The organism is Terriglobia bacterium (assembly GCA_020073085.1).
In the GTDB taxonomy this organism is placed as follows: domain Bacteria; phylum Acidobacteriota; class Terriglobia; order JAIQFV01; family JAIQFV01; genus JAIQFV01.
Genome location: JAIQFV010000039.1, coordinates 1 through 48,001, shown reverse-complemented (window position 1 = coordinate 48,001; position 48,001 = coordinate 1). Strand labels below are relative to the sequence as shown.

At 55.9% G+C, this 48,001-nt stretch carries 30 protein-coding genes; 25 read left to right on the top strand and 5 right to left on the bottom strand.

All coding sequences use genetic code 11. The features are described from left to right. Window positions 1-12: 12 nt before the first annotated feature. Together LAO21_21575 and LAO21_21570 are read left to right on the top strand one after the other, a co-directional pair. Window positions 13-4,473, top strand: a complete 4,461-nt coding sequence (locus LAO21_21575) for a cadherin-like domain-containing protein (GenBank protein MBZ5555311.1) — start codon at window positions 13-15, stop codon at window positions 4,471-4,473. Window positions 4,474-4,790: 317 nt separating this feature from the next. Further along, a complete protein-coding gene (locus LAO21_21570; protein MBZ5555310.1) occupies window positions 4,791-5,552 on the top strand; it encodes a GNAT family N-acetyltransferase in 762 nt (253 codons plus the stop codon). Between the two features lie 710 nt (window positions 5,553-6,262). On the opposite strand, the gene LAO21_21565 is transcribed toward LAO21_21570, so the two are convergent. Next, window positions 6,263-6,949 carry a SagB/ThcOx family dehydrogenase gene (locus tag LAO21_21565; GenBank protein ID MBZ5555309.1) on the bottom strand — a complete coding sequence of 229 codons (687 nt, stop codon included), beginning with the start codon at window positions 6,947-6,949 and terminating at the stop codon, window positions 6,263-6,265. Window positions 6,950-9,064: 2,115 nt separating this feature from the next. Here LAO21_21565 and LAO21_21560 point away from each other — a divergent pair. From LAO21_21560 to asnB, 19 genes are all read left to right on the top strand, one after another. Next, window positions 9,065-9,706, top strand: a complete 642-nt coding sequence (locus LAO21_21560) for a polysaccharide biosynthesis/export family protein (protein MBZ5555308.1) — start codon at window positions 9,065-9,067, stop codon at window positions 9,704-9,706. A gap of 72 nt (window positions 9,707-9,778) precedes the next feature. Next, entirely contained in the window at window positions 9,779-11,101 is a 1,323-nt protein-coding gene (locus LAO21_21555; protein ID MBZ5555307.1) for a hypothetical protein, read from the top strand. A 61-nt stretch (window positions 11,102-11,162) separates the two neighbouring features. Continuing rightward, complete coding sequence (locus tag LAO21_21550; GenBank protein MBZ5555306.1) at window positions 11,163-12,707, top strand: hypothetical protein; 1,545 nt, start codon at window positions 11,163-11,165, stop codon at window positions 12,705-12,707. A gap of 88 nt (window positions 12,708-12,795) precedes the next feature. Continuing rightward, window positions 12,796-13,689: a CpsD/CapB family tyrosine-protein kinase gene (locus LAO21_21545; protein ID MBZ5555305.1), complete on the top strand. Its 894-nt coding sequence runs from the start codon at window positions 12,796-12,798 to the stop codon at window positions 13,687-13,689. Between the two features lie 4 nt (window positions 13,690-13,693). Continuing rightward, complete coding sequence (locus LAO21_21540) at window positions 13,694-15,085, top strand: TIGR03013 family PEP-CTERM/XrtA system glycosyltransferase (GenBank protein MBZ5555304.1); 1,392 nt, start codon at window positions 13,694-13,696, stop codon at window positions 15,083-15,085. 817 nt (window positions 15,086-15,902) lie between these two features. Next, window positions 15,903-16,766 carry a DUF3473 domain-containing protein gene (locus tag LAO21_21535; protein MBZ5555303.1) on the top strand — a complete coding sequence of 288 codons (864 nt, stop codon included), beginning with the start codon at window positions 15,903-15,905 and terminating at the stop codon, window positions 16,764-16,766. Window positions 16,767-17,489: 723 nt separating this feature from the next. Next, a complete protein-coding gene (locus LAO21_21530; GenBank protein ID MBZ5555302.1) occupies window positions 17,490-18,638 on the top strand; it encodes a glycosyltransferase family 2 protein in 1,149 nt (382 codons plus the stop codon). A 4-nt stretch (window positions 18,639-18,642) separates the two neighbouring features. Continuing rightward, window positions 18,643-19,644, top strand: a complete 1,002-nt coding sequence (locus LAO21_21525; protein ID MBZ5555301.1) for a polysaccharide deacetylase family protein — start codon at window positions 18,643-18,645, stop codon at window positions 19,642-19,644. 5 nt (window positions 19,645-19,649) lie between these two features. After that, the gene (locus LAO21_21520; GenBank protein ID MBZ5555300.1) at window positions 19,650-20,780 is read left to right on the top strand and encodes a glycosyltransferase; all 1,131 of its coding nucleotides are present in this window, start codon (window positions 19,650-19,652) and stop codon (window positions 20,778-20,780) included. Window positions 20,781-21,464: 684 nt separating this feature from the next. Continuing rightward, window positions 21,465-22,025 (top strand): serine O-acetyltransferase, encoded by a 561-nt coding sequence (locus LAO21_21515; protein ID MBZ5555299.1) that lies wholly within the window; start codon window positions 21,465-21,467, stop codon window positions 22,023-22,025. A gap of 36 nt (window positions 22,026-22,061) precedes the next feature. Beyond that, window positions 22,062-23,555, top strand: a complete 1,494-nt coding sequence (locus tag LAO21_21510; GenBank protein MBZ5555298.1) for an oligosaccharide flippase family protein — start codon at window positions 22,062-22,064, stop codon at window positions 23,553-23,555. A gap of 61 nt (window positions 23,556-23,616) precedes the next feature. Further along, entirely contained in the window at window positions 23,617-25,005 is a 1,389-nt protein-coding gene (locus tag LAO21_21505) for a hypothetical protein (GenBank protein MBZ5555297.1), read from the top strand. A 76-nt stretch (window positions 25,006-25,081) separates the two neighbouring features. Further along, complete coding sequence (locus LAO21_21500) at window positions 25,082-26,452, top strand: phenylacetate--CoA ligase family protein (protein ID MBZ5555296.1); 1,371 nt, start codon at window positions 25,082-25,084, stop codon at window positions 26,450-26,452. Between the two features lie 1,071 nt (window positions 26,453-27,523). Continuing rightward, on the top strand, window positions 27,524-28,588 hold the full coding sequence (locus tag LAO21_21495; GenBank protein ID MBZ5555295.1) for a hypothetical protein: 1,065 nt from the start codon (window positions 27,524-27,526) through the stop codon (window positions 28,586-28,588). 190 nt (window positions 28,589-28,778) lie between these two features. Further along, on the top strand, window positions 28,779-30,029 hold the full coding sequence (locus LAO21_21490) for an O-antigen ligase family protein (protein MBZ5555294.1): 1,251 nt from the start codon (window positions 28,779-28,781) through the stop codon (window positions 30,027-30,029). Next, on the top strand, window positions 30,026-31,213 hold the full coding sequence (locus LAO21_21485; protein ID MBZ5555293.1) for a glycosyltransferase family 4 protein: 1,188 nt from the start codon (window positions 30,026-30,028) through the stop codon (window positions 31,211-31,213). The genes LAO21_21490 and LAO21_21485 overlap by 4 nt, the downstream gene beginning before the upstream one ends. Before the next feature lie 118 nt (window positions 31,214-31,331). Next, window positions 31,332-32,486 (top strand): glycosyltransferase family 4 protein, encoded by a 1,155-nt coding sequence (locus LAO21_21480; protein MBZ5555292.1) that lies wholly within the window; start codon window positions 31,332-31,334, stop codon window positions 32,484-32,486. Beyond that, window positions 32,483-33,451 carry a hypothetical protein gene (locus LAO21_21475; protein ID MBZ5555291.1) on the top strand — a complete coding sequence of 323 codons (969 nt, stop codon included), beginning with the start codon at window positions 32,483-32,485 and terminating at the stop codon, window positions 33,449-33,451. The genes LAO21_21480 and LAO21_21475 overlap by 4 nt, the downstream gene beginning before the upstream one ends. Before the next feature lie 35 nt (window positions 33,452-33,486). Next, window positions 33,487-35,382: an asparagine synthase (glutamine-hydrolyzing) gene (asnB, locus tag LAO21_21470; GenBank protein MBZ5555290.1), complete on the top strand. Its 1,896-nt coding sequence runs from the start codon at window positions 33,487-33,489 to the stop codon at window positions 35,380-35,382. Window positions 35,383-35,524: 142 nt separating this feature from the next. Here the strand turns inward: asnB and LAO21_21465 are convergent, their stop codons facing one another. Continuing rightward, window positions 35,525-36,619 (bottom strand): hypothetical protein, encoded by a 1,095-nt coding sequence (locus LAO21_21465; protein ID MBZ5555289.1) that lies wholly within the window; start codon window positions 36,617-36,619, stop codon window positions 35,525-35,527. A gap of 915 nt (window positions 36,620-37,534) precedes the next feature. Between LAO21_21465 and LAO21_21460 the strand changes: the two genes are divergently transcribed. The 4 genes from LAO21_21460 to LAO21_21445 all read left to right on the top strand — a co-directional run bounded on the left by LAO21_21460 (window position 37,535) and on the right by LAO21_21445 (window position 44,765). Continuing rightward, window positions 37,535-38,566 (top strand): hypothetical protein, encoded by a 1,032-nt coding sequence (locus tag LAO21_21460; GenBank protein MBZ5555288.1) that lies wholly within the window; start codon window positions 37,535-37,537, stop codon window positions 38,564-38,566. A gap of 513 nt (window positions 38,567-39,079) precedes the next feature. Then, the gene (locus LAO21_21455) at window positions 39,080-39,556 is read left to right on the top strand and encodes a hypothetical protein (protein MBZ5555287.1); all 477 of its coding nucleotides are present in this window, start codon (window positions 39,080-39,082) and stop codon (window positions 39,554-39,556) included. Window positions 39,557-40,830: 1,274 nt separating this feature from the next. Beyond that, window positions 40,831-41,130 carry a hypothetical protein gene (locus tag LAO21_21450; protein ID MBZ5555286.1) on the top strand — a complete coding sequence of 100 codons (300 nt, stop codon included), beginning with the start codon at window positions 40,831-40,833 and terminating at the stop codon, window positions 41,128-41,130. Continuing rightward, the gene (locus LAO21_21445) at window positions 41,127-44,765 is read left to right on the top strand and encodes a fibronectin type III domain-containing protein (protein MBZ5555285.1); all 3,639 of its coding nucleotides are present in this window, start codon (window positions 41,127-41,129) and stop codon (window positions 44,763-44,765) included. Before LAO21_21450 ends, LAO21_21445 begins: the two co-directional genes overlap by 4 nt. Window positions 44,766-45,281: 516 nt before the next feature. Here LAO21_21445 and LAO21_21440 read toward each other — a convergent pair. The 3 genes from LAO21_21440 to istA all read right to left on the bottom strand — a co-directional run bounded on the left by LAO21_21440 (window position 45,282) and on the right by istA (window position 47,935). After that, a complete protein-coding gene (locus LAO21_21440; GenBank protein ID MBZ5555284.1) occupies window positions 45,282-45,479 on the bottom strand; it encodes a hypothetical protein in 198 nt (65 codons plus the stop codon). 165 nt (window positions 45,480-45,644) lie between these two features. Next, window positions 45,645-46,469: an IS21-like element helper ATPase IstB gene (gene istB / locus LAO21_21435; GenBank protein MBZ5555283.1), complete on the bottom strand. Its 825-nt coding sequence runs from the start codon at window positions 46,467-46,469 to the stop codon at window positions 45,645-45,647. Continuing rightward, window positions 46,445-47,935 (bottom strand): IS21 family transposase, encoded by a 1,491-nt coding sequence (istA, locus tag LAO21_21430; GenBank protein MBZ5555282.1) that lies wholly within the window; start codon window positions 47,933-47,935, stop codon window positions 46,445-46,447. The genes istB and istA overlap by 25 nt, the downstream gene beginning before the upstream one ends. Window positions 47,936-48,001: the final 66 nt, after the last annotated feature.

The following is a 48,001-nucleotide window of genomic DNA, read 5'->3' as shown; positions in this document are numbered from 1 at the left end:
GGGACGGTCACGTTGAGTGCGGTAGCGCCTGCGGGGGGTGCGATTGTGACGCTGTCCAGCAACAACACGGCGTCGGCGCAGGTGCCGGTGAGCGTGACGGTGGCGGCCAATGCCACCACGGCCACCTTCACGGTGACCACCAGCGCGGTGGCGGCAGTGACGCAGGTGGCGATTACCGCCAGTTACGGTGGAACCAGCCCGAGCACGACGCTGACGATCTTGCCGGCGGGAAGTTCGGTGCTCTTCAGCGATGATTTTTCGGGGCCGTCCGGTGCCGATCCGCTGTGGGTGACGGTGCAGGGGACCTGGAATGTGGCCGGCGGCGCGATGACGGGAACGAGTCCAGTCGGGACCGACGGGTACGCATACACCAATGGGACGTGGACGGATTACACGGTGCAGGGGCGGATCCAGTTTTCGGCGGGGGCGTTTGGTGGAGGGATGGGGGGACGGGTGAATGCCACCACGGGCGCTCATTATGGCGTATGGATTTATCCGGAAGGCTCGCCCGGTGGATCGTCGGTGGTGAAACTGGTGAAGTTCTGGGGTTGGGGGACGTGGGGCGGAACGCCCATGGCGCAGGCCAGTTTGCCCGGCGTGGGGACGAGCGGTCACACGCTTGTGCTGTCGTTCCAGGGCAGCCGGATTCGAGTCAGTTACGATGGAGTACAGGTGGTTGATGTGACGGACAATGGATTCGACTCGCGGGCGGCCTACACGAGCGGAGGGGTGGCCCTGGATATGTCGTCGTGGGGGGTGAGCACACCCACGGTGCTGAATATCGATAACGTTTGGGTGCTGGGGGCAACGTCGGCGCCGATAGCACAGAACGATACTTACAGCGTGGCCCAGGGCAGCGTGCTAAACACGTCGGCGCCGGGGGTGTTGGCGAATGACACGGGCACGGGATTGACGGCGGTGGTGGTGAGTCAGCCGGCGCACGGGACGCTCAGTCTGCAATCGAACGGTTCGTTCGTGTACACGCCCGTGGCCAGTTACAGCGGGGCCGACAGTTTCACCTACCAGGCGAGCTCCGCCGGTGTGCTGTCGAACACCGCGACGGTGTCGATCACCGTGACGCCTCTGACGCCAGTGGCACAGAACGACACGTACAGCGTAGTCCAAGGGGGCGTGCTGAACATGACTGCTCCCGGGGTGTTGGCGAATGACAGCGGCGCGGGATTGACGGCGGTGGTGGTGAGTCAGCCAACGCACGGGACGCTCAGTCTGCAATCAAACGGCTCGTTCATCTATACTCCGGCGGCGGGTTTCAGCGGGGCCGACAGTTTCACTTACCAGGCGAGCTCCGCCGGCGTGCTGTCGAACACCGCGACGGTCTCGATCACGGTGACATTACTGACACTGGTGGCGCAAGACGACACGTACAGCGTCGTTCAAGGGGGCGTTCTAAATGTGGCGGCTCCGGGAGTGTTGGCGAACGACACGGGTCCTGGTTTGACGGCGGTGCAAGTCACTCCGCCGGCACATGGGACGCTCAGTCTGCAGTCAGACGGCTCGTTCATCTATACGCCCGTAGTGAGTTTCAGCGGGTCCGACAGTTTCACCTACCAGGCGAGCTCCGCAGGGGTATTGTCGAACACCGCGACGGTGTCGATCACGGTGACACCTCTGGGGGCCAGTAACAAGATTCTTGTAATCGCGCCTCATCCGGACGATGACATCCTCATTGCTTCCGGAATCACTTATCAAGCAGTGGCCCGGGGAGACGCTGTCAGAGTAGTCTTCATGACCAACGGTGATTTTGGGGGCACCGCTATTTGCAGTACCGATCAGGGGCTAAGGAGGCAAGATGCCGCCGTAGCGGCACAGGCAATTCTGGGAGTCAACGAAGATAGCATGATGTTTCTTGGATATCCTGATGGGTATCTGACCACGGTTTTTGATGACTACCCGAATCAAACCGACACATTGACAACAGGGTGTGCTCAGTCGGTGACCTATGGGGATCGCGGGTTAGGACGGACCGACTATCATACTTACCGGTTCGGTTCCCCTGCCGCATACAATAAATTTAATGTTGTCCAGGATCTTGCAGATCTAATCTCTAATTTCAGGCCGGATCACATCTTCACCGTTTCTGAATACGATGCTCACCCGGATCATTCCAGAACCCATGAGTTCCTGAAACTCGCTGTACAATCTGTTCACAGCAGTGACCCCAGTTATACCCCCACCGTCCACAAGTCCATCGTCTGGATTAGTGATAATACATTTGCAAATTGGCCGCTCCCTCTTGACCCGACGTCCTATTTCACGGTAATCCCGGACGGGTACTATGCTGATCCGTCCCGTCCTTGGAGCGACCGGGAAAGTATCGACGTCCCATTAGTGATGCAATCAACGGACACCAATGTCAATCCCAAATACCTCGCAGTTTACATCCATGGAGGAACCGATCCTTTCTTGACCCGATTCGTTCATAAAGATGAGTTTTTCTGGTCTGAGAATCTGGTCGGGGCGAACCATCCTCCGGTACCCAATGCAGGGTCCGATCAACAGGTTGGGCAGGGAGCGGCGGTTCAACTGAATGGGTCGGGAAGTTTTGACCCCGACGTTGATCCTTTACTTTTTCAATGGATCCAATTTGGAGGGACTCCAGTCCAATTGTCAAATCCCAACAGTGCCCGTCCAACCTTTACCGCTCCCTCGGGTTTGACGCAGGATGCAATCTTAAGTTTCCAGCTTGTGGTGAGTGACGGCGCGTTGAGGAGCATACCCGACTCGGTTAATGTAACAGTGAAAGCGAGCGCGGTTGTTCTGGCGCAGAACGACACTTACAGCGTAGTTCAAGGGGGCGTACTGAATACCGCGGCTCCGGGGGTGTTGGCGAATGACACGGGCTCGGGGTTGACGGCCGCTGTGGTCAGTCAGCCGGCGCACGGGACACTCACCCTGCAGTCGGACGGCTCGTTCATCTATACTCCCGTCGCCAGTTTCAGCGGCGCCGACAGTTTCACGTACCAGGCGAGTTCCGCAGGCGTATTGTCGAACACCGCGACGGTGTCGATTACGGTGACGCCTCTGGGGGTGAGTTCTGTGACCCTGAATCCCACCTCGGTGCTGGGTGGAAATTCTTCGACGGGAACGGTGACCCTGAACGGACCGGCGCCGGCAGGCGGCGCCGTGGTGACACTGTCCAGCTCGAACACAGCGGCAGCCCAGGTCCCGGCCAGCGTGACGGTGGTAGCCAACGCCACCACGGCCACCTTCACGGTGACCACGAGCCCGGTGGCAAGTAATACTTCGGTGACCATCGGGGGGACTTACAATGGTACGACCCAGAATGCCGGCCTGACCGTGACCGTTACGGCCGCAGCGCTCAGTTCCGTCAGCCTGAATCCCGCCTCGGTGCTGGGTGGGAATTCTTCGACAGGAACGGTGACCCTGAGCGGCCCGGCGCCGACAGGGGGCGCTGTGGTGACCTTGTCCAGCACCAACACAGCGGCGGCGCAGGTGCCGGCCACCGTGACGGTAGCAGCGAACGCGACCACGGCCACCTTCACTGTCACTACGAGTCCGGTGGTGAGCAACACCGCGCCGACCATCTCAGGGATCTACAATGGCGTCACGCAGAATGCCGGCTTGACGGTGACGGCCGCGGTCCTGAATTCCGTCAGCCTGAATCCCACCTCGGTGCTCGGTGGAAACTCGTCGACAGGAACGGTGACCCTGAGCGGGCGGGCCCCGGCAGGGGGCGCCGTGGTGACCTTGTCCAGCACCAACACGGTGGCGGCGCAGGTGCCGGCGACCGTGACGGTAGCAGCGAACGCGACCACGGCCACCTTCACGGTGACCACGAGTCCGGTGGCGAGTAACACGGCACTGACGATCTCCGCGATTTACAGCGGGGTCACGAGGACTGCCGGCTTGACGGTGACGGCCGCGGTCCTGAATTCGGTCAACCTGAATCCTACATCCCTGGTGGGAAGAACCCCCTCCACCGGGACGGTGACATTGAGCGGACGGGCCCCGGCCGGTGGAGCGGTGATCACGTTGTCCAGCAACAACACGGCGGCAGCGCAGGTGCCGGCAAGCGTGACGGTGGCGGCCAACGCCACCACGGCCACCTTCACCGTGACCACAAGCCCGGTGGCCAGCAACGCCTCCGTGACGCTCTCCGCCATTTACAGCGGTGTCACCCGGCAAGCAACGTTGACGGTCAGGACGCCAGCCATTTCCACCCTCACGCTCAATCCGACGAGCGTGAGAGGAGGCAATCCATCCACGGGGACGGTCACCATCAACGGGCCGGCGCCAGCGGGTGGGGCGGTGGTCACGCTGGCCAGCAATCGAACCTCGGTGGCCACGGTGCCGGCCAGCGTCACAGTGGCGGCCGGCGCCACCAGCGCCACCTTTTCGGTGACCACGAGAACCGTGACCTCAACGAACACGGTCAGGATTTCGGCAACCCGGGGCACGACGATCAATGCGAATTTGACCGTGACACGATGAACGTTGTGCGATGCTGGAGCGAAGTTCTCGATGAGGTCCGCTTGGGTAGCCGGGATTCGCTGTTCCGTGGCGAATCGCGGGCTTTTGGCTTAGTCCGGGAGAGGGAACCAATTTCGGGCTTTCCGGGATGCTCCAAAGAGCGGAGCATCCCGGCTACCAAAGCATCCAGGAGGGCGAGCCTCACTCTCGTTGATCTTCATCTATAATCTTTTGTCTTGAATTCTCCCCTTGCATCTGCGATTTCGCGGATCTAGCATACCCTGCCACCTTCGTGTGGCATGACGTTCAATCAAACCCTTCACGACAAGAGAAGACCCATGACCATAGCTGAAGAGCCCTCGACCGCGATGCGCCAGCCTCGCGAGCAAATGCTAAAGCTCATCGCTCGAAGTTTCTACAAAGAGCTGACCAACTACGGCGTCAATAAAGCCCAGATCCTCACTGTCGCAGAACATCTGCTGGACAACGTGCAGCAGGAGCATGTTCCTGCCAACAGAGAAGGGGAATATTACAACCGGCTCTTTACCATCAAAGATGTGCAGGATGAATGGACCTCGGCAAATCGCCTGACGATGCAGGAGGTGAGCATCGCCCCCATGAGTCCGGGCTTGGTCCCCCAGATTGCAAGCTGGCTGCAGGGTTCAGCAATCCGGGAGAGCTTCTATCCCTGTTTTCCGGATTCTGAGAGACGGTTGGGGCGGTATTTTAAGGATTCGAGTCGGGAATACTTCTCAATCTCTTATCACCAGGACGTGGCCGGCATCATCGGCGGCGAAAACCTGGACACCGAGTCGGCCAAGCTTGAAATGAGGAAACTGGTGGGCGATCCCAGAATGCATGGCAAAGGCATCGGCAAGCGTGCCACGTTCCTGTTCCTCTATTACGTGTTCGTCATCCGGAAGTTTGAAAAGGTTTACATCCACTCGATGGACTTCAACGTTCGCAATATCGGCCTCAACAGCAAGTTTGGATTTGAATTGGAGGGGGTTTTCCTCGAGGACGCTCTCATCGATCACAAGCGCCGGGATGTCGTCCGGATGGCATTGTCCGGCCCGGTGTGGATGCACTTGTTTTCATAATCCAGCAGAAAGACTAACCGAAAATATTTGAAATAGGGCTGTCTGTGGCTCAGTCGAAGAATTCTTGTTCTGGATATCGAAGTCAGAGGTCAGAAGTCGGAAGTCGGATGTGAGAACCTTGGGTTCGAAGATTCCACCACAGAGGGCGTGCCTTCCTTCTGACCTCTGACTTCCGACTTCTGATGTCTCTCTTCTGACTTGTGGCCTCTGCCTTCCGACCTCTGAATTCCGGTTTCCGGTTTCCGGCTTCCGACCTCTGCCTTCCGACCTCTGATCTCCGACCTCTGATCTCCGACCTCTGACTTCCGGCCTCCGGCCTCTGGCTTCCGGCTTCCCGCTTCCGACCTCTGACTTCCGACTTTTGATCTCCGACCTCTGGCTTCCTGCTTCTGATCTCCGACCTCTGGCTTCCTGCTTCCGACCTCTGACTTTCGACTTCTGACTTCCGGCTTCCGGCCTCTGGCTTCCGGCTTCCGACCTCCGACTTCCGACTTTCGACTTCTGACTTCCGGCCTCTGGCTTCCGGCTTCCGGCCTCCGGCTTCCGGCCTCCGGCTTCCGGCTTCCGGCTTCCGGCCTCTGGCCTCCTGCTTCCGGCTTCCGGCTTCCGGCCTCCGGCTTCCGGCTTCCGGCTTCTGACTTCCGGCGGCGGATGGCTCCGGTTATATCGTTACCCTTTGGACGCGCTCCGCTGCTGGAAAACGGCAATGCCTACTTGGTCCTGCCGATGGGCATCAGGTAAAGCGGCTCTTCGTCGGAGGGAAGGCCCAGCGTTCGTTTTACTTCGCGGTCATTGAAGGCCGCAACCGTCACCGTACCCAGCCCCAGGGAAACGGCCTGAATGCAAACATTCTCGGCGGCCGCTCCCGCTTCCATGTGCACATATCTGGCCCCCCGCGACCCATATTGTTTGGCGGTTCGATCATAAACCGCGGCAATGACCAGCACGACAGCACCATTCCGAACAAATTCCTGATTAAGCGCCGCCGAGGCCAGAGGAGCCCTCTGGTCCTCATTCGCCATTTTGGCCAGTTCGTGCGGCCGGGGGCGGTATTTGTATATCCCCTTTTGAAGGCCCTCCACGCGTCCCACCACCAGGGAGATCTCCAGCGGATAAAGGGCCCCCGCGGACGGCGCTGTTCGCCGTCCCTCCGGGGCGGTCACTCCCTGGCACGCCCAGAGCAGTTGGGAGATTTCTTCGAGGGTCAAGGGATCTTCCCGATACTCCCGGATGGAGCGCCTTTTTTGCAATGCGCCTTCGACCGGGAGCTTGCCGTCGAACTTGGGTCCAGGCAGTTTTACGGTTTCAAGCGGCTCGACTTTTGGAGCGCCTCTTTGCGTCGGGAAGATCACAAAGGCGACGATCAACAGCAGAAGTCCAAGACCTAGGGATGCCATAAGAATTTTTCTCCTCATACCCTTTTCACCTGTGCCACGGTTGATGATGTGATGTTGCTCTCGATTCTCCGCCTGCGGCGGACACTTTGGGTGTTTGAAGGGTGCCTTTGCAGGGCAACAGGAATTGGATGGATTCCCCTCCAGTGTGGATTTTAACTCAGCTCCGATCAAAAAGAGAGCTTCACGGGTTCAAAGCACCCCGATTTATCGGGGTGATAACCATTCTCATTCCTCGTGTGCCAACCGATTTATCGGTTTTTCTGTTGAGAGCCCTTCGTTGTTCAATGGGTTTGATTTTGTCTTTTCGAAAGGCGCAGAGACGGTTGCAATCTGTTGAAGGTCTTTATAAGCGAGTTGTTCGGGAATTGAGCTTCTTGCGAAAGGATGTGGGTGTTCTCCTGCCCTGAAAGGGCCGCCTTCAAGGGTCCAGGGCAACGCCCTGGGTGAGGACCACGCCCCCCTCACGAACCCGCCGTGGCGGGTTTTCGCAAAATTTTCGGTTCCGCCATGCCGTGATCCCCAGATTGCCCTTACAGGGCAAGACAAAAAATGCAATGGCGATCACTCCCAGGGCTATGCCCTGGGCTGTTGAAGGGTGCGCTTGCAGGGCAACAGGACCTCACCGCATCGCTCTCCGGTTGAGAATTCAATCCAACTAAATTCAAAATTCGCAAATATAGAGAACGCGACACAACGGACCACCGGGACCACCCAGGCCCTGCCTCTTCACAGCACCCCGATTCATCGGGGTGTTGGCCGTCCCGATTCCCCCTGCACCAACCGATTCATCGGTTTCTTCTCATGAGAACCCTCACTGCCAATACTCCCGGTGCCAAATCTCCGGTCGCGCAAAGGGGCCGGACGGGTCAGCCTCCTTGTGTTTGTTGATGCTTGGAGCCCCAATTCGAAATGTGTCCGGTATTGAACAGACGTGTGAATAATTTCTCAATATAATGAATTGATGCATCTTCCGCCTGGAGGATTTTTCGAAGGCTGAGTTGCCACGAGACCTATTACCGTGTAGTGATTCTGCCGTTTCAAACAGTAAACCATTTCTCTTTTTCGATGTCTATAAGGTGGGGAATGGTGTCCAAAACATCAGCGAATGCGGCGTTGCGAAAAAGCAGCTGGGTATGAGGACCCTGCTTCAGCAATAACAACCTCCTTACTGCTTCTAGGAGGGCAGTGTCGATAATCACACTATGACGCCTGTACCCCATTGGGTCTGTGTCCCGCGGGGCTTTAGCGGCCGGTGAGAGATCCTCTCCATTTGAACACCGGGACCCAGGGAATCATGCCACAGTTCCTTTGCACCGTTGGACGCCTGCAAGCAGCTTCGTCAAAGGAGGCGATTCTCCCTGAAACAGCCTGTATCCAATTCTTTTTAAAAGCCATATCGCCGCCTGGACCGGGTGAGCCGGGAGGGCGCCCTGTACATTGAGGCGGCCAGAAGTTCATTTGGATGGCCCTTGGAGACCCTTGACTGTGTATAGATTGACAAAGGGGGGCGAATGGGGAATAATATAGAAGCGTTTAACCAGCCACATTCGCTCTGAGAGCGATCGAAGCATCATGTAAAGAGAGCCAAATCAAACCAGTAAATGAACCCGAAGGGAGTTGTGTCGATTGTAAAGATTTTGACACATTGTTGGGGTAATAATTCACATTGAAATACTTTCAGGGGAAGATGACAAAACCCGGTCGACTCCCACAAGAGCAGTAGCAGCACCTTGGAGGTTCACCGTGACTGGGAAACCCGGACAAGATCGGCAGGGAGTCCGAAGTCCGGAGGTTTGGCTCACGAGATCGGGGACTCGAATCGCTGTCCGTTCTTTGGAGGCTTGTTAATTGCGAATGGGTTTTGGGGATGTCTGAGGGGTAGCGGCAGAACTATGAACTCACGCATCTTGAGCTGGCTGGGTCCGCATCTGAGTGCAGAACCGGGCTTTTTGTTGTGTGTTCAACTGGGGTCTGATCGCAACCTGGGGAGCGATTAAGATCTGTTTTTTTCCGTCCCATTAAACCAGCTTGTCCAAACCCATGGAAGTGGTGTGCCAGTGGTGTTCCTGGGTCGCGTCACAGGGTAGATGTGTATTTTGCAAGTGGAGGCCGTGAGTGAAGCGCATTCTTTGGGGGTTGATTCTATTCCTAATATTGACCGGCGGGACGTCGGCCGCGGCTAAAAAGGAAAAGGACAACAAGACGAAGGGCAAGACCGACGCTTCGACACCGGCCCAGGCAGTCCCGGGATCGGGCCAGGCAACGGAGCCGGGCCAGGATTTCGTCATCGGCCCGGAAGATACATTGGTCATTAATGTGTGGAAAGAAGCCGAACTTTCGACCACGGTGGTGGTCCGGCCCGATGGCAGGATTTCGCTTCCGCTGATCAACGAGGTTCAGGCGAGCGGATTGACGACAAGGCAGCTGCAGGACCGGATTGCAGAGAAATTAAAGGATTTCATCGCTTCGCCGGTCGTGACCGTGATGGTCAAGGAGATCAAGAGCCAGTCGGTCACCATCATGGGCGAAGTGACCAGAACCGGTGTATACCCGTTCGGCTCACCGATGACGGTGGTCGAGTTGATCGGGCGCGCCGGCGGATTCAAGGAGTACGCAAAAACCAAAGGGATTCGAGTTCTGCGGAACGAAAATAGCCAGCAGCTTCAGTTCCGGTTTAATTACAGGGATTACATCAAGGGAAAGAATCCTGAACAAAACATCGTCTTGAAGAACGGCGATGTCGTGATTGTTCCCTAGGCCCATGACTTTTTGTAAGGAATGATTGCAAACGCTTGGCTGTCCCGAGGGATGGCTTGGAGGGTAGAAGTCATGAAGACAGCTTTTTTCCAGAGAATCACCAGCTTCCTCATCTTGATTGTGGCATGCTCCGGATTCGCGTGGGCCCAGGAGAGCCAGCCGTCCGGGACTGCGACGGTCGACCAGGAAAAAGAAGACCAGGATGCGAAGCAGAAAGCAAAAAAGGAAGCCGACGAGGCCAAGCGAAAAGACCGGCTTGGAATGTTCTCGGAGGTGAGAAACAACGCGACGCTGTCCTTTGGGATATCCGAGGTTTACGACAGTGATGTCTTCGGGACCATCAACGACAGGCAGGGGGGGAGCTACACCTTGCTCTATCCAAGGTTCTTTGCAAACCTTGAAAAACCCACGGTCCAACTCACCTTTGATTATGCCGGTGGGTACCGCTTCTTCAACAAGTTCACTCAGCTGAACAGCGCGATGCACAACGGGGGGATCGAATTCCGTTATCAGCCGTCCACGAGGAGTGTTTTTTCTGTGGCGGATCGAATGTCTTATTTCCCGCTTGACATTCAGGTTGCAGGGGGCCAGGCGCTTCTGCCCGGTACCGGATCCGGAGTGCCTCCCGCAGTGGTCCTCTTTAACAACAAGCCGGTGTTTAGAAATATGTTTGAAGGAAGCTGGACCTACTTGTTAAGCGGCCAGACGAGTATCCGTCTTTCAGGGACCTATAGCCCGATCCGATACCCTGATCTCCCCACTCAGGATTCCGACGGCTACACCGCAGGCTTTGAATTGAATCATCGGCTGACGCCGAAATTTGCGTTTTCAACTGAGTATAATCTTCTCTACTCCCGCTTCAACAACACATTCTCATCCCTTTCGACGCACCGGACCGGGATTGGATTCACGTATGATGTGCGACCCTCCTTTTCCGTCTTTGCATCCGGTGGTCCGGAGATGACGACAAACCTCGGGCTGAGTCGCGTCGATTTTTATGTGCGCGGTGGGGTAAGAAGGAGCGCCCGGTCGGTCACCTTTACGACGCAATACGAGCGGAGTGTTCAAAATTATTCCGGCCTGGCCGCTCCCCTGTCCAGTCAATCGGTTGGTTTCGACATCTCCCGCGCATTCGCTGGACGCTTTGTCGTTGGAGCGGGAGGGCTGTATTTTTGGAGCCATGCATTTGCCGCAACTGCCGATACTCTCAACGGTCTCCAAGTAGGGCCGAGGTTGATCTATAAGGTGAGGCCCAACATGTCGTTTACGATGAACTATTCCTATATCAAGCAGACCGGCAGTTCGTTGGCGCTCGCGCTTGGGCCACCGAGTCTTAGCCGCCATTTGATTAATTTCGGTTTCGAGTATCGCTTGCCACCGTTGCTCCGCCGGTAACGCTGGATTAAGAATTCTAAATCAGTGTGGTGTATGTTCTGAAAAGGGATGAGCTCCTGCGATGAAGGATTTTTCCAGTTTTCGGATTGAAGACTACGTCAACATGTTCTGGAGGCGGAAGTGGTATGCCATCATTACCGCCGTTGTCATTACAGGGGCGGGCGTGATCTACGCCCTTCGCATGCCCGCCATCTATAGGTCAGAAACTACGATCCTGGTCCAGGCCCAGGGCATCTCGGAGGGCTATGTCAAGCCGACCGATACCAGCCGGCCCGAAGACCGGCTGGCGGTGATCTCTCAGGAGATTCATAGCCGGAGCCTGCTGGAATCGATCATCAAAGACTTCAAACTTTTTGGCTACGGGCAGGAACCCACTGTCACGATGGACCAGGCTTTGGCATGGATGCGGGGGCAAATTGAGATCCGGCTGGGCTCCGTCAATACCTTTACAGTGGCATATTATGCGCGGCGTCCGACCCTGGCCCGCGATGTGACCCGGCGTCTGGCGAACGATATGATGCGGACGAGGACCTCCTCCCGCGAGGAACAGGCGATCGTAACCGACCAGTTCCTTGATGACCAGCTTCGCCAAACCGAAAGGGATCTGGCGGTCCAGGAAACAAGATTAAAGATCTTTAAGACCCAAAACCTGGGGGCGCTTCCGGAACAGAACAGTGCCAACCTGGCGGCCCTGAACGGGCTGCACAACCAGCTCATTGCCAACGAGAGTGCGATTCAGCGGGCCCAGGACCAGCAGTTAATCCTTGAACAACGTCTGGTGGATGTGAAACGCATGGATTCGTTTTCTCAAGAGGTGATCTCGAAGGTCAGCGGGAAGAACGGATCAGGAACGGTTTCTTCCGGTTCCCGGGCCGGTCTGCTGGCGCAGTTGGAATTGAAACGGAAAGACCTGGCGGACTTGTCCCTCAAGTATACCGACAAGTTCCCCGACGTTGTCCGGCTCCGGCGTGAGGTCCAGGATCTGGAGCAACAGCTGAGTCGGCTTCCCGCGCCGGTGGAGACGGAGGGCGACTCCACGCAGGGAAGCACGACCACAGCCGCTTCAGCGGGAGCAGACAGCGATACCTCGGCGGTCAAGTCTCAGTTGGCCATCCTCAAAAGGGATGTTGCTGCCCGCCAAAAGGAACACGGGGACATCCTGCAACAGATCCGAATCTACCAGGATCGGCTGAATCTTTCGCCGCGCATCGAACAGGAACTGCTCTCGATCAACCGCGACTATGAGGCCGCCAAGGAACATTATAAGAGTTTACAGGACAAGAAGTTCAATGCTCAGGTCTCGGCGAATCTGGAAAAGAGCAATAAGAACGAAGTGTTCAAGGTGCTGGAAGAAGCAAACCTCCCGGAAACCCCGGTAAAGCCCAACCGACGCCAGGTGGCGTTGATGGGGTTGTTCGCGGGCGTCGTTTGTGGACTGGGATTGGTTGTCGGCATCGAGTTTCTTGACCCGACTTTGGGCGATGAAGATATCGCGGGAGCCCAGTTGAAGCTGCCGGTTTTGATCTCACTCCCCGAAATAAGAGAAGACGACCGGGCGGCGACCAGGGCAGCGCAGCGGGGCGGCCGGATGGCCAAGCGTGCTTAGCGTCCGAGGGTATGGGCCTCGAGTGAATTTCTGCTGAGGGTTTTGGCACTGGGGCCAGAATAAAATTCAGCTTAGGTGAGCATCTGAAATGTCAGAGATACTGAAGGGATTGAGAGAGGCGAGAAAAGAAGGCCGGGAGGCCCTCCCATTAGGGTTAAACGATCCGGCCGAGTTGAACCCTCGTCGGATGGAGTTAAGGACACCCAACACAGCGGAGATCCGCGTGGAAAATCATTTCACCGCGGTACAGAGGCCGTTGAATACGGATCCGGTCTTCAATCTGGACACCGCGGACCATCGGGTGAAGACCATCCTCGATCCTCACACCATTGTGGGGGAACAATACCGATTACTCCGGACGAAGCTTTCCGCCATGCAGAAGGAGAAGGGCCTCAAGACGCTCCTCATCAGCAGTACCGTGCCCAACGAAGGGAAGACCCTGGTCTCATGCGGTCTCGCGGTCATCCTGGCGCAGGAACCGGGGAAGCGCGTGCTGCTGATCGACGCCGATCTTCGCAAGCCGGATGTTTCCCGGACCCTGGGGCTGACCGAAGAAGATCGGTTTGATGGTTTGAGCCGCGTGTTGCGCGGTGAGTTGAGTCTTGAGGAAGCGGTTTTGCCGTGTGCGGAAGAGGAGCTGTTTTTCCTGCCTGCCGGTCCGGTTCCCCGGAACCCGGCTGAGTTACTCAGCTCCCGCCATCTTGAACTGGCGCTGAAGACGGCTGCCAAACTCTTCAATTGGGTGATCATTGATTCCCCGCCGGTGCTTCCGCTCTCGGACACCAGCATCCTGGCGCCTCACTGTGATGCGGCGTTGCTGGTCGTTCACGCCAATTCAACGCCCGCTAAGCTCATTAAAAGCGCCATCGAAGCGATCGGTCGGGAGAAGATCTGCGGCGTCGTTCTCAATCGCGTGCGCCATATCAGAACGTCGACCTATTACTATTATTACCATCACCATCACATGCGACGGAAGAAGTAATCCAATGTGGCACGTATTTCGACAGTACCTCGCGTTTCGAAAGTTTGGAACCATCGCCATTGAGCACATGGGATTGGTGTGCTGTGTCCTGGGCGCCATCGAGATCCGCCTGCTTCAAGAGCATTATTCCTTCCGCGAGTTTGACTACCCCTTTCTCAAGGCCGTCGTGTTTGGCCTGGTCTTCCAGTACTGCCTGCATCTGAGAGACGTCTACGATTTCCGCAAGACCTATACCAGCGCCCACTTCTTCGGGCGCTTGGCCCAGGCGCTCTTCGCGGCCGTCGTCGTGCTCAGCATCCTCTACTATAGTTTTCCCTCCTCCATCCTGGAGCCGAGCGTCTTCGCCTTGAGCCTTCTTCTGGGCTCGGTATTCCTGACGCTTTGGCATATTCTGCTGCGTTTCTACTTTGACGTCCGCGCGCCGCACACCAATCTCCTGGTGATTGGAACCGGACGGCTGGCCCGGGAGTTGGTCTCCGAGATCCTTCGACACCCGGAGATGGGAATGAAGATCTGTGGCTTTGTCGATGACGATCCCGCGCTTCTGAATGTTTCGGTGGTGAATCCCAAGGTGGTCGGCGCCTCGGCCGATCTCCCTAAGGTTGTCAACGACTACGGTGTGGATCAGATTGTTGTGGAACTGGAAGACCGCCGCGGGAAGCTCCCCATTCACGAGCTGCTCTCCATGAAAATGCGGGGAGTGGGGATCGAGGAGGCTACGGCGGTATACGAGAAGGTGACGGGGAAGATTGCGCTCGAAAATCTCAAACCGAGCTGGATGATCTTTAACGCCGGCTTCAGCGCCTCCCGGAGCATGCTGGTCCATAAGCGGATCCTTTCAGTGGTCCTCTCCACATTGCTCCTCCTGGTGTTCAGCCCGGTGATCCTGCTGTTCATGGCGCTGATCAGGCTGGATTCAAAGGGTCCGATCTTCTTTGGTCAGGAACGGGTGGGGCAGGATGACAAGGTCTTCACCCTGTGGAAATTCCGTTCGATGCGCGACAAGGCGGAGCAGGAATCCGGTCCGGTGTGGGCCGCTGCCAACGACGATCGCGTGACGCGGGTGGGGAAGATCCTGCGGCGAACCCGGATGGACGAGCTGCCGCAACTCTGGAATGTCCTCTGCGGTGACATGAGCCTGGTTGGACCGCGTCCGGAACGCCCCTGCTTCATCAAAGAGCTGGCTGCGTTGATCCCCTTTTACCACCTCCGGCACTCCGTCAAACCCGGCGTGACCGGCTGGGCCCAGATCAATTATCGCTATGGAAGCTCGGTGCGGGACGCCGTCGAAAAGCTTCAGTACGACCTCTTCTACATCAAACACATGTCCTGGCTGCTCGACTTCGTGATCGTGTTTGAGACCGTGAAAACGGTGCTGGTCCGGAAGGGATCTTAGAGAGGGATTGCGAAATGGTCATCTTGAATTGGTCTTGAGAAAGAAGTCCTCCAGGAATTGCACACGTCGTTTGACAGGTTTGACGGTTGAATTCAAGCGTTTCCTCAACCGCCGGCGTCGACAATGGGCGCCGCAGGTATTTGACGAACTCCGCCCCTTACTCCCAGAGAATTCAAGAAACCTCAAGCCAGGGTCGGCAGACGGTCCCTCTGAAATTCATGTATGATGAAAGATACGGAGGCCGTATGTTTGACAAGGGTACCTCGCTGGCAGCTTCCGAGGCTTGAACCATGTCAATGGCTCTTGTTGCACTCAACCTGTTTCATTGCAGGAGCAAGGTGGAGGGTCAGCACCCCGGCGATTCGGTGTGCTCGAAAGATCCAGATCATGTTCAACCGGTTTCAATTTGCAACTTGCCCGGTTGATCTACGGGATCAATGGATCTGCGACAGATTCGATGGGTTCGAATTTGGACAGCACCCCGATTTATCGGGGTGTCAGGAAGTGGACAAGAATGCCTTTCAACCGTTTCAACGGTTTTCGAGGCGAATGGAATAGAATCCCTTTGAAGAACCGGGCGGCAGTGAACCAGAAACCGATGAATCGGTTAGATTGAAGGGACAGAGGAAACGGCCAACACCCCGATGAACCGGGGTGGCTAGGAAGAGGAAGAGAATGGCTTTCAACCGTTTCAACGGTTTTCGAGGCCGACGAAGATAGTTCGTATGAGGAACCGTGAATATTCAGAAACAGAACCTGATGAATCGGGGTGCTCCAAAGGCCCAGATCAATCGCTTTCGAACTGCCGGCTAAATCCATGTTGAATGCGCTGACCATCGATGTTGAAGACTACTACCAGGTGTCGAATTTCGAACCGCTCGTGGGCTTCGAAAACTGGGGACGATATGCGAGCCGGGTGGAGCTCAACACCCATCGGCTGCTGGATCTGCTGGACCGTCACCACACGAAGGCCACTTTTTTTGTGCTGGGATGGGTTGCCGAGCAAAATTCCCCGCTGGTCCGCGAGATTCACGAGCGGGGACACGAGGTGGCATCGCACGGTTATTCCCACCGGCTCGTTTACGACCAAACACCGGTACAGTTCCGCGATGAGACACGGCGATGCAAGGGGATTCTTGAGCAGCTCATCGGTCAATCCATCCAGGGTTACCGCGCGGCAAGCTATTCCATCACCAAAGAGAGCGGCTGGGCGCTCGAGGTCTTAAGGGAAGAGGGATTTGTATATGACTCGAGCATTTTCCCGATCCACCATGACCGCTACGGGATCTCAGACTCTCCACGTTTCTGCCATGAACTGGACGGGCAGTTCGGGAAGGGCTTGGTCGAGGTCCCGCTGTCGACCCTCCGGTTCGCCGGCCAGAACGTCCCGATCGCAGGCGGTGGGTATTTCCGTATCTTTCCCTACGCGATTACGCGTTGGGGAATCAGGCGGCTCAATCTCAAGGAGCACCAGCCCGCCATCGTCTACCTCCATCCGTGGGAAGTGGATCCCGATCAGCCCCGCATTCAAGCCGGCCTGCTGTCAAGTTTCCGGCATTATAGGAATCTGGACAAGACTGAAGACCGGTTGACCCGTCTGCTTGAGGAATTTCAATTCGGGCCGGTGCGAGAGGTGTTAAGGGAAAAAGGATTGATTGAATCATCCGGCACGGCCTATTGAAGATAATCGAAAGAACGACGCGAGCCATGGAATTGATGATGACTCATACCTCTGCTAAAAGGCCCGTCGGGAAGCTTCGGAATTTTCATTCACCGATTTTCGAGCCAGGAGTTCAAGATGCAGGCCCGGAGGGCCGCCAGAATGTAGCCCCGTCTGAGCCCCGCGCTTTTTCCTTTTGAGGATCCGCCATGGGGGGAAGATCCGTCCGCCGTAGGCGGAGAGCGAGGGTGGGTGAGGGCAGAAGGTGAAAGAGAGTCCTATTGGGCCCGGAGGGCCGCCAGAATGTAGCCCCGTCTGAGCCCCGCGGTTTTTCCTATTGAGGATCCGCCATGGGGGGATGCTCCGCGTTCCTTGCGGCGCGAGGGTGGGTGAGGGCAGAAAGTGAAAGAGAGTCCTATTGGGCCCGGAGGGAGTCCTATTAGGCCCGGAGAGTCCTATTGGGCCCGGAGGGCCGCCAGAATGTAGCCCCGTCTGAGCCCCGCGCTTTTTCCTTTTGCGGGGCGAGGGCGGGGTAGGAATGTAATGAATAGCCAAAGCCGCGGAGCGGCGACAGAATCATTTAATATGCCCTCGGGGCCCCGCAAGCGGGGCTCTGACCTTTTTTTGACCGTTACCCCACCCTCGCTCTCCGCCTACGGCGGACGGAGCTTCAGGTGGGTCTACATTCTGACAGGCCTCCGGTCTTCTTTGCGCCTCCTTTGCGGTTAAATGAGTTTCTATCTTATGGACATTCTTCGATATCTGTTTTGGATCTTTCTCGCCGTCATCGCCTACGTCTATCTCGGGTATCCGCTGCTTATTTTTCTATTATCAAAAATATTCTCGAAAGAAGTTCGAAAGGCCCCAATCGAACCTTCGGTTTCGATTCTGATTTCCGCTTACAATGAGGCGGGACAAATCGGCAAAACCCTTGAAAATAAGTTGGGCCTCGATTATCCCGCCGGCAAGGTTGAAATCCTCGTCATCTCCGATGGCTCTACCGACGGGACGGAAGAGGTGGTGCGACGATATTCGGAGCGGGGCGTGCGGCTCTATCGGCAGGAACCGAGGGCGGGCAAGACCGCCGCCCTGAATTTCGCGGTTCCCCAGGCCACGGGTGAAATCCTGGTGTTTTCAGACGCCAACTCCATTTATGAGAGAGAAGCCCTTCGAAAACTGGTGAAGAACTTCAGCGATCCGAAGGTCGGGTACGTGACCGGAAAGATGATTTACGCCAACCCTGACGGGACAGTTTCCGGCGAGGGGTGTTCCACCTACATGAAGTACGAAAACCTCATCCGCCGATGCGAGACAAGGGTCGGCTCGATTGTGGGGGTGGACGGCGGGATTGACGCGGCGCGAAAATCGCTGTACCAGTCGATGCGCCCCGATCTCCTGCCCGATTTTGTGCTTCCGCTCCGCGTGGTGGAGCAGGGATACCGTGTCGTGTATGAGCCGGAGGCGATCCTGCGGGAAGAAGCGCTGGCCTCCTCCAGCGACGAATACAGGATGCGGGTCCGCGTTTCGTTGCGGGCCTTCTGGGCACTTCATGAAATGAAGCAACTCCTGAATATCTTTGCCCATGGTTTTTACTCTATTCAATTAGTGTCCCACAAGATTCTCCGTTATCTCGCCTTTGTCTTTTTAGGGCTTGTTTACTTGTTCAACCTGGGGCTGTTGACCGCCGGGCCGTTGTACCAGGCTCTATTCGCGATTCAGACTCTTTTCTACCTGTGCTCCGCCCTGGGTTACTACACGCAGCGGAGAGGCAAAGGATCGAGGCTTCTGAGCGTGCCTTTCTATTTCATCCTGGTCAATCTGGCCTGCGCGCATGCGTTTCTGAAATTCCTGAGAGGAACCCGGCAGGCGGTGTGGAGCCCCCGGACGGGTTGAAGCGATGGACTTTCTTGGATTGTTGAAAAAGTCATGGCCGCGGGCCATCCCGTTTTTTCCGGAATCTATTTCTCGGAGAAGGGGACGGCGCGACATCGTTGTCCTCATGTACCACGAGGTCTTGAAGGATGCGGAGGAGATTGAAGCCTGGACGGTGGTCAGGGAAAGCGCCTTCCACGAGCAGATGGAATACCTGAGCGGTAATTTTCAGATCGTTTCTCTGGACAAGGCGCTTCAAGGAATAAATTTTCCCCGGGAAAAGGGAGAAGGCCTCGCCGTGGTGACCTTCGATGATGGTTATTCCGGCAATTGCAGGGTGATGCTGCCGATCATTGAATCGATGAAGATCCCGGTCACGGTCTTTGTCGCGACCGGAGCGGTCGAGGCTCAGGCCCGGTACTGGTACGATCGGCTGATCCTGGCGCTCCAACCCGGCGGCGCCGAAGCAGTCACCCTCGATCTAAGAGAATTCGGTTTGAAAAAATACTCGTTCAGCCCGAAGGACCGGGGCGAGACGCGATGGACCAGGATTCAGAGACTGCTGACTGATCTCAAGACCCTTTCTCCAGCCTCAAGAGAAACGGCCGTGGCATCGGTGCTGGGCCAGTCGAACCCTCGTCCTCAAGGGGCACAGTCGGCACTCACGCCGCTGTCGCTGGAGGCCCTGAAGGCATTGGCGGCTTCCCCCTGGGTCACCCTCGGGGCGCATTCCCATTGTCACAACATCCTCGTCCAACTCGAGAAGGACGAGATTTCAAAAAGCATCCAGACCTCCAAATCACTATTGGAGGATTGGACCGGACGTCCGGTCACCCATTTCGCCTATCCCAATGGGGACTACAACGCGAAGGTCATGGAGTGCGTCAGGAATGCCGGATTTGTCTCCGCGATGGCCACTCACCCTCGTGCCTGGAATAGATCGGATTCCCTGTACGCCATCCCGCGGGTGGGAGTTGGCCGGTATGATTCGCTGGACTCATTCAAAGCGACGCTGGCGAGGGCGTGAACGACATGCGAAAAGGTCCCATCAAAGTGATTTACTTAATGGACTATTTGGGTGGCGCCGGAGGGGGAACCGAAAACCAGTTGCTCCTGCTCATCAACCACCTCGACCGGAGCCGGTTTGATCCTTCCCTATGTGTTTTTCGATCGACCCCTTTTGTCGAGGAGCATGCGTTCCCCTGTCCCGTAAAGGTCTTGAATGTTCCCAACCTGGTTCGGTGGAATACGCTGAAGCAACTCCTGCACTTGAAGAACCTCATCCGCCAATCAGGGACAGAAGTCGTTCATATCCTCTTTAACGATGCTTCCATCGTCGCTCCCTTCTTTTGCAGGATGGGAGGGGCCAGGGTGATCGTGGCCCGGCGGGACATGGGTTTTTGGTATGATTGGACCAACCTCGCCCTGTTGCGCCTCAGTAACCTGTGTATCGATCGGCTGGTGGCGAACAGCGAGGCGGTCCGCAAAAATGCGGCGCGCAAGGAAGGTGTTTCGGCAGCGAAGAGCCTGGTCATTTTCAACGGACACGACCGGGGGCGGTTTGAGGCTCCGCCCTCCCCCGGTTTTCGGGGGACGCATGGAATCGGAACTGACGATCCCATCGTCGGCATGGTGGGCAGGTTGACGACGATCAAGCGACAGGGGGATTTGGTTCGAGCCTTCAAGATTGTTCAGGAAAGGCATCCCCGCCTGCATCTTGTGTTCGTGGGTGACGATCGGGAAAAAAGCTCGTTGATGGAGTTGGCGCGGACACTTGGCGTCCTTGAGAAGGTTCATTTCCTGGGGAGTGTTCAAGAGACTGTCCCGATCATCAAGCATTTCACCGTCGGTGTTCATTGTTCCAGCTCAGAAGGGCTGTCGAATGCCATCATCGAATACATGGGCTGTGGCAAGCCGGTGGTCTGCACCCGGGTTGGAGGAAATCCGGAGCTGGTGGAAGACGGGCATAACGGCTACCTGGTCGAGGTGGGTGACGTCGAGGGCATGGCCGACCGGATGGGTCGAGTATTGTCCGATCCCTCACTCGCCCGCGAGATGGGTTCCCGCGCCCAGAAGCGCATCTTTGATGAGTTTTCGGTGGATCGGATGGCGAGCGCTTACATGAAGCTGTACGAAGATTTGGCGAATGGGACTTTGGCATGATGGATCAACCCTTATCGGTGGGTGCCGCAGGCATGAGTTTTGTGTCTGGGGTGCCGCAGGCATGAGTTGTGTGTCTGGGGTGCCGCAGGCATGTGTTTTGTACATGCCTGCGAGGGAAGGGGCACGAAGTCTAGGTGGTTGGGTTGAGCACATCGGAGAAGGACGCGCAGGCATGCAAAGAGCGCATACCTGCGGCACCCGCCAAGAACGCATGCCCGTGACAACCGGTGGGCCCGTGACACCCGGCGAGTCTGTCACACCTGGGGTGCCGCAGGCATGTGTTTTGTACATGCCTGCGAGGGAAGGGGCGTGAGGTCTCGGTGGTTGGGTTGAGCATATCGGAGAAGGAAGCGCAGGCATGCAAAGAGCAGATACCTGCGGCACCCGCAAAGAACGCATACCTGCGGCACCCGCAAAGAACGCATACCTGCGGCACCCGGCGGGTCCGTCACACTTGGGGTGCCGCAGGCATGTGTTTTGTACATGCCTGCGAGGGAAGGGGCATGAGGTCTCGATGGTTGGGTTGAGCATATCGGAGAAGGAAGCGCAGGCATGCAAAGAGCGCATACCTGCGGCACCCGCAAAGAGCGCATGCCTGCGGCACCCGGGGGGTCCGTGGCACCCGGCGGGCCTGCGGCACCCGCAAAATGGGATAAGAATACTTCGAGGATTGGATGCAAGCCGATGTTTGAAGTTTTGAAATCGGATCTCAGAAGGTATTTGCAGAAGGGAATGCCGCTGTCAACGCGAATTGAGGTCGTTGTGTGCACTCCGGGCATTTGGGTGATTTGCATCTACCGCATGGGCAGCCGCGTATCAAAAATATCAAACCGGGTCATCCGAAAGGGATTGATGATTCCCTTGCGGCTTCTGCAGGTCCTGATTGGTGTCCCCGCGGGCATTGACATTTCCTTTGATACCCGCATTGGGAAGGGGTTTTATATTGGGCATTATGGCGGAATCGTGCTGCATCATGAGGTTGAGATTGGAGAATACTGCAACATCTCTCACGGGGTGACCATCGGGCTGGGCGGCCGGGGTGAAACGCTCGGATGTCCAAAGCTAGGCGATCGGGTTTATATTGGGCCGGGGGCCAAGGTCTTTGGGAAAATCACGATCGGCAATGACGTGGCGATCGGGGCCAACGCCGTCGTCCTGAAGGATGTTCCGGACCGGGCCGTGGTGGGGGGCGTACCGGCCAAGATACTGAACTTCAAATCGAGCTCGGATTTTATCCGGTTATGACTTTAATCATGGAATCCCTGGATGAGGAATCCGAACGTGGCAGATAACAAGGGACACGTCTTCAGGCACTTTGTCGTTTACGGCCTTGGGATTGTTCTCATGAATGCAGCGGGATTCCTGCTCATCCCGCTCTATGCCCGATATTTGTCGACCGCGGAGTTTGGAATCCTGGAAATTATCGGGCGCTGTGTCGAAATTTCAACCATCATCTTCGCTCTTTGGCTGGGCATGACCAGCCTGAGTTTTTACTCCAAGGAGACGGATGAAGACCGGAAGAACACGGCCATTTCGACGGGACTGATACCCCTGCTGGCGCTTTCAATTTGCAGTGTGATTATCTTTCTGGCGTTGGCAAGGCCCATCAATCACTATTTCTTCGGGAACGATCGCTATCTGTATCTCTTCAGGATGGCCGGCGTCATCATGTTTGCCGAATTGTCCTCTTCGGTGCCGATGGCGTACCTGCAGGCCCGGATGGCGTCCGGCTTTTACATTGGAATTTCATTGGCAAGGCTTCTGAGCACGCTGGTGCTGACCATCGTGGCCGTGGTCGTTCTGAACATGCGGCTTAAGGGCGTCATCCTGAGCAATATGATTGTTGGCCTTTCTTTTGCTTTCATTTTGGTCGGATATACGCTTTATAAGACGGGACACAAGTTTGATTGGCCAATGTACAAGAAGATGCTGACCTTCGGACTCCCCTTCGTCCCGGGGGCGCTTTTCCTTTTCATGTTAAACAATGGGGACCGGTTTTTTATCCAGAGGATGCTCGACAGTTCCTCGGTCGGGGTCTATTCGCTGGGCTACAAACTCGGGACAGTGGGAGGGACGTTTGTATTGGGTCCGTTCATCAAGGTATGGGGACCTTACATGTTCAAGTTAGACCGGGATTCCGAGGACCGGAACGCTTTTGGCAGGTATTTTTTGTTCCTGATTCTGGCCTATTGCCTGGTGTCCCTTCCGCTCGCGCTCTTTTCGAGAGAGATCATCAGGATTATAGCGGCGCCCGGTTACTGGGAGGCCTATAAGATTGTCCCGTGGTCCCTGGTGGCGTATCTGTTTTGGACTGCGGCAATTTTTCCGGACAGCGCTTTCTATATCACGGGAAAGACCATTTACAAGCCGCTGGTCATGGGAGCGGCGGCAGCCTTGATCTTTCTCCTCTACTGGTTGCTGATTCCCGTCTATGGGATTATGGGTGGTGCGTATGCCACGTTGATTTGTTTTGCGGTTTATCTGGGCTTGACCTGGTTTTTTGCGCACCGCATCTACCCCGTGAAATATCCCCTCGGGAAGTTCGCCTATGTCCTCGGACTCGGAATAGCCCTTTATTTAATTGGAATCACATTCCTCGCGGGGCTGAGCCTGTGGCTCCAAGTGGTCTTGAAGTGCGTCCTGGCGCTGGTTTACCCGGGCCTGATCGTCGCATCCAGGGTGTTGGACAAAGGCGATTTGCAAACTGCAAGGCTTTATATCGTTACGATGTGGGGAAAGATTACTAGAACGAGTGATGCGGTACCCACCAGTTAACTCCCTGGCGCTTCGCATCGGCCGGCCCGCAATCCATGCGCAGTAAAGCGGAGGTGAAAACATGACCGTAAGGTGGATCAGACAGGCGCTCTTGCGCCTGGACGATTATAGGAATGGCGACAAACGTCTGAGTTACCTGCCGGAAGTGAAACGGGAGTGTACGCTTCCTCGAGAAGAATTGCTCTCGCGGCAGTGGGACCGCGTCCTCAAGATCCTCGACCTGGCATACGAACAGATCCCGTTTTACAGGGACCGATTCCAGGAGGCAGGAATCACTCCGAAATCCATTCAGGCGCCCTCCGACCTTTCGAAGATTCCATTTCTCACGCGCGAAGATTTGAGAAACCATCAACGCGAATTGATGAACCCATTAGTAAGACCGGAAGACTTGATTCAAACCGCCACGGGAGGGACGACCGACTCCCCGGTCCATCTGGCCCTCGATCGTGAATGCTTTGCCAGGAGGCGGGCCTGCACCCTCCATTTCCAACGATGGTGGGGAGCAGGCCCGGGCGACCGCGTTGCATCTCTGTGGGGAGCAGAGCAGGACTATTCCAGGACCGAGTCTTTCAGGAGCCGGGTGCGTGGATGGGTGCTCGGAAGGGCACTCTATCTGCCCAGCTCGTATCTCAACGATGGGATAATGCAGGGCTACTATGAGAAACTGGTGGAGTTTCGTCCTAAGACCATTCAGGCCTACCCAACGCCTTTGTACCTGTTTGCGTGTTTTCTTGAAAAGAACAATCTCCAATTGCCGATCCACTCCATCAATGTGGCCGCGGAGTATTTATACGGATATCAGCGGGAGAAAATCGAGTCGGTCTTCTCCACCCGAATCTACAATTGGTACGGGGCCAGGGAAGTGGGACATATTGCAACCGAATGCAGTATCCATCAGGGGATGCATTTGAACTGTTATGGACTCTATGTCGAGGCAGTCAAAGATGAAAAGTTAGTGGAAAACGAACCTGGCGACCTGATTTTCACGGATCTATTTAATAGAGCGATGCCCATCATTCGATACAGAATAGGAGACCTGGGAGTCATCTCGGCTCGGGCATGCGCTTGTGGTTCGGCCCTTCCGCTACTCGAGGAAGTGACGGGCCGAAGCACGGATGCGTTTTGGAATAGAGACGGATCCTTCACTGCCGGTGCATCGTTTTGTGGCCGGATCATGAAGGAATGCCAGGGAATCAAGCAACTTCAGATCATTCAGAAGGACTTTGAGCGTTTTCAGTTGAATGTTGTAAAGGGAGCAAATTTTCGGGAAAAGGAGGTCGAAGAGCTAAAGCAGCGAATCGGCGATTTCTTGCATGCACAATTGACATTTGACGTCGTTTTTGTGAATGAGGTCTTGCCGGAGCCATCAGGGAAAGTGATTTTCTGCAAATCGGAGGTCGGGCGCGCCTTAACTCCAAATCGTGAGGGGGGCCGTTCCACCCCAGTCTAACCGCAGGAGGCGCGGAGGGGTCTCCGCCTCTCTACTGTCTAATTGTCTCGCGCCGCAACGGCAACAGGAGTCCATAATGGATATCTATGCAGGAATCGTCAGGCATGCCATTCACCCGCTCTGGGTGCTCAAGGATGGGAAATGGTCACTGTTCAGATACCTGCGCGAATTTGAGGAATTTCAGTACCGGGACCCACAGGCCATCAAAGAATCGCAGTGGAGCAAGCTGGGCCGTTTGATCGGTCACGCCTACGAGAATTGCCCGTTCTACCGCTCGCGCTTCGACGCGGCGGGCCTGAAACCGTCGAGCATTCAAGATCCATCCGGCTTCCGGAAGATTCCGTTACTCACGAAGAAAGACATCCAGGAAAGCCTGCCGGCCCTGGTCGCCACCAATTACAATCTCAGCGACCTTGTCGCCAACAAGACGGGAGGATCAACGGGCTCTCCCCTGCGCTACTACCACGACCGCGAAAGAATCATTTCGATGGAGGCTTCAGCAATCCGCCATGACCGATGGACCGGCTATAAAGTGGGCGAAAAGATGGCCGGGATCTGGGGAAGCCGAACGGATTTGTCCGGTGTGCGGGGGTGGAAAGGAAGGATCCGGAATTTGCTTTTTAGAAGCGGGGCGGTCCTGGACAGCTCTTCGATTACCAATGAAAGCCTGGCCCATTTTGTCGAGGTGTTGCGTGAGTTCAAGCCCAAGAGCATCTTGGCCTATGCGAATTCGGTCTATGTGTTTGCCCAGTATTGCAGAGAACATGGAGTGACCGACATTCACCCGGCATCGATCATCACCTCGGCCGAGGTGCTTCACGATCACGAGCGGGTTCTGATCGAAGAGGTGTTTGGCTGCAAAGTCTTTAACCGTTATGGCTGTCGTGAGGTGTCGGTGATTGCCAGCGAGTGCAGCGCCCACACCGGCCTGCACATCAACGCCGATACGCTTTATGTGGAGTTTGTGGATGACGACGGCCAGGCGGTTTCACCGGGACAACAGGGAAACATCATCATCACCGACCTGCTGAATTTCGGGATGCCTTTCCTGCGGTACAAGATTGAGGATGTTGGCAGTCCGTCCGATACGGTGTGCCCCTGCGGACGAACGCTCCCGCTGATGCAGATGGTGGCCGGGCGAACTACGGACTTCATTGTGACCCCTGATGGCAGGCGCGTGTCGGGTGCGGCCCTGACCATCTACCTGATCTCCAATGTTTCGGGGATACGCCAGGCTCAAATCATCCAGGACGTGCTCGATCATGTCACGTTCAAGATCGTTCCCGGGCCCGAATTTAAGGACAGTGGGCTGGCCGCCCTGAAGCAGAAGGTGCCCGATTTCTTCGGAAAGGACATGCGCTTCGACATCACGTACGTGGACTCGATTCCCAAAGAGCCCTCGGGGAAGTACCGCTTCACCATCTCAAAGGTAGGGAATCAGGGATGAGGAAGAAAGAGTTGTGTGATGAAAGAGGATGGAGTGCCCGGAGTTGTTTTGGGAGACGACAGACTCCGCTCATGACCGAACGGTGAGATGCAAGCCCGGAGGGTGAGCCCCAAGTCTATGAAGCAGGATTGGAGCTTGGGGTTTGGCGTCAGGACGACCTTTGCAGGTCCAGGCCCGGAGGGCTGAAAGAATGTAGACTCTGCTCATTCTGAGTCGGGCCCGGTTGGACATAGGCCCGGAGGGCTGAAAGAATGTAGACTCCGCTCAGCTTGAGCTGGGCGCGGTTGGACTTAAGCCCGGAGGGCTGAAAGGGAGGGCTGAAAGAATGTAGACTCCGCTCAGCTTGAGCTGGGCGCGGTTGGACTTAGGCCGGGAGGGCTGAAAGAATGTAGACTCCGCTCAGCTTGAGCTGGGCGCGGTTGGACATAGGCCCGGAGGGCTGAAAGAATGTAGCCCCGTCTGAGCCCCGCGCTTTTTCTCTTTGCGGGGCGAGGGCGGGGTAAGAATGTGAAGAATGGGCAGAGCCGCGGAGCGGCGAAAGACGGGTTTCAATTCCAAATGCGTCTTGTCTTGTATTTGAAGATTTGTTTCATGCATGTTCAACAGCTCTTTCGCCCCGCAAGCGGGGCTCAAATGCCTTTGGGAATCCGGCACCCCACCCTCGTCCCGCAAAGAACACGGGACTCAGGTGGGGCTACATTCTTTTAGCCCTCCGGGCCATGGATCGAACGCGGGACATGCGCCAGGGCGAATCTTCGACAGGGGGGGCTACATTCTTTTAGCCCTCCGGGCCATGGATCGAACGCGGGACATGCGCCAGGGCGGATCTTCGACAGGTGGGGCTACATTCTTTTAGCCCTCCGGGCCATGGACCGAACGCGGGACTTGCGCCATGGCGGATCTTCGACAGGTGGGGCTACATTCTTTTGGCCCTCCGGGCCATGGATCGAACGCGGGACATGCGCCATGGCGGATCTTCGACAGGTGGGGCTACATTCTTTTAGCCCTCCGGGCCATGGATCGAACGCGGGACTTGCGCCGCGGACCAAAGATTGAATGCCCCTGACGACGATGGACACATTACGCCTCACCGGACGAATCGATGGAGGGAATCCGCAAGAGGAAGGCGCCATACGCCAGACCGCTGACCGGAATTTCGTGATCAAGCCTTACAGCGAGGATGGCGACGCCGGCTACAAATTTCGTCTGGATGTGGATGTGGAGAACCCTGGGGAAGGCGAAGCCGACCTGAGTTTGATCATCGACTGGGAGGAATCGCAATACAACCAATATCGGGACGTGGTTTATCTCGGAACGGGCGGGGATGTTTGGCAGCCCTTGCAGGGGAAGATTGAGGATTCAACGGTCCTGCTGGATTTGAAGGTCCCGGCCGGGAGGAGTCATCTGACCCTGAATCCGAGCTATGGCTACTCGCGCTACATGGAGCTGATCAATCGCCTCGATGAAGGCGCTCCTTTCTCCAAGTCTCGCTTATATACAACCACCCGCGGCAGGGAAGTCTATCTGCTCAGGGCCCGGGCTGAAGGCAGGACTTCAAAGCGCATCCTGGTGACGGGACGGACACATCCCTATGAATCGGCCGGATCGTACGCGGTCGAAGGCATCGTGGAGGGCATGCTCAACGGACTTGATCGGGAGCAGTTGAAAGATTGTGACCTGTGGATTCTTCCGATGATGTGTCCCGACGGCGTGGCGGACGGACTGTGCCGATTGAATGAGCCCGGGGCCCCTGATTTGTCGCGTGAAATCGATTCGGGAAACCCCCTTTGCCGGGCTTACATGGACCTGATCGATGAAATCAAACCCACCTTTTTTCTGGAGTTCCACAATTGGATGTTAAGGAATAATGATGGCATTTTCTATCTCTCATGGTGGCCGATGGTGGCGACGATCGGGCGCTTGCGTCGAGGGATTCCAGAAACCCGGAGGAAGCCCATGATCAGGGGGCTGGATCGATGGATCATGAAGCGGCGAGCCGCCGGTTTAAAGGGGTACGCCGCCCGGCGGCATTCCGGGCGTTGCATGACCGTGGAATATCCGTGGCATGGCCGCAGTGTCCGCGACCTCAAAGAACTGGGGATGCAGACACTCCTCGCGGTGGTGCCGATTGCATGAGACGCGCTGCAAGCCGTAGTTTCGATTTCAGGTGCTGTAGGGGCGCATAGCTATGCGCCCCTACGCTGATTCATGTACGATTTTCAATGAGGTCCGTATTGGTTTGGTTTCATGAGTTAATAGAAGGGTATGATGCCTGAGGATGAGATTCTCGTTTTGAAATAGAGTACGGTAATTATTCAGCTGCCTGATGGAAAACTTATCTTTTAGGGTCTATCTGGTTTTCATCGTGAGCTATTTGGTTCATCTGCCGGCGCGATACTCTATCCTGGGCGCCATCCGGTTCGACCTGATCCTCGTCGCTTTGATCGGTGCTACGCTTTTCTTCAGCAAACCGAAGCGGACGGGCGAAGGGCTGAGCCTGACCAGCAAGATCCTGATCGTTCTTTGGATCGACATCCTGGTGTCGATCCCATTCGCGGCCTGGCCGGGCACCGTCATTCAAGCGGGCATCCCCAACATGATTGCGTCTGCGATCTTTTATTACTACACCATCACTCTCATCAATAGCGAGAAGCGATTAAAGATATTTATCCTGGTATTCGTCGCGTGCCAGTCGTTGCGGGTCTTCGAGCCCCTGTACCTTCATTTTACGACCGGCTATTGGGGCGACTCGACCAACATGGGAGGGGCGAAGCTTCTCATGATGGATCGATTGGCCGGCGCCCCGACAGATACCGTCAATCCGAACGGTCTGGCCGCCATCATCTGTACCATCGTTCCCTTGTATCACTTCCTTGGCTTTCAATCTTCGTGGAAGAGCAAGGTGGTGTACCTGGGTGCGATGCCGCTCCTTGCCTATGCCCTGGTGCTCACGGCATCGCGTTCCGGGTTTCTTGCTTTTCTGGTCATCCTGATCGGTATTCTCATTAAATCGAAAAAGAAGGCGCTCATGGTCGGGGCAATGGTTGTTTGCGGGGTGATATTTGTCGCCAGTCTGGATCCCCTCCAGAGAGACCGGTACCTCTCGATCGGCGAATCTGATGTCGCGGGCAGCGCAACAGTCGAGGGGAGAATGGAAGGGGTGGTCGCCGACTTCAAGGCCGGCATGGAGCGGCCTGTTTTCGGGTCCGGCCTGGGTACGTCGAAGGAGTTGAACTATCACACCCGGGGAATCGCCATGCCGTCGCACAACCTCTACATGGAGACATTCGAAGAACTGGGAGTAATCGGATTAATAATTTTGCTGACCTTTATGGGGACCATCATTTCGAATTTCCGGTTCGTTGTCAAAACGACGAGCGGTTTGTTGGATAAGAAAGGCTACCTGTCACGCCTCGGCAATGCCCTTCAGGTTTGGCTGTGGATGAACATATTGTTCAGTTTTGCGAGTTACGGCCTGAGCACCTACTCGTGGTATCTCTTCGCCGGATTGTCGGTAGTGGTCAGAAAGTTGGCATTGGAGATCCCGCGCCAGGAGGAGGGAGCGCAGGCGCCATGAGCGAGAGAATCAGAATATTGACTGTGATCAGGCATCCTGTGGGGGGTATCCGGACCTACCTGAAGTACACTTACGGGCATCTAGATGAACAAAAGTACGAATTCACCATCCTCACGGTTCAAGGCGATGAGGCACAGCTTATCCTAAAGGATCTTGAGAAATTCGGGGTGAATCTGGTTGAGGTCGAGGGGCGGCATCCATTGGCCGGGATGATTTGGAGGATGTTTTTGATGATCAGGGGCCGAAGGCATTGGGACCTGATCCATTCCCAGGGCTACACGGCCGCCATGGTGGCTGTCCTAGCAAGTGTCTTCTCACGTACTTGTCATGTGGTGACCCCTCACGAAGTTCTCCGGCAGGATCAATTCGCTGGATGGCTCGGCCCGCTCAAAAGAAAGATTCTGGGCTTTCTGCTCTCGCGGGCTGACGTGATTCAATCGGTGAGCCATGACGCGCAGGAGAATCTGGTGGAGTACCTTCCCGTCCTGCGAAGACATCCATCAAAGCTTGCGGTCATCATGAATGGAATTTCAGTTGAGGAATTCGATCAAGGCTCAATCGAGGGGGGTTCGACGTTCAGGAAGGACAATGGGATCGGCGACGAGGTGGTGTTGTTTGGTTTTTTCGGCCGGTTCATGCCGGCCAAGGGATTCACGGTCCTCATCGATGCAGTGGAGGAGATCGCGAAGGGCAACGGGATCAAGCGGGACTTCAAGGTGGTGGCTGTTAACGATGGGGCCTTTATTCGGGAATACAAAGCGATCATTGCGCGGAAGGGGCTGTCGAATTACTTCCTGTTCTCCGGTTTCATCCCCAAGGTCGCTCCGGTGATGAGGGAGATGGATGCGGTGGTCATGCCATCGCTCTGGGAGGCTTTTGGGCTTCTGGCAACAGAAGGAATGATCGCAGGGGTTCCTGTGATCGCTTCGAACTGCATCGGCCTGCGGGAAGCGGTCAAAGATACCCCGGCGATCATGGTCGAAGCGGGCGATTCGCATTCGATTGCGGAAGGAATGCGCAGATTTGTGAGCGATGAAATGAGGTATAAAGAGGAAGCAAGGCGGTTCATTCCGATCGCGAAATCCAGGTTTGATTCTAGGGTGTCGGCCGCGAAACTCGATAATCTGTTTGATGAGGCGATCAATCATCGCATGAAGGGAACTGTTCCTGCTGGTGCGGGTTAACCGGGCTTTGGTAACAGATGAGGTGCAAGTAATTGGAATCCGAATTGGAGGACGCCGGACAAAGATATTGGGTTGGTTTCCTTCCTGCGCGGTCACTCCACCTTGAATGAGATCTAGGATGACGAACACCGTTACTATTCTTTTCCTGCGTGCAAGCCCGTTCCTAGGGAGCCCGGAGAAGTTGATACTGAGCCACCTGAAATACATTGCGGCCCATGACTGCAAATATGTCGTGGGTGCCTTTAATGAACAGAAGGATGGGGGAAATGACTTCCTTCAGGCGCTTTCTCATTGCGGTATCAGCTGCTACGCGTTGAAGGAGGGTCCGATCTCCTTTTTTTCAACGCTGAGAAAGATCATCCGCATGGTCCACGACCAAAGCATAGAGATTATTTGCACCCAGGACTATAAATCCGATTTTTTTGGCTTGCTTGCGGGGCGGTTGTTGAAAATACCCATTGTGGCTGTCTTTCATGGGCGGACATCGGAGAGCGCCAGAATGCGTTTATACGAATCAATGGATAATCTCTTCTTGAGATGCTTCGACAGGGTCATTGCGGTCTCACGCGAGAGCGGAAAGAAATTGGCAAGGATCGGTGTGAAGCCGCACCGGATGAGGGTTATACCGAACGGAATCGATGTGGAACTCTGTACTAATGAGGTATTCAGTGACGTCCGGCGGGAGTTTTCAATGGATGAATCCGATCCCCTGGTGGTCTTTGCTGGAAGGTTGAGCAAAGAGAAAGGGTTGGACGTCTTAATGGACGCTGCCGCGAGCGTAGTCGAGTCGTTCCCAAATGCCAGGTTTATGATCCTGGGGGATGGTCGGGAAGCGCCCTTCCTCCGGGCCCGCTCACGTGAACTTGGCTTGGAGAGAAATGTCATTTTTCCCGGATTCAGGAGGGATATCCAGGCCTTCTATTCCCAAATGGATTTGTGTGTCCTCCCTTCGTTCACTGAGGGAATGCCACTTGTCATTCTTGAAGCCTTCATCCACAAGAAGCCGGTTGTGGCTACGAGCGTGGGGGGGGTCCCCGAGCTAGTCGAACAAGGTGTCAGCGGCTATTTGGTTGAGCCCGGGGATGCGAGGGCCCTGGCAGAACGGATAATCGATCTAATGAGGGATCCGCAAAAGGCTAGACAGATGGGAATGGCGGGGTACAAGCGAGTCCGCACGGAATTCGGCGTGGATCGGCAGGTGAAGGAATATACAGAGACGTTTCGAGAGCTCGCCAGAAGAGGTGCCAGGCGAACTCTTAGTGCAAACTCATGAGCCAGTGGATATGGATCAGTTGGGAAAAACACCGGAGAACGCAGGGTCTGGCCGCAGATCTGGGGATAAGACTTTTTGAAAAATCGATCGATCTGCCCCGATGGATCAAGCACCCGTATTTATTGCTGTGGACACTTCAGGTTCTCATTCGAAATAGGCCGAGGGGGCTTGTCGTCCAGAATCCATCGATCGTTCTTTCGGCGTGGGCAGTGTTATTGAAGAGGGTATTTCGGTATGTCCTGGTTGTGGATGCTCACAATGAAGGATTGGCTCCCTTCCTCTCGAGATCGAGTTGGCTGCACTTTATGTGCCGATTCATTCAGAGGAAGGCTGACCTTACGGTTGTGACGAACCCTGGCTTGGCAGAGCACGTCAAACAAGAAGGGGGAACCCCGTTTGTTCTGGAAGATAAACTACCTGCCTTTCCCGAGGGGAAGCGGATGGATTTGGAGGGGAAGGTCAATATTGTATGCATTTCAACCTTTGCAAAGGACGAGCCCTACCGGGAGATCATCGAAGCCGCGAGGAGATTGATCGGTCATTGCCATGTTTATGTGACTGGGAGTCCCAGGAAGGTCTCAGGTATTAAGACCGACCGCTTACCTTCGAATTTGATCTTGACAGGGTACTTATCGAACGGCGATTACATCATGCTACTCAGGAGTGCTGACATCATCCTGGACCTGACTTATATGGATGATTGCCTTGTGTGTGGCGCCTATGAAGCGGTATCGTTGGAGAAGCCAGTCATCTTGACCGACACGGTTGCACTCCGGAAATATTTCCATCGGGGAACGGTGTTTACAGAGAATACTGCACAAGAGATTTCTGAGGCCGTAAGGCTGGCGATTTCGCAGTTGCCCAGCCTCAGGGAAGATGTCAAGGTTCTTAAGAAAGGATTGGAGATTGAGTGGGCCGGTCGGAGGAATGAGCTTGTTTCGCGTTTAAGCAGCATGGTTCATTAGTCTGGAATTTTCGTGACGGCAACCATTTTAAGCCTATGTGCGGAATCGTAGGATGTTACCAATTTGATCAACAGAAAAGGGCCGATCCTGCCCTTCTTTTAAAGATGTGCGACAGGCTCAGACATCGGGGTCCAGACGACCAGGGACAATACGCCTGGCAAAATGCCGGGCTGGGGGCAAGGAGGTTGAGCATCATCGGAGTTGAAACAGGACACCAGCCCATCCCGAACGAGGACAAGTCACTGTGGGTTGTTCAGAATGGAGAGATTTATAACTACCTTGAAATCAAAGATGAGCTGATCAAGAAAGGGCACAAATTCACCACCACCTCAGACACGGAGTGCATTGTCCACCTCTACGAGGAGTTTGGTGAAGACTGCGTGAGCCATTTGAGGGGAATGTTTGCCTTTGCCATACTGAACCAGAGAGACAACAGCTTGTTCATTGCCCGCGACAGATTGGGCATTAAGCCTCTCTTCTATTCCGTGCAAGGAAACAGGATGCTCTTCGCCTCCGAGATGAAGGCTCTTCTCGAGGACGAGACTCTATCGCGGGAGATTGATTTTTCAGCTTTGGATGCCTACTTCACGTACGCCTACATTCCCTCTCCATTGACCATATTCAAAGGCATCAGGAAGCTCGACGCGGGCCACTCGATTCGATGCGATTCGAGCGGGGTCAAAATCGAGAAGTACTGGGATTTTGAGTTCCGTCCCGACTTGAAGAAGAGCGAAGCGGACTTCACCCATGAGTTCATTCATCTGTTTGATGAAACGGTCAAATCCCACCTGATGAGTGAAGTGCCGCTGGGCGTTTTTCTGAGCGGTGGAGTGGATTCCGGGATGGTGGTCGCCTCGATGGCGCGCAGCAGCGACGCTCCAGTCCGCGCTTTCACGATGGGATTTGGCGGCCGGATTGGCGGCTATCTGGACGAGCGCGCGTATGCCAAGCAGGTTGCCGGAAGATACGGGGTTGAATACCACGAATTTGAGGTCCAGCCTCACTTGGAGGAAATCATTGACTTCATCGTCGAGTCGTTTGACGAGCCGTTTGCCGATGACTCCGTCATTCCCACTTATTACATCTGCAAGTTGGCGAGACAACATGTGACGGTGGCATTGACCGGGTTGGGAGGGGATGAGCTGTTCGGGGGCTATGAGCGGTACCTGGGGCTGGCATTGAGCAATCATTATCAGCGGATTCCATCGATGCTGAGGCGCGGGATTGTCCAGCCTATTGTCGGTATGTTGCCAGAACAGCCAAGTGGGCACTACCGGATCAATCACCTGAAACGATTCGTCCGTTCGGCCGACAGGAATCCTGCGGACCGGTACGGGGGATACCTCTCCGTCCTGGATGAAAAGGGAAGAGGAGAGTTTTATTCCGAAGAGGTGTTGAAACAATTGCGACCGGCAGAGACCGAAGGTTTGGCCACCCAGTATTTTACCTCATTGAACGCCCGGGATCTGCTGGATCGGGCCATGTACCAGGATTTGAAAATGTATCTTCCGGACGATATCCTGGCCCTCTCTGACCGTCTGAGCATGCACCATTCCCTGGAGCTGAGGGTTCCTTTCGTGGACCACAAGCTGGTCGAATTCTGTGTCACGATCCCCTCCGGCATGAAGGTCCGTGGACTCAAGAAGAAGTATCTCCTGAAGAAAATGGCCAGGGAATTTTTGCCCCCGGAGGTGATCAATCATAGAAAACAAGGATTCGCCTCGCCCATGGCATCGTGGCTGAAAAGTGATCTGAAAGAGTATGCGGAAGAACTGCTCTCTCATGACAACTTGCGCAAGCACGGGCTGTTCAAACCTGACTTTGCAAAGAAGGTCCTCCACGAGCACTTCGGAGGGCGGGAATTGAACGACAAGCTCATCTTTTCGCTGATGATCTTTCAGAAATGGTACGAGAGGTATTGCCAGAATTGAGTGCGGTTGAAGGAATGACGGCGGGTCGTGGCATTGCCCTTACACGACGTGGTGGACGTGTTTCAGGCTTCAATTCACTTAATCGTGCTTCGCGTAATTTCTGATTTTCGGGTTGCCCGGGAGGATTAAGTTCCAGGCTCCTCTATTGCACTGTCAGGTGGGCGGGGGTTTGCACCCCTGCGGTGGACGTCAGTTGAAATCCACTGGGATTCACGGTGTTGCTGGAATCAAAAACATACAAATACTTGCCCGCCAAGGAAGCCAGCCCTCCCTGGTTTAAGGTGACCGTTATCGAACCGGGACCCCAGGCTGTCGGCAATTGAATTGTCGGGTCCGTGCAAGTCGCATAGGTGGGTGCGCTGCACACCATCACCCGGGCCCATGTCATGTCGCCATAGATATCTTTTGCCCATACCCTGTTGTTGTTTGACCAGGCAGGATTCCAGGGATCAGCGACCATGTTTTCGTTTTCCATCAGAAAAACGTAATTGCGAACTAGCGGTTTACTCCCAGTAGCAGAGGAACAGGTATTAAAGCCCGAGACGTTACATTTGAGCGCACCGTCTCTTCTGAAACTAAATTGACCTCCCCCAGAGCCGCAGGCAGTCCCTCCTCTGAGAAAATACTCTTCAGCATGCCAATTGGTGTCTGAGAGTGCCATATTTGGATTGAAATCTCCGGTGCAGTACCCACCCACGGTTTGCTCCAACTCAACAATGAACGCCCCTTCGTAGTTGTGTGCTCCCGCGTCGGGAGTGGCATTTCCACCCTTCCCGTTATCGGCCCAGATTCGAAAGTCTTTCTGGTTTTGACTTGATTGACTGGCTGTAAAGTTTGCCATCTGGCGACGATAGGTATAAACGAAAGATGATCCTGCTGTCGCTACCCACGTATCGGTGAGTTCAAGTCCCCATGCCAGCGAATTTCCATCGGGTGCTACTCCCGTACTGGCTTTGCACGTTCCACCGTTATCGCTGGACCATGCCATGTTTTCAACCGAATTCCAAGCCCTGGCAATACTAGGTCCATCGGGATTCAGGCTGGTCCTGCAACTCGCATAGACTTTGGGGGCCGCGGGACTCTTGGCGCCGAAGTTGACACCCGTAATCGTCAGTGTCGCTCCATCCGCCGGACTGCCAGACACAGAATCAATCCTCGGCTGGGCGAGCGTCAGACTGCAAGCCGATACAAGGCTGATGAATAATCCGGTCACATGCTTGAATCTCAGCAATGGCATTGGAGTCCTCACCTCATTGTTATCGAACGTCTCGAATCAGGGACTCGTTCGAGTGCGTTCGATCCCCGATGAATATAGCATCAACGATTTCAAATGCAACCATGACGCGCTGATCAGCTTAATGGCCTAATGGAAATCGATGAGTGACCCGCGTCACAGGTTCCCTGAAATTTCTAGGTTGGCGGAGGGCATCCACTCCCCGGGACCTTTCATGCCCCGGGATGCCCTCCTGGCTTGCATGCAGAATTCCTGATGGCTTTATTACTGCCTGGAGCAAATGAATATACCTGATGGACGATGAATTTCAAATCGCAATGCCCCACTCACGCAAGAGAGATGATTGAATTGGTACCCTTGATAATCGCATCTTTGTTCATCGCGTGGGCTGAAGGAGTCTGACCGGGCAAAACTGGGATCCCTGAGGATAAAACACACCGACCCTTTCCGAGTCTCAACGAGAATTGCATTTTTTGCGCCAAACCAACGATTTTAGTAAATCATGTTTTATCAACCCGATGTGGAACCTTCAAATTGCAGTTGAGTAATCACCGGGAGTGAAAGGGGAAGAATTCCCTGATTCTTGCGACGGTGAACATGATCCTGTGCTGGTTGGTATGGGCGGTTGCCGAGGGCCTACCCTGCCGGCAATTCTTAGTGCTGGACCTGCTCGTTGATCTGTCAAAAAATTGCAAAGATTCTGGGGTAGGCTGGGAAAGAAAAAAGCACCTGCAGATTCAAGGGAATCCTGGGGGGAAGACACCCCTGAGATTCTCTTATACCGGTTCATGAGCACAGACGAACTCAACCGATGTTATGATGACGCAGCCATTCGTGGCAGGTGAGCTCGGAAGTGCGGGAGACACGACTGGAATCCTTGAAGATAGAAATAAGGGGGATTGGATGTTCTTAAAGGGTATGAGAAGTTCAGCTATCGTTCTTATAGGAACGCTCGGATTTGCTTTCCCAGTGCTTGCGGGACCTGGAATCACCCATGTTGCTGGGACTGCGGCGCCCGGGGTGACGCTTCGTATCACGGGAGATGGGTTTGGGACGAAGGAGCCGGCAAAGCCCTATGTTTGGGCCGATTTTTCAAAAGACATCAATCCCAGCCCCTTGGGTATCAAGACGCGATGGGACTTGGTCCAAAATCTAGTGTGGTCCCCGGATGACGGCGGAACAGCCAAGTCCAATAGTGGAAAGTGGGCGAGTTGGACATTGCGGGCCGATTTCAAGTACTGGACCGATGACGGCAGAAGGATCTACCTCTACAGGCGAACCAGGATGAACTTTGTAATTACAAACGTCACCCAAAGCTGGGTTACCTGGATGATGTGGGCCGATATGCAAGCCCCAGCATTTGCGGTCGGCGCCAGCAATGGGGGAGTAGGCACGATGGGCCTGACCCCGGACGCCCCCACCGGTTTCTGGTGCAATGAACGGAATCCGACTACAAGGATCCCCGATACCAAGTGGCATACTGAAGAGTTCATTTTTAAGTCCTCTTCAAAACCCGGCCTTTTCGATGGCTCGCTCGATATCCGGATGGATGGCGGGTCCAGATGCAGCGGAAGCGTAATGACTCGAGACGGGTACAACCCCGGATTGATGAATAACAACTTCGTGGTCCACATGGTTGGGAATAATATTGAGGGGTGGATCCCTCCCTGGGACTCGAACAATATGGGCTGGTCCGACGACGTGTACGCGGACACGACCTGGGCAAGGGTCATGGTGGGGAATGCCCCGAGATATCATGCGTGCACACAGTTAGCCCCCCAGACCCCCACCGCCTGGTCCGATACGTCGATCACAGTGGTTGTGAACAAAGGCCCGCTCAACGACCTGTGCAGTTCCTACCTGTATGTGGTCGATGAGAAGGGCGAGGTGAATAAAGACGGCTATCCGCTGGCTTCCAATTGTGCGGCGATCAGAAGCCCCGGAAAGTAAGGGGGCTGGCATCTAACGTCAGGGACAGACACCTTCTCCCAAACAAATTCGCGAGAATGAGACCAAGACAGGTGTCTGTCCCTTTTTTTCGGTTTGGATGAGGGACAGACACCTGGATTGAGGAAACCTTCGAACGGGTGGAGCGAGAAGGTGTCAGTCCCACTGTTTTTAACGAAATCTCTCCTTGCTTTGTCGGCGTACAAGGTCTAACATATTGGTCATCACAAGGTTAGGATTGAGAGCAACACGGTACCCTTTGGGGGAGGCATCTCAAATCCTTTCGTAAACGATTTACTTCCTTAGGTTTTCCTTTGAGCCTTCTTCGGGTCAGTTTTCGGATTGTCGATTCACTGTCTTGATCCGGTAGTGACCCGCGATAAATTCATTTCACAACAGCCCGTCGATCAACGAAGTATCTGTGCGCGATCCCGATTCTCTTTAACCCCGCTGTCGTAAGGGGATGTTGACTCCGATATTTTTTTATCATGTTCCGACCTCAAGGAGGATTCACCTATGAATATGAAGCGCTTTTTGATCGCCGCATTAGTGGTTTTCGTCATTCTTGTGGCCTACGAGATTGTTGTTCACGGTGTGATTCTGTCGAATATGTACAAACCCTACGTGCCCGGCCCGCAACTTCAAAGAGGCACCCCGATGCTGTTTCTCTCGCCAGATGGCGCCGGGCGTGCCTTTCCGTTCCTGTTCCGTGTTGCGATTTTTGCGGCGGAGCTCCTGTTTGCGTTCTTCTTCACTTATATTTTCACCCGGGGAGTGGAAGGAAAGGGCTGGCTGGGTGAAGGCATTCGTTACGGGGTACTGGTCTGGGGGTTGGCCATCCTTCCCCTGAATGTGGGAATGTACAGCTGGTCGCAGATGCCCGGCAAGATTCTGATGTGGTGGATTATATTCGGCCTCATCGAGTGCCTCATCCTGGGATGCGTTTGCGCCGCCCTCTATAACTTCAAGAAAGAAGCGGTAGCGGCGGGGTAGGATAGGGATTAGGTGATAGGTGATAGCGATTAGGTGATAGGTAATAGGAGATAGAGGAAATTTAGGTATCGGGTTTCAGGTGCCAGGTGTCAGGGAAACGGTCGACCTCTGGATTGAGCCTTGAAGGCGATAATTCATCCAGGTTTCGCACTTTCTTCTCATCTTGCGCTTCTTGCGCAGCGGTCTGATCTTTGTTTCAACTGTTCGTTGAACAAGACAGCCGCTGCGCTTTTAGGTTCGCCTTGCAAAGGAGCGCGCTCCCAGGGTCCTCAGAGGGTGTTTATGAGTGTCCGCTGTCGGGTTCAGGTTCACGCGGTTAGTGTCTCGCCTCCGTGTTAAGTTTCTTTGAATTAACCCTTTCAGAATTCGGGGATTTTTTCCCGCTTCAGAGGACCTGTCAGTAATCCCTCTCTGCGAATTTGAGTTCCTCCTCTTCATTATCAAGCGGTTACTTTTTATTCTATTTTTGGAATGGGGATTGCCAAGCAAAAGGACGGGTGTGGTGTGAGTAGAAACAAAGATCGCTTTGCACCGTGCCCACTCTGTTGCTGGCCTCGTCGGCGAGAGTAGGGAAGCATAAAGGAATTATTCTTAGGGTAGTTACTTGTCCCGCCAGACCAGTAGTAACGCTAGTCTAGAGAGCTTCTTCATTTCGGGAGTGACATCTTTTGGTCAGTCATTCCCATGGCCATCGCGGTTGAGTTCCTTTTAATCGGCAGGTTTGTTTTCAAATCGTGTGAATCTGTCGATCTTCAGTCATTCCATTTGATCGTTTGAATACTTCGAGTGTGCGGCGACAGCTTTATGGCTAAGGGTCCCATGGATTGTTCGCTCTGACCTTGGACCTAATCCCTGTCTTTTTCGGCCGGCACACCATCCACTCCGCGTGGATCTCTGCGTTTCTTTGCAGGCATGTGGTCGTCAATCGAGCTTGTGAGGTTTTCGATATGAATTGCCGCAGGATGCATGAGGGCAACGTTCGAAGGATCGTTCGAATTGTGATTGGGTGGACGAGGACGTCTGCCTCACAACGGATGCATGAGGGCGCCCTGGTTTCCCTTGTGAGCAGGTCCCGAAACAGATTTCAGGGGCTCGTTGCCGTTGGGACTGTTCTCTTTCTCCTTGCAGTGTCCAGCACGGCCCTCCTTGCGCAGACCGCGACGCTGACATGGAGTCCAAACACGGATGCCGTAGCCGGATATAAGGTTTACTTCGGGACCGCCTCCCGAACCTACGGGACGCCCGTCGATGTGGGCAATGTGACCACGTTTACGATGACGGGCCTGGCACCGGGGACCTACTACTTTGCCTTGACGGCCTACAACAGCGCCCGGGTCGAAAGCGGGCTCTCCAACGAAGTGGCCAAACTGGTCGCGGCCACCCCCCCTGCCGGCCATTGCGATGTCAATTCAGACGGGATTGTCAACGCACTCGACATTCAAATGCTCATCAATGCCATCCTCTCCAGCACCACCCTTTCCAACGCCGATATGAATCGCGATGGCAAGGTGGACGTGCTGGACCTGCAAACCCTTAATAACGTCATCCTTGGCTCGGGGACCTGTCCACCATGAGAAGGATAATTCAGCGCAGCTATTCATCTATACCCAAATTCTGGGTAAGCGGTCGCGTCTCCCTGGTTTTTACAGCCATTTTGATGTTGGGGATGCTATGTCCCACACTGGGTTTGGCGCAACAGGTGACGGTGGGGACGGCCACGGGCGCGGCGGGCGCGACCGTGGCCCTCACCGTCACCTTCACGGCGGGAGGTGCGCCAGGGGTCAGCACTCTACAGTTTGATTTGACCCTGCCGTCGGCACTGTCCTGCGCCGTGGTGTCGGGAATGACGTGTTCCTCCGTCGCAGCAGGCTCCGCGGCCACGGCTGCCGGAAAATCCGTTTCCGGGAGCGTGATTCCGGGGGGCGTGCGGGTGATTATTTTCGGGTTGAACCAGACCACGATCGGGACGGGTGCGGTGGCCGTCGTGAGTTTGAACATCGCAGGAGGGACCCCGCCGGGGACCCTGCCAGTCGGGATCTCGAATATTACGGCTTCGGATCCCACGGGGACGATTAGTATCCCGACAACAGGAATTGGCGGGTCGGTCACGGTCTCGGTTCCAGCCGATACCACTCCTCCCTCGATCCCCACAGGTTTGACGGCCACGGCCGTCAGTTCGTCTCAGATCAACCTTGCCTGGACCGCCTCGACCGACAATGTCGGGGTGACGGGCTACAAGATCTTCCGGAATGGGGCGCAGATCGGCACCTCGACCGCGACCTCGTTCCAAAACACAGGGCTCGCGGCTTCGACCACTTTCAGTTACACGGTCTCTGCCTTTGACGCGGCCGGAAATAATTCAGGGCAATCGACTGCAGCGTCGGCAACGACTCAGGCGCCCCCGGATACACAGGCTCCCTCCGTGCCCACAGGTTTGACGGCCACGGCCGTCAGTTCTTCTCAGATCAACCTTGCCTGGACCGCCTCGACCGACAATGTCGGGGTTACGGGCTACAAGATCTTCCGGAATGGGACGCAGATCGGCACCTCGACCGCGACCTCGTTCCAGAACACGGGGCTTGCGGCCTCGACGACTTTCAGTTACACGGTCTCTGCCTTTGACGCGGCGGGAAACAACTCGGTCCAATCGACCGCGGCGTCGGCGACCACGCAGTCCACTCCGGATACACAAGCTCCCTCGGTACCCACGGGGTTGACGGCTACAGCGGTGAGCTCGGCTCAGATCAACCTTGCCTGGACCGCCTCCACCGACAATGTCGGGGTGACCGGCTACAAGATCTTCCGGAATGGGGTGCAGATCGGCACCTCGACCACGACCTCGTTCCAGAACACAGGGCTCGCGGCTTCGACAACTTTCAGCTACACGGTTTCAGCCTTTGACGCGGCGGGAAACAACTCAGCCCCATCGACCTCGGCGTCGGCGACGACGCAATCGACCCCGGATACACAAGCTCCCTCCGTACCCACGGGGTTGACGGCGACAGCGGTCATCGCCTCCCAGATCAATCTTGCCTGGACCGCCTCGACCGACAATGTCGGGGTGACCGGCTACAAGATTTTCCGCAATGGGACGCAGGTGGGCACCTCGGCCGTGACCACGTTCCAGGACCTGGGTCTGGCGGCGTCGACGACCTTCAGCTACACCGTTTCAGCTTTCGATTCAGCAGGAAACAACTCGGCGCCCTCGTCGGCAGCATCGGCGACGACCCAGGCGACCACAGACACCACGCCCCCCTCAATGCCGACAAACCTGACGGCCACCGCGGTCAGTTCGAGCCAGATCAACCTCTCCTGGACCGCTTCGACGGACAATGTCGCGGTGACGGGCTACAAGGTCTTCCGTAATGGAACGCAGATCGCCAGCTCACCCATGGCATCGTTCCAGGATACGGGCCTCGCCGCTTCGACCACTTTCAGTTATACGGTTTCCGCCTTTGATGCGGGTGGAAACAACTCCACGATGTCGGCAGCGGCTTCAGCGACCACGCAGGCAGGGACCCCCTCCACACCCCTGTCGATTTCGTCAGTTGCCACCGGTTCCGTCACTGCTACCAGCGCGACTGTCGAATGGACAACCAATGCCCCCTCGAATTCACAGGTGGAGTTTGGCACCACGACTGCCTACGGAAGTTCAACGCCTGTGGATGCGAGTCCCGTCACGGCGCATTCAGAGACGGTGAATAACCTGACTCCCAACACGCTTTACCACTATCGCGTGCATTCTCAGGATTCATCGGGCAATCAGGCCGTGTCGGCGGATTTCATCTTCACCACGGACACCGAGACCGGTACGAGCCAAACCTGCGCGACGGGGACTGGGCTCTGTTTTGAGGCCACGTTGCCGACGGCCGGAGGGATGTCACGGGTGTCGTCGGGCCAGGGGACTCTCTCGGTTCTTTATGGGGCGGTGAACGCCTCGGCAGTGTCCGAGCCGGTGGCCCTGGCGAATTTCGGGCTGACGCAGAATGGGGTTCTGGTAACGGAGGTGGGAGTGCCGGCCAGTGCGCCTTTCACTTCGACCCGCTTGTTTGTCGATTTCGGCGGCCCCGGCGTGGACAGCGGAGTATCGCTGGTCAACCCGAATGGCACACCCATCATGGTAAATGCCGAATTGCGGAACCCGCGCGGGGAGTTTGTGGCGTCGACGAGCGTTCTGGTCGCGGCGAAAGGACACACGGCGCAGTTTGTGAGCCAGATGATTGCGAACATGCCGAATCCGTTCCTGGGGACGTTGACGTTGTCGAGCGCGAGCCCGTTTGCGGCGGTGAACCTGCGGCTGGCGGCCAATGGCCACGGCGAGACACTGTTCAGCGCGCTGCCTCTGGCGGATCTGAGCCGGGCATCGGGGGCCATGCGATTGATCTTCCCACAGGTGGTGGATGGCGGCGGGTTGCCGACGCAGATCCTGCTGATGAACCCGTCCGTGAATACCACCAGTACAGGATTCATATCGTTCTTTGACGATGAGGGGAATGCCCTGGCCCTGGACTTCGGGCCCGCCACCGGCGTGCAGAGCTCGCTGAATTACTCGCTGGGACCGAACGGGATGGTGAAGTTCTCGACAACGGGCCTGGGCGCCTTGCGGGTGGGCTACGCAGTGGTCACGCCGCTGTCGGGGTTTGCCCCCGTAGGAAGCGGCATCTTCTCGATCAACGGGGATGCCGGGTTGACCTCCCAGGCGGGGGTGCCGAACGCGTCGGAGACCACAGGTTCGCGGATGTTTGTGGAGCGGTCGGCAAATCCGCTCCCGCGGGATACCGGGGTGGCGATCGTGAACCGCAACGGCGCGGAGACCCAGGTGACCCTGACGTTGGTGGGGGTGGATGGAACTACGCAATCGGGGAGCCTGACGGTGCCGCCGAACGGGCATGTGGCGCGATTCGTGTCGGAACTGTTCCCAGGGTTGCCGGCAGAGTACCAGGGGGTGCTGACGATGACCAGCCCGGTGCCGGTGGCCGCGATGACGCTGCGACAGACCTTCAACCAGCGGAGCGAGCCGATCTACTCGACACTGCCGGTGGCGGATCTCACACACCCGCCCTTGGGGCCGATGTTCATTCCTCAGATCGCCGACGGAGGAGGGTACCAGACCCAACTCATCCTGATCAACACGTCCAACAGCCTCGGGACCGTGGAAATTGATTTCTTCAACGATCAGGGGGTGCCAGTAAGCTCGCCGTTGAAATAGGATGTGAGATTGTTAGAATTGAACCGCGGGGCGCAAGAAGTTTTGGACGCAGACCAACGCGGAGTAACGCACGGGTGCCGCAGGTATGCGCTTTTGGCATGCCTGCGCTTGACCTCCATTATCTTCAGAACCCCCATTGAGACTTCACGCGTCTCTTCTCGCCTCAAATCCGCACCACTTGTCCTTACTATGTCCCCTGACCGGGGCTCCATGAAATCCCAGGAAGACTTGGAACTGCAGAAATCCGGGTGACGGGTGCCGCGGGGCCTATCTTTTTGGGACACGGATTAACACTGACGAACACAGAAACCGGGTGCCGCGGGGGTGCCGCAGGCCTGCAAAACTCCGACCGGGGTGCCGCAGGCATGCGTTGTTGGCATGCCTGCGCCCGACCTCCCGTTGTGCCTGACTCATCACTGAGCCCTCGCGCGCCCTCCATCGCAGGCCTGCAAAACTCCCACCGGGGTGCCGCGGGCATGCGTTGTTGGCATGCCTGCGCTTAGTCTGCCGTCCTGGCTAACGCCTCACCGAGACTTCGCGCGCCTTCCATCGCAGGCATGCAAAACTCCCACCGGGGTGCCGCGGGCATGCGTTGTTGGCATGCCTGCGCCTGCTCTCCCGTTGTGCCTGACCCGTCACCGAGCTCTCGCGCGCCCTCCCATCGCAGGCCTGCAAAACTCCGACCGGGGTGCCGCGGGCATGCGTTGTTGGCATGCCTGCGCCTGTTCTCCCGTTGTGCCTGACCCGTCACTGAGACCTCGCGCGCCCTCCCATCGCAGGCCTGCAAAACTCCTGCTTGTGACAACGGAAAAGTGTACCACCGTGATCGAGCAAAAATGTACCACCCCCCAGGGGTTTTAATTAAAGGAATGTCATGAATCAAGTGGGGCCGGGGGCCCCCACTTGATTCATCTCCTTATTCGGCCCAGCAGGGCCGGAAGTGGCAGCCACTTCGCGACTTACAGACTTTTTCGATTTCTGTTTTTTGCTCAGACTCTCCGCAAAACGGTGACTTTCCCAATCAAACTCATGAATGGTGCTGTGATGGGTCAAGCGATCCAGCAGGGCGGCCGTCAGGGCGGCGTCCCCAAAGACCGTGGTCCACTGGGCAAAGGGCAGGTTCGAGGTCACCAGCATCGATCCCTTTTCGTAGCGATTGGAAAAGACCTGGAACAGCAACTGCGCTCCTTCCGGAGAAAACGGGATGTAGCCTACCTCGTCGAGAATCAACAAGTGATACCGCGTCAGTTTTTCCAAAGTGCGTTTCAAGTGGCGTTCCTCGCGAGCCTCCAGCAGCGTATTGACCAGATCCGCTGCAGTCTGAAACAACACCCGGTACCCCCGTCGGCAGGCCTCCACGCCCAGCACCGTCGCGGCGTGGGTTTTGCCTGTCCCGTGCTTGCCGATCAGGATGATGTTTTCCCGTCGCGCGATGTAGTGCCCTTCGGCGTACTCGCGCAACTGCAGGGCTTCGAGCCCCGGCCACTTGGCCAGTTCGGTATTTTCCAGCGTCTTGAGCACTGGAAAGTGGGCCTCGTACAAACGTCGTTCGAGCTGTCGGGCGCGGCGTTGTTCGACTTCCACCGTGGTCAGGTCCAGCAAATAGCTCTCATAACTCTGCGCGGTCTCTCTGGCGGCGCGTCCGCATTCCCGGTACTGGCGCAGCATGGCGGGCAGCTTCAAGCGATGCAGATGATCATCCAAGTCACTCCCGGAATCAGACCGCTCTCCAGAGGTGGATACTGCCAGCCGGGACTGTCTTGGCTGAGGAGCAGATGCTTCACCGCCTCGAAACTGGGGCTGTGCAGTTCCAAGGCTTGACGAACGGCTTCCCGGATCCGTTCTGCGGAGTAGCTTCCATGCAACTGCAGCACTTCCACAAACTCTCGCGTCCCGCGGTTGTCTGCCAGTCGCCGTCGCAACGCGGTAAGCAGCGTTTCGTATTCCGCCGGCCAGTTTACTCTCCATTGTCGGATCGCGCGGGCACTTTCAAACGCTCCGATGCGTTGATGAATCAACGTCAGATAATGCAGGGGATCGATCTGCCATTTACTGTTACCGAACAGTCGGGCATGGTCGGCCACCAGCTTATGATCCGCAAAGAAGCACACCCGGTCGCAGCCCATTTGGGCTTCAACCCATCGTCCCACGTAGGCCGTCGGCACCGAGTAGCGGTTCCGATCGACTTGCGCCGTGCTGTAGCGGCACACCTTCACGGGAAGCAGTTTGTGGTTTTCATAGGGAGTCGGGGGAAGAGCGATCAGTCGGTTGCGCTCCTCCTCGTGCCGTTGTTCAATCGTCCGGCGATCCTCACGGCCTTCAATGGGACGTGTTCCTTGTTCCAGGCATCGCCTGAGCAGCACGGTGTTGAGTTCTTCGAAACTCTCCACTTCCGGGATCGGCACCAGAAAGTTGTGACGACCGAAACCGACCAACCCTTCCACTCCGCCCTTCTCCTGTCCCCGCGCCGGATTACAGAAGCGGGCCTCAAAGCTGTAGTAGCTGCGGAACGAGGTGAAGCGTTGTTGTTCTCGCCGGTCCTTGCCCCGCAGGATCTGGGCCACGGCGGTTTTCAGGTTGTCAAAAACGAGAACCGGGAAGACGCCGCCGTAATAATCGAAGGCGCGCTGGTGACCATCAAAAAACATCTCCTGACGTTCCCAGGGATACGCTCTCAGGAAGGGTTTGCCGCTGAAGCGGGAGCGCATGCAGAACAGCTTGACGGTGATCATCTGGCCCGCCATCCGGACCTGGGCGCTGCCCCAATCGACCTCCGCCTCCCGGGCCACTTCCGCATCCAACGGAATCACGGCCGCCGCTCGACCCTCGCCTCGGCTCGCTTTAAACTCGCGTACCCAGCGCCTCACGGTCGGTTCCGAACCCGAAAACCCATGCTCCGCCACCAGTCGCGCATAGATCCGCCGCGCCGTATGGCGCTGTTTCTTCGGAGCTTGGCGATCCGCTTCCAGCCACCGCTTCACGACTTCCGCAACTGGATCCATTCGCGGCATCGTTACGTCCTTTTGTCTGCGGTACTGCGGTTCCAATCCCCTCAAGACTTTACGAATCGTTGCGCGGTGGTGCTTTGTTTCCTGTGCAATTTGTCGGATGCTCTTGTGATACACCCGATAGGCCGTCCGGATCAGCTCGTATTGATCCATCCCGATCATCCTTCCTCCTCTGCTTGTCGCTATGACTCCTCTTAGTCATAGCAATCTAGCAGAGGTCTGGGGGGG

Bases quoted from the DNA above. Each gene is read 5' to 3' on its own strand.
- LAO21_21530 (MBZ5555302.1), top strand. From the start codon at position 17,490: ATGGACATTCTTCGATATCTGTTTTGGATCTTTCTCGCCGTCATCGCC.
- LAO21_21460 (MBZ5555288.1), top strand. From the start codon at position 37,535: ATGAGAAGTTCAGCTATCGTTCTTATAGGAACGCTCGGATTTGCTTTC.
- LAO21_21455 (MBZ5555287.1), top strand. From the start codon at position 39,080: ATGAATATGAAGCGCTTTTTGATCGCCGCATTAGTGGTTTTCGTCATT.
- istA (MBZ5555282.1), bottom strand. From the start codon at position 47,935: ATGATCGGGATGGATCAATACGAGCTGATCCGGACGGCCTATCGGGTG.
- LAO21_21495 (MBZ5555295.1), top strand. From the start codon at position 27,524: ATGGACACATTACGCCTCACCGGACGAATCGATGGAGGGAATCCGCAA.
- asnB (MBZ5555290.1), top strand. From the start codon at position 33,487: ATGTGCGGAATCGTAGGATGTTACCAATTTGATCAACAGAAAAGGGCC.
- LAO21_21565 (MBZ5555309.1), bottom strand. From the start codon at position 6,949: ATGGCATCCCTAGGTCTTGGACTTCTGCTGTTGATCGTCGCCTTTGTG.
- LAO21_21520 (MBZ5555300.1), top strand. From the start codon at position 19,650: ATGCGAAAAGGTCCCATCAAAGTGATTTACTTAATGGACTATTTGGGT.
- LAO21_21525 (MBZ5555301.1), top strand. From the start codon at position 18,643: ATGGACTTTCTTGGATTGTTGAAAAAGTCATGGCCGCGGGCCATCCCG.
- LAO21_21550 (MBZ5555306.1), top strand. From the start codon at position 11,163: ATGAAGGATTTTTCCAGTTTTCGGATTGAAGACTACGTCAACATGTTC.
- LAO21_21500 (MBZ5555296.1), top strand. From the start codon at position 25,082: ATGGATATCTATGCAGGAATCGTCAGGCATGCCATTCACCCGCTCTGG.
- LAO21_21465 (MBZ5555289.1), bottom strand. From the start codon at position 36,619: ATGCCATTGCTGAGATTCAAGCATGTGACCGGATTATTCATCAGCCTT.
- LAO21_21545 (MBZ5555305.1), top strand. From the start codon at position 12,796: ATGTCAGAGATACTGAAGGGATTGAGAGAGGCGAGAAAAGAAGGCCGG.
- LAO21_21475 (MBZ5555291.1), top strand. From the start codon at position 32,483: ATGAGCCAGTGGATATGGATCAGTTGGGAAAAACACCGGAGAACGCAG.
- LAO21_21505 (MBZ5555297.1), top strand. From the start codon at position 23,617: ATGACCGTAAGGTGGATCAGACAGGCGCTCTTGCGCCTGGACGATTAT.
- LAO21_21450 (MBZ5555286.1), top strand. From the start codon at position 40,831: ATGACGGGCCTGGCACCGGGGACCTACTACTTTGCCTTGACGGCCTAC.
- LAO21_21515 (MBZ5555299.1), top strand. From the start codon at position 21,465: ATGTTTGAAGTTTTGAAATCGGATCTCAGAAGGTATTTGCAGAAGGGA.
- LAO21_21540 (MBZ5555304.1), top strand. From the start codon at position 13,694: ATGTGGCACGTATTTCGACAGTACCTCGCGTTTCGAAAGTTTGGAACC.
- LAO21_21570 (MBZ5555310.1), top strand. From the start codon at position 4,791: ATGACCATAGCTGAAGAGCCCTCGACCGCGATGCGCCAGCCTCGCGAG.
- LAO21_21490 (MBZ5555294.1), top strand. From the start codon at position 28,779: ATGGAAAACTTATCTTTTAGGGTCTATCTGGTTTTCATCGTGAGCTAT.
- LAO21_21485 (MBZ5555293.1), top strand. From the start codon at position 30,026: ATGAGCGAGAGAATCAGAATATTGACTGTGATCAGGCATCCTGTGGGG.
- LAO21_21535 (MBZ5555303.1), top strand. From the start codon at position 15,903: ATGTTGAATGCGCTGACCATCGATGTTGAAGACTACTACCAGGTGTCG.
- LAO21_21480 (MBZ5555292.1), top strand. From the start codon at position 31,332: ATGACGAACACCGTTACTATTCTTTTCCTGCGTGCAAGCCCGTTCCTA.
- LAO21_21445 (MBZ5555285.1), top strand. From the start codon at position 41,127: ATGAGAAGGATAATTCAGCGCAGCTATTCATCTATACCCAAATTCTGG.
- LAO21_21555 (MBZ5555307.1), top strand. From the start codon at position 9,779: ATGAAGACAGCTTTTTTCCAGAGAATCACCAGCTTCCTCATCTTGATT.
- LAO21_21440 (MBZ5555284.1), bottom strand. From the start codon at position 45,479: ATGCCAACAACGCATGCCCGCGGCACCCCGGTCGGAGTTTTGCAGGCC.